Here is a 57,671-nt window from a genome sequence, read left to right as displayed (position 1 = left end):
AAAGTGCAGTACTACTAACATTACCAAACTTGTAATTAACAAGATATATCGTATTGCGTTATTCTTAAAACTCCAATCTTTAAATTTTAACGCAAACAATTTTATATTAGAATTTAGGAGATAGCAACTTATAAGTGTCAAACCAATTAAAAACCACTTGTTAATAATGATAGAATTCATCAAATCATTATTCTGATATTCTAAAATAAGCGGTAACGATAAGATCAGTAATGTATTAGCTGGTACTGGTAATCCCTTAAAATACGTTTGTTGGTCTTCGTCTAAATTAAACTTGGCTAATCTATATGCTGATGCTAATGGAATTAAAAGACCCATTAAAGGCGTATAGGAGATGTTAAACGATTTCCAGTACATTGTTTCAGTCCAACTTTCTTCATAAGTTAAAACATCATTAACACCTACTGACCATGCTATTAATTTCAACATTACAATTCCTGGCACTACTCCACTCGTCACCAAATCCGCTAATGAATCTAACTGTATACCTAAAGGGCTCTGCACGTTAAGCTTTCTTGCTAAAAGACCATCAAAAAAATCGAAAAAGATACCTAAAAACACAAAAAAAGCAGCTACAATAAAATTACCGTGTACTGCAAATATTAGAGCGATACATCCTGAAAATAAATTGAGAAGTGTAACTATATTGGGAATGTGTCGCTTAAAACTCATAAATATAATTTTTGTAAAAATATAAAAGTATTTGTGCTTAGCTTATTATTTTTTTCAAATTGTGAATATTGTTAAACAATAAGAAGGTCTTTTTAAAGTTAAATACATAGAAAAATTGTGCATCTTTGTAAAAAATTTTGCTGTTGAAAAATTACATCGTAATTCTCTTAACACTTGTTACCTCTATCGCTTTTGCGCAATCTACTAGGAAATATTCTAATGAATTTATGAATATTGGTGTAGATGCTGCTGCTTTAGGGATGAGTAATGCCGTGGTCTCTCAAACTTCGGATGTTAATTCTGGTTATTGGAATCCGGCTGGCTTGGTACATCTTGAAGATAACCAACTCGCCTTAATGCACTCTAGCTATTTTGCTAATATTGCCAACTACAACTATATTGGTTATGGTATGCCTATAGATGATCGCAGTGCTGTTGGTATTTCGCTTATAAGATTTGGCGTTGACGATATTTTAGATACTACACAATTAATAGATGATGAAGGCAATATCAACTACGACAGAATAAGTACCTTTTCTACAGCAGACTATGGATTAACCTTTTCGTATGCCAGGAAACTTCCTTTAGATGGATTGAATTTTGGCGTAAATGCGAAAGTAATTAGACGAATTATTGGTGATTTTGCATCATCTTGGGGATTTGGCTTGGATGCTGGTATTCAATTTGAAAATGATTCTGGTTGGAAGTTTGGACTTATGGCAAGAGATATTACAACCACCTACAATACTTGGTCTATTGATGAAGAAAAATTTGAACAAATTAGTGGTGCTGTTGAAGGCCAAAACCAAGAATTACCTGAAACCACAGAGATTACAATTCCAAAATTAGAAGTTGGGATGTCTAAAAAATGGATTTTTAACTATGATTATTCCTTATTAGCAGCCGCAAATCTTAATGTACGCTTTGAAGAAAATAATGATGTTATTTCTACATCTTTTGCAAGTATAAATCCTGCAGTAGGCTTTGAGTTTGGATATACAGATTTGGTTTTTCTAAGAGGTGGAGTTGGTAATTTTCAGAATGAAAGACAAATAGATAATTCTGAAGATTTAACCTTTCAACCCAATTTTGGTGTTGGTTTTAAATACAAGGGTATTCAACTTGATTACGCTTTTACTGATATTGGAGACCAGAGTGCTGCGCTGTATTCCAATGTTTTTTCATTGAAAATAGATTTTAGTATTTTTAGATAGTTAAGCTCAACAGATGAAAATAAAACTATCGCTTTTAGCATTTTTCTTTCTTTCAATTTCCTTTGCATTTCAAATTCAGTTATCTCCAGATGCCGAAGTTTCAGTTTTAACTTTTGGGCCAGGTAAAAGTTTAAATGATGCATTTGGACATAATGCCTTCAGAATTAAAGATAAAGCAAAAGGAATTGATATCGTTTATGGCTACGGTCAGTATGACTTTGATGCTCCAAACTTTTACCTAAAATTTGCAAGAGGTAAACTTAACTACCTCATAAGCAGACATTTTTTTGGTGACATCTTCAATTACTATTCAAGACAAAACAGAACGATAGAGGAACAGGTTTTAAATCTATCTACTGAGCAAAAACAAAAGCTCTTCAATTATTTAGAAAACAACTACAAACCTGAAAACAGAAAATATCTTTACGACTTTTTCTATGATAATTGTGCCACCAAGATTAGAGATGTCTTATCTACCGTTAGCAATAATACTATAAGTTTTGAAAAGCCAAATAACTTTGAACAAAAGACATTTAGAGCGCTTATTTATGAACATGTTGATAAGAATTCTTGGGGAAGCTTAGGAATAGACATTGCTTTAGGTTCTGTTGTAGACAGAGAAGCTTCGGCTAATGAGTATATGTTTTTACCTAAATATATTAACTCATTTTTTGAGGTTTCTAAAATAAATGGAAGTAGTGATTTGGTGAAGTCGTCCTCAACGCTTTATGAAACACGAAATGAAAACGAATCATCTAATTTTCTTTTTAGCCCTTTGGTGCTGCTTGGTTTAATTGCTTCTTTTATTCTTTACATTACTTATAAAGATTACAAAACACAAAAGAGAACGAAGTGGTTAGATATTACTCTTTTTTCATTATCTGGAATAATAGGTATTCTTTTATTGTTCTTGTGGTTTGGTACCGATCATACCGCAACTTGGCAAAATTACAATCTGCTTTGGGCTTTTCCTTTAAATATTTTAGTGATAAGGCAGTTACTAAAAAATGATGTTAAGAACTGGGTAAGGAGTTACCTTAAATTTTTAATTATTATGCTTTGTCTTATGGCTTTACACTGGACTATTGGAGTACAAGTCTTTGCGATTGCATTAGTTCCCATTCTTATAGCATTGGCAGTACGATATATTTATTTGGTAAAGTTCTTTAAGAGCTAAGTTTACTGGCCTCTGTAATACAAAATTGTACTTAGAGTTTTTATAGCAATATTAAAGTCTAGAAACACACTTCTGTGTTTTATGTAATACAAATCGTATTGTAATTTTGTTAGACTATCGTCTATTGAAGAGCCATATCTGGTCTTTACTTGGGCCCAACCCGTTAGTCCTGGTTTAATGATATGTCGTGTTTCATAAAACGGTATAATTCTCGCTAATTCATTAACAAAAAACGGACGCTCAGGTCTTGGACCAATAACGCTCATATCACCTTTTAAAACATTATAAAACTGAGGAATTTCATCTAACCGCGACCTTCTTAAAAATTTACCAAACTTGGTAATACGCTTATCATCCTTCTTTGCCCACTTAACACCATCTTTCTCTGCATTTACCACCATAGTTCTAAGTTTGATGATTTGAAAAGGTTTTCCATTTCGCCCAATACGCTCTTGTATGTAAAATAATGGCCCTTTATTACCTAAAAGGTTTCCTAAAACTATTAATGGTAAAATTAATGCACCTACGGTTAGCCCGATAATTGCTAATAGAATATCAAAAGCTCTTTGGAAAAATATATAAAGTTTGTTCTCATTACTTCTACTAAAAGGAAAGTATTTATAGAAATCTTTACCTACAAATTGAATAGGAACTCTATGTAGTAACTCTTCATATACCTGAGTATATTCTCTTATTTTAAAACCTCGCTCTAATAACATCATTAGATCGTGATAGACCTCAGCGATAATAGCTTCAGAATTAAAACTAGCCACCAGTACTTCTGATATTCTTTCTTTCTCGATAACGTTCAAAAAATCTTTGGCTTGAAACTCTTTTAGTCCCTTAAATTTTACAGACTCTGGAGTAGATGCTTCACTATTTATAAAACCAACAATTTTATAGTTAGGATCTGAAGTATTGAGCGCTCTAACCAAACCATCAATATTAGAAATTTCTCCAACTAAAAGTACGCGCTTGTAAAATCTAGGCGATTCTATAAGATTTATATAGACTAAACGCCAAAGTAAAATTGATACAATTATGGCTACATAAAAATATACAATCTGTATACGCTCTTCAGGTAAGTAAGGCGATAAGAAAGGTGTTAATAGATAAAATAACACAACGGTAGATGTTGTAATTACAATATTCCTAAACGTTGAGTCTAACTTACTGGCTTTCTGTAAATCATAGATTTCGAAAATAGTACCGAAAATTAAAATATACATCGCAAGCAAAATTAGGGAGACTATATTCTCACCATCGAAACGCAGATATTCGAACTTTGGATACAGGTTTAGAAAATAAACGGCCAAAAACACCATAACCAAGTCCATGATTCGTAATAGAATCTTTCGTTCTGATACCTCAAAGTGGATGCCTTTTTTGTGTGTCATAGTTGGTTAGCTACGCCGTAAATATAGTAACATCAATTGATTTTTATCTTCTCATTAAGACAAAAGGGTTTCCCATTTTACTTTTACTTGTTTCCAATCGAACTTTTCTACTTTTTTACGTGCGTTAATCACTAATTTATTTTTAAGGTTTTGGTCTTCTTTTAGTTTTATAATAGCATTTAACATTGCATCTACATCATTTGGAGGTACTAAAAGGCCATCTTCATTATGAGAAATTAAATAAGGTAAACCGCCCACGTCAGTTGATACAATTGGTAAGCCTAATGCCATTGCTTCAATAACACTAACTGGTGTATTATCAAAATCTGTTGTATTAATAAAAACATTGTAGTCTTTAGAGAGCTCAATCCATTCTTTTTTTGATAGCTTACCTGTAAACCTCACATTAAGGTCTAACTGTTTAACCAATTTTTTGACTTCCTTTAAGCTACCATCATTATCTGGACCAACCATACATAATTCTGTATTATATCCTTTTTTGATAAGACTATCTAATATTAAAACAGCTAACGTTGGATTATAAATTTTAGAAAAAGATCTTAACCAAAATAATTTTATAATGTCCACATCTCTGTTTAAAAACTCGAAATCACCTATTTCAATAGTATTTGGTATATATTCTACATTCTGGTATCCATAGTTTTTAAATGTCTCTTTTAAGAAATGTGAGGGTGAGACCAACCTATATGCATTGTTAAAAATCATCTTACTCATCCTTGGATTTTGTATCAACCGCTTCTCTAGATTACCACCATGCAGAATTGGGATATAATTTATCCTTAACATTCTGGAAATCTGACTGACTATAAGTGCGTAGTAAAAATTTACGGTACTGTAGGTGTCAATAAGCACATAATCTGTGTTGCTTACGTTTTTTAGTAGCAACAACACCATATCTAGTATTCGTAACAACTTATTTTGCTTACTAGATGCAATTTTCACTTTGCTGAACTGTTTTAACCTAACACTTAAAATTTCAACAGAAGTTAAATTCTTACTCCTTTGCGACAATGCGTTTCCTACGTATAGGACGTTTTTCATATTCTATATCTAATAATGCTAATGCATAAAAAAAAGCCGGCGCTGCAATTCGCATAGCTGAATGATTAATTGTGGCAAACCAAAAAGCTAAAAAAGCATAGAAAAAGATGTTTTTTCTATTTGTACTTCGATAGGATAAAGGAGTAAAAATTAATATTAGCAAAATAAAAACACCTAAAATACCGTGTTCGGACAACAATCTTGTAAGCTCATTGTGGGTAACAACAGATCTGCCCTCTCTATGATATTTTGTATTACTAGCACCAATACCTAAAAAGGGGTTTTCAATAAAACCTTCCAATTCATTGAATACTAATTCTGCTCTTCCTGTTGTTAAATCCTGTTTTTCTCTACCTAAAGAATCTCTGTTTGTATATCGCTTATCAATTAAACCCATAGTAGTAGAAGAGCTTATAAACCAAGAAACAATCATTGTAATTATCAATACTATTACCGAACTAATTATTTTAGTTTTAACTTTTGGTAATGCTTTTGCATAAAAAATAACGAGAAACGCTATAATTGTAATTATGGCGGCAACTACACCACCTCTACTAAAGGTAATTATAGCCCTGTAGGCTATTAAAACTAAAAAAAATGAATTGAATAATTTAAGAAAAATTGTAGGCGACTTTATTAGCAACCTTACAGTAAAAGTAAATACTCCTAGCCCAAGTATTGTTGAAACTTGATTTGGCCCAAAACCTCCCGAAGACACATAGTTTGAAGCTGTATTTTTAATCGTATCTTTAATTGAAGGATTAAAAACCATAAGATAAATTGCCATGGTAATTATGGGCATAGACAAATAAGCCAGCATCTCGATTATATCTTTGTGCTTAACCTTTCTATCCAAAAAGAATAATGACCCAAGACCTAAACATACAGGACCACTCAGCACAAAAGCCAAATTGGTTCTAAAGTTGGCATCAACATCTAAATCTAATGATGCAATAATAATTGAAGGTACCAATAAAATTAAATAGATAAAATAAGGGTAGCCTCTACCTGAAATTCCCTTAAAAAACATACCTAGCAAAACAAAAAGTATAACAAGATATTTAGATGCTTCATACGCTATACTTCCTTTAGTCATTCTAAATAATACCTCAGCACCAACAAAGTAGGCACAAGCAGTCATAACCGCTATGGTTTTTTTTGACTTTGGTGCTACAATAATATTCCCAGCAAAAAAAATTACTGCTATAAAAAAATAAAATTTTGATAATGGCTTAAAAGCATAAATAAGAAAGCCTATTAAAACATGAACTAGAATTAGAGAAATATATTTACTATCGTCGTTCAAAATTTATTCATAATTGTTTAAGCTAAGAAAAGCTTGATTTAAACATTCTTCTATAATCTCTTAGAGGAAATTTATATTGATAACTTTTACCTATCAAGTATATATAAAAATGAACAAAGAAGATTGGATATTTAGAATTATTTTTTCTTAAATATTTATCGTAAACGGAATTTTTGTACTTACTAATTAAAAAAGGAGTTGCTCTTTTGTTGTAATAATAATTTTTTATTTGAGTATCGCTTTCAATTTTTTTATGAAATGAATAATACTTGTGAGAAAGATTTGATGTAAAGACTTCAAACAGTGAAAGCGGTTCATGTTTATTATTATAATAGAATAGAATACATTTAGAAACATCTATCAAAATCCATTTTCCAATTTCTTTAGAAAAAATCTCGTTGGTAGCATGTCCGCCATACTTTTTATCGAAAGGCATTATTGTAATTCCCCATTCTCTTACCCTAATATCATTAATTACACAAAAATTATTGAAAATCTGAGACATATCACTACAAACCCCACCATTTCCGTTTATCATAGCTCTTAAAGCTACGTCGGATGCGAGGCTAAGCCCCTTACCGCCTTTAATATGTTTTCTAAGCCACAAAGCAATATAAATTGCCTTATCTAAATCAGAGTCTGGTTTTTCGTGTTCAAAAATCTTCTCATTAATCTCGTAAAAAAAACTGGGTATTACACCTTTTGTATTCTCACTATTATAACATTCTTTTTCAAGCCTATTTATTGTTGAGTTTTTGGAAAGTAGCCAAAATCTGGTATAATATAGCAGTGGATGTCTGCGGAGTGCCCAAGAAATTTTTTTTAATGCCAAAATAAAGAAATTGAATTTATTAATATTAACTACACAATATCATAAATTATCAAGGTAGGGCTCTCTAATTTTAAACAAATATAATATTGTCAGTCAATGAATTAACTCTTCACTAAGGCAAATGAACTATTATTCGCTTAATAACAATTTTATTCGCTCAACATAATACATGTATGAGAATTTTCTTACTATTTCTTCGTTTTCAATAACAAATAATCTGAAATTACCAGACGGCATTAGAAGAGCTTTAGAAATGACTTTAATAACATTACCTTCATTAACAGGTGAAATTAAAAATCCATTTTTACCATCTTTGACATACTGTCCTATAGAAGATATATTTGAGACTATTGGGAGACAGCCAAAATTCATAGCCTCTGCTATAACTTTAGGAAAACCTTCTGATGCTGTAGTTGGCATTATAAAAAAATGTGAGCTTTCATAAATTTGAAATAATTTGTCCGTCGGTAAAAAGCCATGAAAAACAAAATTAATTTTGCTATCATCACTAAGGTTTTTAAAATATTCTACCTCAGAACCATTACCAACCAAGTGTACAGTACCCACTCTATCAGACATTTCTTCATCTAAATTATTAAAAGCTCTGATAATACGTTCTACCCCTTTTTGTCGCTCTAACCTACCAGCATAACAAAAATTGACTAGTCCTTCTTTCCTTTTATTTGATCTTACTCTTATACCATTTTCTAAATCGTTCTCTGTAAGACATGGGTTTTCAAAACTTAAGCAATGCTCATTTTGATTGGGCCAACTACCGTTTATAGTGACTTTACGATTTTGATGTTTTAACATAAACCGTTGTAAAGCATAACCCAATGGCGGAGATTTTTGATTCCAGTTACCTGCATATTTATACCATCCCTTTTTTTTTGAAAAAATTGTGAGATAAGGAATTAAAAAAACACCTATTCCCGTAGGAGCTCGTAATTGAAAACAGTCTGTCTTTTTTAAAATTGAATTGACTGTCCTTATAACTTTTGGCGCAGATAAGGCTACTTTAATTTTATCTAATAACGAATGACCGCCTGAGGGATCAATAGGTATAAATTTTATTTTATTACTTGTATATGGTAACGAGCTCTCTGGTGCCTCGGCATTATGAAACATAGCAATATGATATATTTCATCAAAAATCTGAGCTAAAAAATTGATTTCAGTTATAGTTGGTCCCCAACCAACTATAGTCCCATCTGATAATTTATAATGCTCGGTATGTGATATAATTGCAAGTTTCAATTAACTGTGTTTTTTGGTTGGGTTTAACAATTCCTGATAAATAGAAATACAGGATTTGAGGTAAGATTCTTCAGAGAAATTTTGATTGTAAAACAATTCTATTTTAATTTCCATTTCCTTTTTAGTTTTGACAAGATTATCCATTTGTTTTAACCAATTGGTTACCTCGAAATCGTTTTGAATAAATTCTTGAAAATCAAATTTTATCTTATCAGCAACTTCACCTGTATTATACGCTATAAAAGGCAAATTTTCACTTAAATATTCTATCGCAACCAAAGGACCTGTCTCAGATTTTGCGGTGTGTATACCTATATCGTACTTATGCAATTGGGTTTTAATGTCTTTACAATCGGTAATAATAGTTACTTTATCAACGATATTGAATTTTTCAATCTGTGCTTTAATCTTCTCAAAATAGGCATTATCAACAGATTGTCCATAGATTGTAAAATTATAATTACTTGGACTATCTTTTATAACATCTAACAAATACTCATAATTTTTTTGAGGTCTAAAATTACCAACCGCTACAACTTCTATATTGTCATTATGACTTCTTAGGCTATTTACTCTAGTTTCCTTCTTTCTTATAACATTAGCTAATTTATAAATGTTAGCATTTAACCTTGTTTCTTTTGCCCAAGACACAAGCTCTCTACTAACACCTATGTAGGCAGTGCATTTCTTAATAGCTAGCTTTAGACTATAACTAATAGATTTGTTTTGAGCAATTTTCCCAAAGTGATCGTGAAAAATGATAACCTTATTATTATTCAATCTAGTAAAATAAAAGAGTAGCGACACATACCTTAAGACTTGCCTTAAATGAATATGAATAATATCGTACTTTACTAGTTCTTTGTAAAGCTTAAAGAGGTAAATAGGATTAAATTTATGCTTCCTTCTTATGTAAGTTATTGGTATTTCAGAAGCTAACTGAGCGTCCAGCTGTCCTTCTTGTAAAAGACAAATTACACTAACATTATATTCACTTTCGTGTAATAAGTTTGTAAGGTCTACTAGGACACGCTCTGCCCCACCAACCTCTAACCGATCTATTACCTGAACAATTCTCATTACTATAACTGCTCTATTTTTGAACCTTGATTAAGTTTAACAGAAGCCAGTCTCCAAGATTTTAAAACCTGAAACAAAATCAGTGGTAAAATTAAAATTGAAAAGAATACACCAACAACCTTAAGTGCTTTATTTCCCTTAAATTTATAGGGCATTACAGAAGAAGGCACAGTCCTCATCAACTCTAATTTTGCTCTATTGTTACCATAGTATTTGCGATACAAGTACAAAACACTTGGAATTGGTCTTGGTGCGAAAACGTTTCTTGGCCTAAAGGCATCCCAACTTCCCATTTCTCTCAATCCACCAGAGCCTACTTTTAAGTGTACTCGTTTAGCGTAAGGATTAGAAACATTTAGAAACCCATTTTTATGAGCTCTTAAGCCAAATTCACCGTCTCCCATTCGCTGTTTTTCAAATTGTCTATCAAAAAGTCCTATGTCTTTAAAAACTTCCTTTTTTACGAGAACATTTCCCGTATCTAATTGATCTGACCGTCTAAAAAATGAATAGTTCTCTGGGATTTTATCCCCAACAACGGACAACGAAACACCAGATGATATGTCTGCATTAAAAAAATCGATACATTTTAAATGGTTAGAAATCCAATTAGGTTCTACTCTGCTATCATCGTCAAACAATAAAATAAAATCACCCTTACTTAATTGAATCGCTCTATTTCGTGCTAATCAAAGTGCCTTTTCTTGTTGGTATTCTACAGTAATATCTAAATCATAAGTATCGTAGAAAGAGGCTTTAAATACGTCTGATTGATCTATTACAATTACTTCAAAGTTAGAGTAAATCTGTTGCTCTAAATCCTTTAAAACATCATGTAAATACTTGTATCTATTTAGTGTTGGGATTATGACGCTAACCTTGGGGTTATTCTCAATTAAAGAAGACTCAAAAGTATCCCAATCATCATAAGAAATAGGTTTCTTAAGGTATTGAGTACGCTTAATGTTTTTACTTTTATAAAATCCTTTAAACTCCTTTATTGGATTTTTAAAACTCAATACTCTAATCATTAAAACATAAACACTCCAGAATGCACTAAAATACTTTCTTAAAAAATAATAATTATCATTTACAGAAATATTCTCAAAGCTACTGTAGGTTTCAGCTTTACCTATATAACCCAACTGTAGCGCTTGCCAAGATAAATCGTATAACTTTGCATTTTCTGAAGTATAGTTTTCATCAGATTGTAACTGATTTTTTACTTCAACAGGCAATTTTGTATATTTAGGAAAAACATATGCTGTTTTTGAAGGCAATGCAAAGTAATGTGTAGGCTGTATGTACTTAAGAAACTCAAACATTTTCTAAAGGTTTTGCAGGTATGCCAACAAGTACAATTCTAGAATCGATATAGGAATTTACAACACATGCATTTGCACCAACTCTAATTTCATCACCCAGTTTTAAAGGTCCTATTACAGTTGCATTGGCTCCAATATTACAATTATCACCAATTATAAAATCTCCTTTGTTACAAGACTTATTTACACCTAGTACATTGCCACCTGTCATCGTTAAGTTAGCGCCAATAACACACACACCATTAATTACAATACCTAAAGCAGGATGATGAATTAACAGACCACCTTTTATATCAGCTTTATAATGTATATCTACATTGGATATTATTTGAAATAAAAATGAAAAAGGAAGATAGACTATTCTGATAACAGGATATAAACGACCAAACAAACCATAGCAACTACGTTCTAAACGATAGTTAAAAAGTCCCCAAAATGATCTGGTAAAAAGAACAGTAAAAATCCGAAGTTTTTTTCTTCCGATTGCTCTTTTAATATCTGCTATGAAATATATTAACTGTTTCAATATTCAGCTTACTTTGTTTTCAAAAGTACAAACATTATAAATTTTGAAATAAATTTTGAAAGTAAGTCCTTAACTTTAATTTGTCTTCCCATAGTTTTCTATTAGCTTCAAATAAATCATTTAATTTTTCATTATCCAATTTACTATGAAATTCTACCACTTTTTCCGCTACCCGATATCGGTCTTTATACTCTACCCAGACTACATGATCTTTCCAATTTAAAAAATTATCAAGAGGAAGAATACAATCTGTGTTCACAAAAATAGGTATTCTACCCATAGCCAAAGTTTCATATAATCGCACTGAAAAATTGCCTACCCCTCTTACGCATAAGACGTAGTCTGAATTTTTTATGTTATCAAAAAATTCATATGTAGTTTTATGAATGTCTCTGTTTTTTAAGGCCTCTACACCTGCTCTGTGTTGCTTACGTATTATAAAATTACTTTTTACCCAAGTGCCATTTTGTAATAATTCTAAAAGTTGTGACCTTAAATATTTAGTTGCTATTAGCTGATGAGGGTTTTGGTATCTTATACCAAAATTATAAAGGATATTTCTAGCAGCTATTTTAGCCAACTCTTTTAATGCTTCAATTTTACTACTGTCTGTTTGCCCACAAAAACCGACTGTCGGCTGAGTATAATATTGTCTTTTGAATATGGTTGCTTGGTTATAATATTTCCTTAGAGGATCTTCGATAAATACTGGCACACAGTAATGATTAATATTTAACTTAGATTTATAACCCTGTTCTCTTATTACAATAACATTCAAATCTTTTGGAATGTCAATCCCAAAATCACTAGGTAAAGATACAATCACGCTCTTACCTAATTTATTAGCTTCTTGAATAAATGCTATGGCCTTTTGAATTTGCTTGGTTATTTTATAATACATCCAAGACATGGTTAAGATTACAAAATCAGCGTTTTGTATTTCACTTGTAAAATGAACATCTTCTTCTGAAATACCATAGCCTAAAATTCTGTCTTTATCAGTAAATCCCTCTTGTTTTATAAATGGTTTAAGTAAAGCGAATAAATGTCTTCTATAATTACTGTCGTAGTGTTTTTTAGGGAAAAACAATTTCATAAACAAATAGTAATGTGCTTTGATGTAAAATTAATCATTAGTGAATGATTTCTAACTATTTAATTTTATTCTTTGCAATTGTAAAATTGAAGAAATTTAAAGTTTTGATAACTAAGCGTAAAGTTTTTTTGAACTCTACTAACTGCATTATTTGAAACAGCTATTTTTTTTGCCTCTGGAAGTTGTACAACTTCTATTATTTTATTGGCAAAAACGTTTGGCTGTTGAGACCTAACCAACCATCCTGTTTTTCCATCAATAATGTTTTCTTTAAGTCCTCCTACATCAGAGGCTACACATAACCTTCCTAAAGCTTGAGCCTCTAAAACAGCATTACAAAACCCTTCATTTAAACTAGTTTGTAGATAAATATCGGATTTACCAACAAGTTCTAAAGTATCGTTATGACTTAACTTTCTATGAAAAACAACATTATCTTCTAAACCAAGTTGGTTTACCAAAAACAGATAGCGCTCTCTTTCTTTAATATCGCCATCTCCTATAATGTGGTATTGTAAATTAGGATAGGTCTTTTTTAAAAGCTGTATGGTTTCTAGAGCTGTTGTTAGGTCTTTAATCCAGTTTAATCTTGCTACAGAGCATATTGTTAGTTGGTTTTGACCTACTGAGTTTTGTTTAGATGTAATGGTTTTAAAAATTTGATCATCTACTGCTGGTGTAATAATAGAGAAGGGTATTACTTTTTTTAATCCTAAACCGTAAGCTTGCTCTACCAGATACTGAGATATAGAATGTACCTTATCCACGTTTTTCCAGACATCGAGATAACAGTTTTCATATTTTAGCGGATAAACATTAATGTCAAACCCTCTAAAACTCACAGCCATTTTTGCGCCAATGGCCTTGGCAACATACTCGCTTCCTATGGCTTGGGTGGCAAACCCAAAATGCAACCAATCTACGGAATGACTTAATATATGACTGTTTAGGTACATCCTTTTGAAGATTGTTGTTAATGCAAACCCAGACGACTTTAAGAGCTTATAATATTTTATAACATTGTTTAGATGAAACAACAATTTAAAACCGACTTTAATCATATTTAACGCAACCAAAAATCTGCTGCCACTCACTCTTGGACTTTTTACTGTTTTGCATAGATTAAAATCTGAAGCAATCGTTTGGGTAAAAATGATAACCTCAAATCCATTCTCTAGAAGGCCTTTAATCTTACTATTAAAAAAGGTTTCGGAATACTTTGGAGTAGTTGGTATTACAAGGCCTATACGCATAAACACTTATTTTAGATAATTATATTCGGCTACCTCAAACCTGTTAAGAATATTTTGAATTTGCTCTAAGGCTTGATTATCTCCATTAGTTTTGAATTGTTTACCATTTTTAATAGGGCTTTTAGGATGCGTTTTAGAAGATGGTCTACGATATACGTCTTCTATATTAGAAAGTGGTTTTAAATTATAGGATCTACAGATGTCATAAAACAAGTTAATATCTGCTATTAAGGTTTCGTACCTTACAATTTTAATTTTTGATGTATTTAGAGGGTTTAAATCAAAAACGACTTTGTTTTCTATACACCACCTTAACGTTAACTTTTCTATGGCTGTGTAATTATTAGCTTCTTCCCAATTAAAATTATAGTTAGTTTTTAAAACTTTGGTAATAGGTTTTTGATGTTTAAAATGATTAAGGTTATACAACCAACTAAATTGCACCCTATTTTGAGACAGCACAACATCATAAGGATTTCTCATTATAAACAATACTGGTATTTTAAAATAGGTATTAATAAAATGAACACTTAAGTTACAACGTACAAATTTTATGACATACTTTTTAGGAATAATCGGCCATAAGTGCATCTTCAATTTTCTGTTACTTATCTGTGCAATCCAATCACTATCTACTTTGTTACTAAATACTCTTCTAAAATATTCCTCCTGATCTTTTTGTAAAATATCTTGGGAAATAAACTTATCGCAAATCAAATAACCTTCTTGGGTCTGAAACTCGTGCTCTGGTTCGAACAAAAGTCTATAGCGGTGCTGTAAGCCAATAATTTCGGCAAGCCAACTAGTGCCACTTCTTGCTGATCCTGCAACTATAATATGTTTGTTAAACGTTTTCAATATTCTATCTTGAAAGAAGTTTTAAATATAAATTTTTGTAAGCATTAATCTCTTTTGTTAAGGAGAAACGTAATTTTACATTTTCTATTCCTTGTTGTCTTAATTGTTGGTAAAGCATCTTGTCATTAAGTAATAATTTAATCTTCTCTACTAAATCTGTTGTAGAATTAAATATGAAACCACCTCGTCCTTCATTTAGAATATATGCTGCGCCACCACCAGAATTAGAACTTAGCACTGGTACGCCACATGCCAAAGCTTCAAGAATACTTACTGGCAAACCCTCTTGTTTTGATGCTAAAACAAAAAGATGTTGTTGAGAGAGTACTTTTGGAATATTGTCATTCTCTACAAAGCCATTGAATGACACTCGGTTTTGAAGGTGATTTTTCTCAATAAATTGTATGAGATTGGTTTTATAAACTCCATCTTCTTTTCCGTATAGATTTAAATGAACAAAATCGGGCAACTCAATTAAGGCTTCTATGACTTGTGCTTGATTTTTGTTTTCTACTATATTACCTATACAACAAAGGTTAAAAGTTTTTTTAGGCTTGTTTTCTTCACAGCTAAACTTAACCAAGTTAACTCCGTGAGGGATAAAACTAATTTTAGTTTTTAGATAAGATGAACTAAAAAATCGAGATTTCATCTCTGGATTATCATAAGCAATGTGACTGGCCAATATACTTTTTAAAAACCATCGCTTAGACCAGGCATTATTCTTTTTTGTATATAAATATTTAACTCCTCTTAATCGACATCCTATCACCTCAACAAAATTGGATTTATAATCCCAAGAATGACACACATCTATTTGATACGTTTTTAATAGTCTTGAAAACTGTTTAACATCATTTAAAAGCTTACCAATGTATTGAATATGTATTTGGTTAGAAACCGAAATATCATTTGGGATAAGTTCTGGAAATTTTTCTACAGCTATAAAGACCTCAAATTTTTCCGAATCTAAACCTCTTACTATAGAAAGTAAAACATTTTGACTTCCTGCTGTTTTAAAATTTGGAATGGTATATAGTATTTTAATTCGCTTCAAACTCAACTATTATTCTTTTGCCATAAAGACAAGGTTAATAACATACTTAAAGGATGTGAAAATTGTACATTATCCTCTTCTTTAAAACTTTGATAAATACCATCAACTATTTGTTTCTCGACTAGTGTATAAAAGCTATCATTATAAATATGAGTTTTTAAATTATCATTATTGGCTTTACCTAAAAATTGCAATTCCCAATTACGCTGAACATAAGGTTTGCCCATAATATTATTAAGTATTCTATACAATTTATTGCTAATTCTATATGGTAAATTATAAGGCGACTTATTGAGATTAAAATTATTTAGGTTAAAAGGTTTTTGTTCTTGCCAAACAATTTCTGAAAGTTTTTTATTTCTCTTTTGTATGTAGGCTATCTGAAGTCGTCTATCGGCTAAATACTCTTCGGGAAGTGAACATATAAATTCACACATTTTATTATCATAATATGGCAATGAGATAGGATGTACACTTTCAAAAACAGATAAATTAGCGGTTGTCCACCTTGGTGCCCAATACATAGATTTGAACGCTCTGATCTTTGCGCTTGAATTCTTAATATGTATTTGGGATAGCAAACTCTTAACTCTATCTCTCAAATACCATTCAAAATTATCTTCTAAATCCCAAGATTTCCAAAGTGCATTTGCTAATTGTAACCCACCAGGCTTCGCTATTTTTTTAATGATTAAATTAACTTCTTCTTCTATTGAAAGTTGCTGCTTTGTTGTAGCATCAAAAAGTACGTCGCCCCAATGACCGAGTAAAAACATATCGCCTTTCGGCTTTAACGTATCCACTACTGCCATTTGCCTAGCATGTGTAAACTCTGCGTAACATTGATTTATTTTAGATAATTCTTCAATGCAATTCCAAAGATATCCTCTTGGAATTTTAAAAGATTCATATGGAAAATTACAAGCATCAGCAATTTGCTTTGATATTCTGGCCTCATTGTATCCATTTTCAAATGAATAACTGTAAGACTCAACATCCTTGTTGAGATAGTTTAAAGCTGCTGCTTGCGTTCTAGAGTCTAAACCACCTGATAAGGGCAAAATCACTTTTTTGTCCACCACTTGCTTATCTATAATTGATTCAAAAAGTACAGTAAACTCAGTGAGAGCATCATTAAAACTTATATCTCTAGGAGAATGATGCCACTGAAACCAAGGTTCACTTTTTATTAAATAACCAGATTCATCAATGGTATTAATTGTTCCTGCCCTTAGACAAACTTCATCTTTATAATATGTATCTTGATCTAGAAAAAAACCAATTGCTGTAAAGACACAGATGGCTTCGTAGTTTAAGACATGATCGCCTTTAGCTTTTGCGAAGGACTGACGCGCTGGAATTATATTTGTTTTGATAATTTTCATTAAAAAATCTAACTAATCATTTTGCAGACATTTATAATATAGATCTTCAAAATCAGTTGTCATTTTTTCTATATTGTGATTTTTCTCAACTTTTTCTCTAGCACTAACTCTAAGCGCATTAATTTTATCTAAAGGTAATGTGTGAAAATCTTGAATCTTTTTGCTTAAAGAATTTGCGTCTCTTATAGGAACTAAAAGTCCTGTTTCGTTATCTGTAACTAATTCTATAACACCTCCACAACGCGTACTTAAAACAGGTAGCCCTATTGCCATTGCTTCAATTACTACATTTGCTATTCCTTCTGCCAAACTTGGTAACACAAGAAGACTTGAATTAATCATTAATTGATAAACTTCTTTTTGCGGCAGTGAATGTGTAATTGTAATATAGTCCTGAAGATTTAAATCATTAATCATGTATATCAACTCCTCATTACCTCTAGCACCTACAATGGTATAGTGGAAATCAATTTGATTCTTTTTTAAATCCTCACAAGCTTTTATCATATAGTCGTAGCCCTTAATCCAATGTGGTCTCCCTACAGATAGTAGTTGTAGTGTTTCTTGTTTTTCGTAAAGACAAATACTTGGAAAACGACTAAAATTAAAACCTGAATAAATAACCTTATCTATTTTTGAAAGTGATGTATATATAAGGTTACTTTTTTCTTTTATGGCATGGCTAACTGAATGAAAACCTCTGATTTTTGGATACTGGCGCTTTAGGTATATTTCGTTTTCTGCATCTACAAATGGTCTTACATTTAATTGGTATCCAAGCTGACTTAAAACTATGTTATAACTCTTACTATTTAGAATAGTTTCACAGTATGGCAATAACGATAGCCATTGAACATGCACTATATCTGGTTTAATTTGTGCTAAAGCCTTATTAAAATTGAAGTGTTTTAAACCTGAAGAATCAAAACGGAGCATTAATTTTATAAAGGTTTGAAAATCTTTGATTCCACTTTTTTTAAATAGATTATTAAAAACAAAAACTAGGCTTCTCTTCAATAAATTCAATTTATTACTTTGAGTACCTAAATCTACATAGGTAACTCCTTCTATTTTATTAATTACGCTGTTATCAAAACCTAAAACATATAGCTTATGCTTTTTACCCAAACTTTTTATCACATTATTAATAAAAGGTCTGGTTTTAAAGCTACCATCAAATATTACTATTTTAAGCTTTGGTTTCAATTTCTATTTAGCTATTAATTTAGAAAATACTTTATTTACACTGGTAATTTTTATTATTGCTTTCTCTTTTCGTTTAAGAAAAAATCTATTTTTGTTAGCTAGCATCTTTTTAACTTCACCTTTGGAAAACATAATATTAGATTTGTAATATGCTATTAACGTTTCCTCTGTGAAATCTTCTGAATTTACTATATCTCTGCACAATAGCTTTAAAGAGTCAACTTTATTTCCTGAGAGGAAGTGATTTGGTCTATCCTTAAAGTTTTTAAACTTTTTAATAAAATCTTTAGCATCGAACATATGGTAATGTAACATACCTTTATTTGAAACTGAATTTATTCGATTACCATCAATATAGGTATAGCGATGTACATTTTTTGGTATTATTTCTTGTTTAGAATTCACTTTTAAGGCTGCTTTCCCTAGATGTTGTCCGTACCAAAAAGAAAATTTTATATAGCGCTTATCAAATGGGTTATAAAAGGATTTATAAATTTGATCTATTCTTCTGCTAAATTTATGAGTAGTCTTAAAATATAAAGCCTCGGCAAATACATTATTGTAGCTATGTCTATCTTGTAAGATTTCATAAGGCTCAAAATTCACCAAATCTACCGAATCGTCTAACTCACCAAAAAAACGTTTTAAATCTGAAACTTCAATTTTATCTGTAATTACAAGCTCATCTGCATCTAATGATATAAGCCAATCTATACCCAATGCTTTACTTTTTTGAAGGGCATCATAGGTATTAAGGCATTGCCTGGCGGTATGATGATTCTTAGCCTTTTGACTAAACTTTTCCAAGGCTTTTATATTACGGTATTTATCAACAACAGAATGAGACATTTCTACAATATCTACATCTGAAATACTTGACTTACCATTATCGGTTGTATTATCAAAATAAACAAAGGCTTTGCAAACACCAATTGCTTTATGGTACAATATGTTACTTCGTAAAATACGAGCTTCATTTTTGGCGGTAATTACAATAGCAATCTTCATTATCTTCTGACTTAACAATTTATAAAACCAATGCCTCTATTGCTTTTGTGCCAAAATACAATGATGGAGACCATAGCCTAAACTAGATAAAACAGACTCTCTAAATTTAGCCAGTCCTATTTTTTTGAATAATGTAACAACATACTTATTATTAATTAACTTGTAGTATCCTTTATTGCCAAAATTCATTATAATACTTTCGTATTTCAAAACTTTAAAATTTTGGTGTTTTAGAAGCCTTATTAATTCTCCCTTACTTATGGGTAGTTCTATGGGTTGATCTGACCATGTTTTGCCATCAGTCATATGGTCCAACACATTTTTATTAGGTGTGGTAAGAATTAAATAGCCACTTGGTTTTAATACTTTATGGCAAACACTAACGTATTTATCCTTATCCTCAATGTGTTCTAATACTTCTTGAGAAACAATAACATCAAACGTTTTATCCCTAAAATCGAAAGTTAAAGCATCACCTTGCTGAAAATTAACATGAGGATATAACTCATTAGCCTTATCAACAGCCTGTTGAGAGAGTTCAACAGCATCTGTCATACCAAACTGACCAAGAAATGCAGTTAATCGTCCATCGCCAGAACCTAAATCTAAAATTAATGGCTTTCGTATTTTTCTTTTTACAACCGTAAAATATTCTAAGATTTTCACACATCGCCTAAGTTGCAAACTGTTTATTAACTTATTTGTACTCCAATACTTATCGTAAAATGATTTTTGTTCTTCTATATTCATTTTAGCCAGTTCTTTTGTTGGTTTTTATTCATAAAGCGCTACAACACTTTTGGTTAATTCTCTCAAAGAAAAATTATTGTGCACAAACTTTTGTGCATTAATACTCATCTTAGAATAAAGCTTGTCATCGTTGTATAATTTTGTAATTGCATCACAAAAATCTCGAATGGATTTTTCTTGAACTAAAAAACCTGTACTTGATGTAAGCGTACTTTTAACACCACCAGAATTAAAGGCTACTACAGGCAAACCCATAGACTGTGCTTCTAATGTTACTAGCCCTTGTGCTTCTGCACGGTTTTGGTTGTCTGTAATCGATGTCATTAAAAAGATGTGATGCTTATCGTACTGCTCTTTCAACTCTTGCTGGTTTTTTAAACCTAAAAATGTAACATAAGACTCTAAACTTAGATCTTTTACCAACTGTTTTAAATTTTTTTCTTCTCTACCAACACCAATAATAGTGTAATGAACCAACAACCCATTATCTACAAGGTATTTTACAGATTTAATACCATATTTATGGCCTTTTAACTCTATTAGCCTACCCACTGAGAGAAGTTTTACAGGTTTATCGATAATCGACTTTTTATTAGTACTCGTAAAAAAATCCGTATCTACTCCCATTGGTATGATACGCAGCTTTACTTCATCGCATTGTAAATTTATTATTTTATTGAGTAGATATTGCGAGTTAACTGTGATATACTTTACCTGTTGAAACAAATTTTGATAGGTCGTAACTAACCTTTCTTTTTCTAATTCGTTTTTGTAATGTACCGAGAATCCATGAAGCGTTAGTATAAGCTCTGCTTTAACTACACCTAACTTCTTCATAGCAGCAATATCTAAACCTGCATTTGCAAAATGTATATGAAATATATCTGCATCTGAATACTTTATAAAAAAATTGACCAAATAGGGCTGAAAAAACCAATGCTCTTTTTTGGAAGCATATGCAGATAATCGGTTATATTTAAAATATTTAAAATAGAGAATAAGCCCTTTTATATAACGAAAAAATCTATTCTTAGGTATTTTGTAATCTATAATCTCGGTGACATCTTTTATGCCGTTGTTAGACAGATTTGATGGTTGTGAAGATTTGTCAAAGTTTTTTAACTTATAAGTTAATACACCTACATCATAACCTTTGTTTATAGTACTGACTATTTGATTTACAACAAAAGTCTGAGAGTGTACCGGAAAACTTCTCGTTATGTAGGTTACTTTTCTCATCAATTTACAATTAGGCTTTATATATTTTTAGCATTAACTGTTTATCTGATAATTCATCACCACTTATATGACCAAGTTCTCTCAACTCACCAAGTACATCAAATTTTAAGCCGAGCTTATCGCATGTGGATTTATAAAAATCTAGTGTTTTAAACATTACAGGAAACTCTAACCAGCTTCCTTGGTCATTATCACCTATATTTACATTTGCATATAAAACACCTCCATCGGTCAAATTATTCTTTACAAACTTCAAACATTCATAAAGAATATCATCACTTAAATGAATTAATACAGAAAAGGCTAACATCTTATTAAATCGTGTATTAATTTGTAAGTTTTCAAATTTATCAAACAGAATAAGATCGCCAATCTTTTGTGTTAGCTTTTCTTCTCTTAGCTCATTCTTTGCCTCTTCAATAGCATTTTCCCTTATATCAACGCCATAATAATTACCTACATTTAAAAATTTCATTATTGGTATACCTCCCCTTAATGTACCGCAACCAATATCCAGAAAGACATCGTCCTCTTTAAGCCCTTGATCTTTCAAAAATTTTATTTGAAAATCCTGTTTTATTTTCCATCTTTTAGAAGAACCAACCAATGCGTGTCTTTTTTCTTTTCGTTTAGGGTCTTTAATTAATCGAAGTTTTACCAGAAGCTTGATTATTTTATTCTTCATAATTTCAAATATTAAACCGTAATGTTTTCAATGCCCTTATAAGCTCTTGAGTTTTGATCATTTATATGTTTAGTCCATTCATCCTTTACTCCCTTATTTGGTAATAATCCTAATGGTTTTTTTATAACATCTATCTTATTGGTTTTAAGGATAAGCTGTTCACTAAAAAACTTATTATGAATTTTCTGGTAAATACTGTATGGATCGTCAACTAAATCCTCGTATTTAATCATTAATAAATTTTCATCACTTTCAGCTAGTTTTTTCCAACTACTTACATGTTTTGCCCAATGTTGAAAAATGGTATACTCTGACTCAGATTTTCTAGCTGGTGTACCGCTCCAATCTATTTTTTTATTTAAAAAATCGTTGAATGTTATTCCAGCCTCTTCTTTAGAAATAAAGTTTGGTGTTTTCCAAATAGAATATGCTACAGCTCTACCATCTCTGTAAATGTATATTTTTGGTGTACTATTTTGATTTTCGAACCCCAAATAATGGTTACCAAATAGCTTTCCGTATGGGTTACCATCTGCTTTAATTCTTCTATCAGACCAATGTCCCCAAGTCACCTTATCAATGGATAAATCTTTAGTTTTATAAAAATTCTTAGCTAAAAACGCCTCTAAAAAATGTGTGCCAGACCTTGGGTGAGAATAGACTTTTACTAACGGTTTTTCTTTATAGAAAAGGCGCTTTACTTTTTTAGATATAGAACTCATAATCGTATTAGTATCCCATTAGTTTAATTTCGCGTGCCCAAATAGTAGCTATTAAATCTTTTTCTTCCTGTGAAAGAACCTCATCATAAGGTCGTTTATCTTTTCTAAATTGCGATTTAAGTTTTGTTTTAGGTAATTCTATTTTTTGTTGAAGATTTATTTTTTTTGCTATTACATCTAATGCTGTCGGAATATTTTCATATTTAAAAACGTCATCAACAGCTACAACATTGTTTACCGTATATTGGTCATAACCCTTTATGACCTTTAATCCTCCTTGTTCAATAAAATTTTTAAGCGATGTCCATTTTTCATATCCACCTTCGTGAAAAAATAAGGATAACGCTTTTTCATAAGGATTTCTTTCAAAACAAAATTTATAATAATCCTTAAAAACTTTATCTCCTATTACAGTCATAAGTTCTTCACATGATATATGATTATAAAGCTCCCTTCGTTTACCTTTAAAAATAAAATCTATAACATCATCCTTAGAATATTTTTTTAAAGGCACTTTATAATTTCTCGGTCCTAAATATCCTAAAGCTTGTCTTACCTTTTCATCGTTTTTTGATATTGGCGTAATAATATCTTCCTCAGTACATAAAGATGAAAGTGCAATTTCTATTGAAGTGCTTGCAGTCTTCTGTGTCTTAAAAAAAATAAATTTGTATTTATGGCAAACTAACATTAAATATTATTTAAGGACTTTAAATTTATGTTCTACAAGTACGCCTTCTTTAGAAAACTGTTCTCTACCAGAATTAAAAAAATCGCCACCAATTAAGTTAAAATCTACTGTGTTCTCAAGATCGTCTTCTAATCCATTTTCTGAAAAACATGTAAGTTGTATGGTATAATTTCCATTTGGTAGCGGTAGTTTTTCTATCGTATATTCAACAATACCTTTATCTGTTTTTTCTAAATTTAAAGTAACTGTATCAATAAAATAATTATTCAGCAAAAAACGAATTTGTCCTTTACTATCTATGAACCGTGCCCTTATTTTAGCGTCAATAATAGTTTTTTTAGTGGAAAATTCAATTCTAAAACGATACAACTCACCAGAAAGTAAATTAAGGTGCTTTTCATTTGCTTCATTAAGTATAGAGATCCCTTTAAATAGAAAATCACCTATACCCTTTCTGTCTTTTCGTTCTAAAAGATTATCTATGATTTCTCTGTTACCATCAGATAAATAAAAACTTACAGCATCTTGAGTACTACCATTGTATGCTACTTTTCCATGCTCTAGTACAATAGCTCTTGTACATAAACTCTTAACTGCTGCCATATTATGACTCACAAAAAGAACTGTTCGACCATCACCTCTAGATATATCTTGCATTTTACCGACGGCTTTTTTTTGAAACTCAGCATCACCGACAGCTAAAACCTCATCTACTACTAAAATATCTGGCTCCAAAAACGCTGCTACTGCAAATGCCAAACGTACACGCATACCAGAACTGTATCTTTTCACTGGTGTATCTATGTAACGTTGGCATCCAGAAAATTCTACAATCTCCTGTTCTTTAGCTTTTATTTCGGTTTTGGTCATTCCTAAAATAGCACCATTGAGATAAATATTCTCTTTTCCTGTAAGCTCTGGATGGAAGCCTGTACCTACTTCTAACAAAGAAGCAATACGCCCTTTGGTTTTTATTTGACCGGTCGTTGGACTAGTAACTCTAGAGAGTATTTTGAGCAATGTAGATTTACCTGCGCCGTTTTTTCCTATGATACCAAGAACCTCTCCTCGCTTAACTTCAAAATTAATATCCTTAATTGCCCAAACATAATCACTCTCAGCAGTTTTACTCCTATCATTAGTATCCCCAACTTTTAAATAAGGGTCATCTTTTCCTCGTATCTTATATAACCATCGCTTTAGATCATGGCTTAGTGTACCAGTACCTACAAGACCTAGTCGATATTGTTTACTTATATGCTCTACTTTAAGAATTACATCAGACATCTTCTACACAGTATCTATAAAGGTTTTTTCTGTACGATTAAAAATAACCAATCCTAATAAAAATATAAACAAGCTTATACAAAATGTATATAAAAACCTGGCAAGATTAAATTCGCCAATATCAAGCAGCATATATCTAAATCCTTCCATAATTTGAGTTAAAGGATTATACTCTACGATTCTAGCTACCAACGGTGGAAATTTAGCTTTTGCCTCGGACATAGGATAGGGCACTGCAGATACATACATAAGCAATTGTACTGCAAAAGTCAGTAACACCGTTAAGTCTCGATATTTTGTAGTGAGCGACGAAAAAATCATACCCAAACCTAGCCCTAGCATTGCCATAATGACAATATAAATAGGAAACAAAATTATATTAGAATTAATGCTTAACTCAAAACCTATTACTGAGTAATACACAAAAAAACCAATAAAAATCAGAAACTGAATACCAAATTTTAAAAGGTTAGAAATAGTAATAGACATTGGTAATATTACTCTTGGAAAATAAACCTTACCAAATATATTCTGGTTTTTTGTAAAGGTACTCGACGTGTTATTAAGACAATCTCTAAAATAGTTCCATGCTGTAATTCCTGCTAGATTGAATAAAAACGGTGGCACACTTCCTGTTTGTATTTGACCTAAATTATTAAATATTAAAGTGAAAATTATGGAAGTAAATAAAGGCTGGATGAGGTACCAAAGAGGCCCTAAAATGGTTTGCTTGTAAAGCGTGACAATATCACGTTTTACAAACAAAAACAGTAAGTCTCTATAACGCCAAATTTCTTTAAAATTAAAGTCGATGAGTTTTCTCTTTGCAGAGATGGTATATAGCCATTCATCTTCCTTATTGCTCAACAATTTAGCGTGTTTTTATTAGTCTTACTAATATACTATTTATTTAGAATTTCTATAATAAAGATAGAAGTATTTCCCATGCTAATTAAAGTAATCCCAAGTAATTTTTAAGCCTTCTCTAACCGTATATTGAGGCTTGTAGTCCAACAGTTTTTCTGCCTTAGAAATATCTGCCAAAGAATCTCTTACATCTCCTTGTCTAGGTGGTCCATAGACTGCTTCTAAGTCAGAACCTGCTGCAACTTTTAGTGAATCCCAAAGGTAATTTACTGTAATACGCTCGCCACAAGCAACATTAAAAACTTCGTTTGCTGCTTCTTTAGGAGCAAAGAATCCTTTGATATTGGCTTGAACAGCGTTATCTACAAATGTAAAATCTCTAGTTTGCTCTCCATCACCATTAATTTTAGATGGCTTATTATCCTTAAGTGCTTGCATAAATAATGGGATAACTGCGGCATAGGCTCCATTTGGGCTTTGTTTAGGACCAAAAACATTAAAATATCTTAAACCAATAACGTCAGTACCATATGTTTTTCCAAAAACGTCAGCATAAAGCTCATTAACATATTTTGTTACTGCATAAGGAGATAAAGGTTTTCCTATAGTATCTTCAACTTTTGGTAAGGCTTTACTATCACCGTAGGTAGAACTTGATGCAGCATACATCATTCGCTTTACGGTCTTACTTTCTTTTAAAGCTATGAGCATATTTAAAAATCCTGAAATATTTACCTCATTTGAGGTTGCAGGATCATTAATAGAACGTGGTACAGATCCTAAGGCTGCCTGATGCGTAACATAATCAATACCTTTCATGGCTTTCTTACAAGTATCCAAATCTCTGATATCGCCTTCTAGTAATTCAAAAGAAGGGTTATCCATAAATTCGGTTAAGTTTTCGCGATAACCGTTAGAAAAGTTATCCAGTACTCGAACTTTTTTTGCATCATATTTTAATAAATATTGTACAATATTAGAGCCTATAAAGCCAGCACCACCTGTAACTAAAAAACTTAATGATGATAAATCTTGATTGTGATATTGATTTGAGTACATTATAAGATTAGTATTTAATATTACAGACGAGCATCTACTGTATCGACTGGCAATAGAGACTTGACATCAAAAACGACACATTTATCTGACTTAAGATTATCAATAGACAATTCTAAAAATTCATTGTGAGATACTGCCAAAATAATAGCATCGTAATTAGATTGTAAATTGTCGATAGAGGATTTCAAGTCTAAATCGTATTCATGCTTTACTTCTTCTGCTGAAGCCCAAGGATCATAAACGTCTACGTTAACATGATAGGATTGTAATTCTTCAATAATATCAATAACCCTAGAGTTTCTAATATCTGGACAGTTTTCTTTAAAGGTTATACCCAAAACTAATGCATTAGAGCCTTTTATAGTTGCGCCTTTATTAATCATCATCTTAACAGTTTCTGTAGCCACATAGCTCCCCATACTATCGTTCATTTTACGACCTGCTAAAATAATTTCTGGATTATAACCAGATTCTATTGCTTTTTGAGCTAAATAATAAGGATCTACTCCAATACAGTGCCCACCTACTAAACCTGGGGAAAACTTTAAGAAATTCCACTTAGTACCTGCTGCTTCTAAAACAGCTTTGGTATCGATATCCAATAATCTAAAGATTTTAGATAGCTCGTTTACAAAAGCAATATTAATATCGCGTTGGGAATTCTCTATCACTTTTGCTGCTTCTGCTACTTTTATTGAAGGAGCTAAATGTGTGCCTGCAGTAATCACCTTCTTGTAAAGTTGATCTATTTTTTCTGCAATTTCTGGTGTTGAGCCAGACGTAACTTTTAAAATCTTAGTAACTGTATGGTTTTTGTCTCCTGGGTTGATACGCTCAGGCGAATAACCAGCATAAAAATCTTTATTGAATATAAGGCCTGACATTTTTTCTAGAACCGGAATACAGATATCTTCTGTAGCACCAGGGTAAACGGTGGATTCATAAATTACAATATCTTCCTTTTTAAGAACCTTACCCACAGTCTCACTGGCTTTAATAAGCGGTGTGAAAACCGGTCTTTTAAGTTCGTCTGTAGGTGTAGGTACAGTTACTATATATATATTTGCTACTGAAAGTGCTTCAATATTATCAGTTATATATAATCCATTATTGGCATTTAAATCGGTTGTTAAAACTGATTTAAGGTTATCGTTGTCAACTTCTAGTGTTTTGTCTACACCAGAATTTAACTCATTGATTCGCTGATTATTAATATCAAAACCAATAACAAAAAATTGCTTTGCAAACTCTACAGCAAGTGGTAAACCAACATAACCTAATCCAATAATTGCAATTTTATCTTCAGAATGTATCATCTGTTAAAAATGGATTTTAAAATGAGTTTCAAATCTAAATAAAAACTGTAATTTTTAACGTAGTTTTTATTGATTTTCACTTTATCTACCCAAATAATCGTTCTATTGTAGTGTTCGGGATCTTTTTGACGTTCTAATACCTTTTCTTCATCTTTATATTTTAGAGTTGCCTCACCAGTTACGCCTGGTTTAACTAGCAAAATAATTCGGTCATCGCCTACTAATTCATCAGCAAAACCCTGAATATCAGGGCGAGGACCAACAAAACTCATATCACCCCTAAGCACATTAAATAATTGAGGAAGTTCGTCTAATTTGGTTTTTCTTAGGAATTTACCAAATGATGTTGCGCTTTTGTCTAAATGACCCAGTCGATGTGTACCTTCTTTAAGGGTTCTTATCTTATAGATTTTAAAAGGTTTACCATGCTGCCCTACTCGTTTCTGAACAAAAACACCGTATTTTTTTGTATCTATTGTGGCAATAACTATTAAAACAATAATTGGAACCATTAAAAATGGCAACAAAAACAAAACTAAGAGAACGTCAAATAATCGTTTTGTTCTAAGTTGTTTTTTAGTAATCAAAATCTAAATCCTAAAAAATTTATAATCGTCTGAAGAAATTTTTAGCCTTCTTTAAAAAAGATTGATTATCACTTTCATGATATGCATTGCCATAAACCCCATAACCATAGCCGTAACCATAGCCATAACCATAACCATAATTATGGTTACTCTTGTGCTTATAGAAATTTAGAACAAAACTTATATTTTTCAACTCTCCTGTTCTGTATTTTGCATTTACCAACTGTAACATGCCTTTTTTGGTATAATCTAACCTAACCATAAATATTGTGGCATCGGCATATTGGGTTAACTCCAAAGCATCTGTTACTAAACCCAATGGTGGTGTGTCTAAAACAATAATATCATATTGATCCTTTAAAGATGAAATCAACTGCTTTAGTCTATCACTCATTAATAATTCTGAAGGGTTAGGAGGAATTGGCCCAGAAGTAATGAGATCTAAATTATCAATATGAGTATTTGTTATAATTTCAGCTAAATCACTATCGTCAATTAAATAATTTACTATTCCTTTTTCATTTGTAATATTAAAATCATCGAAGATTTTAGGTTTACGCAAGTCTAACCCTAGTAAGATTGTTTTTTTCCCTGAAAGTGCATAAACAGTCGCTATATTTATAGAAGTGAATGTTTTTCCTTCACCACTTACAGAAGAAGTAACCATTAAAGTGCTAGCTTTTGTTTTTGAAGGATTGTTTTTAAAAATAAATTGCAAACTAGACCTAATAGCTCTAAAAGACTCTGCCACAGCGGATTTTGGTTTTTCAAAAGCAACAAGGTTGTTTTTGTAGCGATATTTACCCACAACACCTAAGATTGGTATTTTGGACATCTTTTCGATTTCATCAGAACCATGTATAGTACTATCCAAAAGATAAATTATGAATATTAAAAACATAGGTGTAAAGAAACCTATCATTAATGCAAGCATGTAATTCAGGGATTTCTTAGGACCAATTGGCGGATTACCTATGTCTTTTGCCTCGTCAATAACTGTTATATCAGAAACATTTGCTGCCTTAACAATTGCCGCTTCACTTCTTTTTGCCTGGTAGATATCATATGCTTCTCTACTCAAGTCCAGCTTTCGCTGAATCTTTAAGTACTCTTGTTGATCTTCTGGTAAATCAATAAGTTTTCCCTCTAAACCTGCAATTTTTCTCGCCAATGTATTAAGTTGTACGCTAATGGTATTTCTTGTAGAATTAATGGCTTCAAGTAAAACATTTTTCTCTGTATCTATTTTCCGATCCAAATCGTCAAATAAAATCGATCCTTCTTTGGTACTATATTCTAGGTTCTTTCTTTCTACAGATAAGCCAATTATACGACTAACACTAGATAGAATATTAGATTCTGTTATACCGGCAGATGATGGAGCAGCTATCTGTGTATAATCCTTTTTATTTCTCAAATAGTTTTCTAATGAATTTAAATAATTGAGTTTTGATTCTTCTTGAAGTTCTTGCTGTTCATATGTCCTCAATTGATCAGATGTTTGAAGAATATCCCCTTCAACATTGAAGACCTTGTTTTTCTTTCTGAAATCATTCATTTCGTCAGTAACAAGCTTTAAATCTGCATTAACATCGCCTAAACTACTATCAATAAATTTTATGGTATTAGTGGCATAAAGGTTCTTTCGAGCTAGCTCTGTCTTGCTAAGTATAGCAGATGTTGCGTTTAAAAAATCAACAATTTTAGATTTGTTTTTTCCTTTAAGAGAAAGTCTCAAAACTGAAGATGCATCGCCCGATGCAGCAGCTATGTTAATAGTGTTTTTATAGCTATCAACTACCGAGTCAAAATTTAAATATCTTACGAAATAGTCTATCTCTCCATTTAGTTTTTTATCTGATTTTAACTTCACAATACCATTAAAAAACGGAAGTGAAATTGTATCATTATACTTAAATGTATTTTTAAAAAAATTAGATTTTAAACGTATTGACTCTTTTTCCTTTGAATCAAAATTCTGGGTTATCCCTTTTCCATTTTCAACCTCACATGATAATTCAAAAGACCTGCCATCAATATTTTTTATTTTAATAGGAACATTAATAATCTGTGGTTGAGATTTATTAGTAATAACCTCAAACGGAGATTCTTTATAAATATCTATCAAATGATACTTGCCCTGCTTCAAATATTCCTTGTAGTACTCTAAAGAATCTACCACAAGTTCGTTATGAGTTCTCGTTTTTACTTCTGTAATTACACTACTTACTTTACCAGAAACCCCTCCCCAATTAAATGATATACTAGTATTTGCTGTGAAAAAAGGATTTTGGTCATTCTCAACTGTTATTAAGGAATCTAGCCTATAAATGTTCTGTTTTCTAACATTAATAAAGTAAGCAATTATCAATGCTATGCCTATACAAAACAAAACTAACTTCCATAAATTGAGAGCCTTAAACAAAAACCCTTTAAAATCAAAGCCTACACGTTGAGATTCCAACGATTCAATATCTTCAAAATCTTTATAGTCCATCTATTAAAGTCTTGTAAAAATTAACACACCAGAAGTAATCAATGATACTACGGTGGCTATTGTGGCTAAACTTGATACAGCTGTTTCTCCCGTACCAGTCGATTTTTGTTTCAATGGTTTTACGTAAATCATATCATTGGGCTGTATATAATAGTATGGTGATTTCATAACATTGATATCTGTTAAATCTAAATGATGTATTTTTTGCCCTTGCGGATATTGCCTAATAATCATCACTTCTTTTCTATTACCAGTTATAGGAATTTCACCAGCATTAGCAATAGCTTCAAAAATATTAACACGCTCTTTAAAAAGAGTAACTGTCCCTGGGCTATTTATTTCACCTGTTGCAGTATATCGCAACCCAGCCAATTTAACTGTAACAAAAACATTAGCAGTTTCTTTAAATTGTTCATCTAGCAACTTTTGCTCAATCATTTTTTCAATTTCATCTGCAGTGTAACCAAGTACATTTAAAGTACCTAGATTAGGAATTCTAATATTACCATGTATATCTACAGTAAAGCCATCAAAATAGGCGCGCTCAGCACTATCTGCATTTAAATTAGCCTCACCAATAGGGTTAAAAATCTGAGTATTGTTTTGGTCTAAAACTTTAATCCTAATATTTAAAATATCATCAATCTGAATTCGATAAGGCTTCTGTACTTCGGATAAATCATAAGGTATTGTATCATTAATAGCTCCCTCTTTATTTTGTAAATAAACGATGTCTTTATGTGGAATACATGACGAGATAAAAATGCTGCTAAGAACAATAATCAAGAGCTTGATGCTTCTCATAAGTATTATAGATGTTTACTGACAAATATAATGTATCACCACCAATAACAAAACTATTAGGTTTCTTTTTGGTTTATTTCCGTTCTTTGCATAAAATATAACAAAGTTTGAATTACCTCAACGTAGAAAATATATCAAAATCTTACGGAGAATTAGTCCTCTTTCAAGATTTATCATTTAGCATACATAAAGACCAAAAGATTGCTTTTGTTGCTAAAAACGGAAGTGGAAAAACCTCAATTCTCAATATCCTCTCTGGAAAAGACACACCAGATGAAGGGCAAGTTGTTGTTAGAAAAGAACTGCGTTTGGCATTCTTGGATCAAGAACCAGATTTAGATCCTAAACTCACTATTGAAGAAACCATTTTTGCATCCGACATTCCTGTTTTAAAAGTCATTGAAGCCTACGAAAAAGCACTTAAACATCCAGAAGACACAGAAGCCTATCAGCTCGCTTTTGAGGCTATGGATAGAAATAATGCTTGGGAATTTGAAACACAATACCAACAAATCCTATCGCAATTAAAGCTAGACGATTTGTCAATAAAAGTAAATACACTTTCAGGTGGTCAAAAAAAGCGTTTGGCATTGGCACAGGCACTATTAAGCAAACCAGACATCTTAATTTTAGATGAGCCTACGAATCATCTCGATTTAGAAATGATAGAATGGCTTGAAGATTACTTTGCCAAAACCCAACAAACGCTTTTTATGGTTACGCACGACCGTTACTTTTTAGAGCGTGTATGTAATGAAATAATTGAATTAGACCAAGGACAACTTTACACTTATAAGGGTAACTACTCGTATTATCTTGAAAAGAAGGAAGCTCGAATTGAAAATGAAGCTATTGAAACCGGTAAAGCCAAACAACTATACAAAAAGGAACTCGACTGGATGCGTCGCCAACCCAAAGCACGTACGACAAAATCTAAAAGTAGAATTGATGACTTTTTTGAAATAAAAAAGAAAGCGCATCAACGTAGAAAGGACCATCAAGTGCAGCTAGAAATTAATATGGAACGTCTTGGTAGCAAAATCATTGAGTTTCATAATGTATCTAAAGCGTTTAAAGACAAGAAAATTTTAGATGGATTTGATTACACGTTTAAAAAAGGCGAACGTATCGGTATTATTGGTAAAAACGGAACAGGAAAATCAACCTTTTTAAATTTATTAACCGGAAGTCTTAACGCCGATGGTGGAAAAATCGTTATTGGCGAAACTGTAAAAATCGGTTATTACACCCAAGGTGGTATCACAGTAAAGCCTGAACAAAAAGTAATTGATGTCATTAGACAATTTGGGGATTACATTCCACTAGCAAAAGGGAGGCAAATAAGTGCGCAACAACTTTTAGAACGCTTTCTTTTCGACAGAAAAAAACAATATGATTTTGTTGAAAAACTAAGTGGTGGCGAGCAAAAACGTCTGTACTTATGTACGGTTTTAATTCAGAATCCAAATGTTTTAATTTTAGATGAGCCAACCAATGATTTAGATATTGTAACACTAAATGTCCTCGAAGATTTCCTTATGGATTTCCCAGGTGTGCTTTTAGTTGTATCACACGACCGCTACTTTATGGATAAAATTGTAGACCATCTTTTTGTATTTAGAGGCGAAGGCGTTATTGAAGATTTTCCAGGAAATTATTCAGATTTTAGAGCTTACGACAGTAGCCAACCAAAACAAATAGAAAACACTGAAAAAACAGACAATACTGAAGCTGTTAAACAAAACGAAGCTGCAAAACTATCATACAACGAACAAAAGGAATACAAGAATTTAGAATCCAAAATTCGCTCATTGGAATTAGACAAAAAAGCTTTAGAGGCCAAGTTTAATAATCCTAATTTATCACAAGAAGATATCAACAAACTGTCCGAAGAACTACAAGTTATAATTGATAGTATTGAAGAAAAAGAACTACGTTGGTTTGAATTGGCAGAAAAACTAGAAGGTTAAAGTCTTTGCGAAGCAGACACATTTGTCTGCTATGGCAATCTCATATAATGTATCAAATAATAGCATATATAAAATTCCTGTTTAAAGCCACCAACCAACACGGTGTGCATTCGCCTTTTGTATATCAGTTTGTTACCAAATGTTTATACGACAATAAGACATACGATGCATATAAAAAGCTTCAGCATTATAGAAAAGCTCTCAAAACTTCAAACGTTATACTTCAAATAACGGATTTAGGTGAAGGCTCAAAAACCTTAGACAGTAGTTTCCGCAAGGTCAGCAAAATGGTCAATACGTCTAGTAGTTCAAAAAAAGAAGCAAAACTACTATTTAGAGTTGCTCAGTATTTCAAATTAAATTCTGTTTTAGAATTGGGTACAAGTCTAGGAATGGGTGCTTTTGCTTTTGCTTTTGCTAACAAAGATTCAAAAATCTTAACAATTGAAGGTTGCAAAAACACATCCGATTTTACCAAATCCCAATTTCAAAATCGATCTATAAACAATATTAGTTTTAAAGTTGGTGCGTTTACTTCTGAAATTAAAAAAATCGAAGAAACTGAATTCGATTGCATCTATTTTGACGGCCATCATAACAAAGAAGCAACTATTCAATATTTTGAAGCGCTTTTACCTAAAGCACATAACGATTCGGTATTTATTTTTGACGACATCTATTGGTCTAAAGGAATGACAGAAGCTTGGGAATATATTAAGTCTCACAATGCTGTTATTGTCACTGTAGATTGTTTCTATTTAGGCTTCGTATTTTTTAGAAAAGAACAAGCGAAAGAACATTTTAGAATAAGATTGTAACAAGCCGACAACTTTAACGTCTTATTGACAAACTGATTTTTAAATTCTTTATCTTGCAGAGGATTTAAGCAACCAACAGAGTTTTTATATGAGCGACAACGTCATTGAGATAAGAGGCATAATAAGAGATTTTAAATTAGGACAAGAAACTGTTCATGTTCTAAAAGGCATAGATCTAGATATAAAACGAGGCGAATATGTTGCCATTATGGGACCTTCTGGTTCTGGTAAATCTACACTAATGAATCTACTCGGTTGCTTGGACACACCCACTGCTGGCTCTTACAATCTTAATGGCAAAGACGTTAGCCAAATGACAGATGATGAACTCGCAGATATTAGAAATACTGAAATAGGTTTTGTTTTTCAAACCTTTAATCTATTGCCAAGAACCACAGCTTTAGAAAACGTTGCTTTACCAATGGTTTATGCAGGTGCTTCTAAAAAAGAACGTGTGGATAGAGCCTCTGAAGTATTGACTGATGTTGGTTTGGCTGATCGTATGGATCATAAACCAAATCAGCTTTCGGGAGGACAAAGACAACGCGTTGCTGTAGGTCGTGCCCTTGTAAACAAACCTTCCATCATCTTAGCCGATGAGCCTACAGGTAATTTAGACTCAAAAACTTCTTTAGAAATCATGGAATTATTTGATCAAATCCATGCTTCTGGCAATACTGTAATTATGGTGACTCACGAAGAAGATATCGCAGCCCACGCCAAACGTGTTATTCGTTTACGTGATGGCATGATTGAAAGTGACACTTATAATTAGTGAGTAGTGAGTAGTGAGTAGTGAAACTAAAAAATCGAATAAATCCATAAACATCTCAACACCTAACCAATAAACAACTAGTTAAATAAACGGTTAATCAATTCCGCTAACTTTTTACTTTACAACTTTTAACTCGTAAATTTGTCTTTATGAAAGTATACACAAAAACAGGTGACAAAGGAACAACTGCTCTATTTGGAGGTACACGTGTTCCTAAACATCATATTCGCATAGAAAGTTACGGCACTATTGATGAGCTTAACTCACACATAGGCCTTATAAGAGATCAAGACATTGACCAGTTGTACAAAAACACTTTAATGCATATTCAAGATCGGTTATTTACTATTGGTGCTATTTTAGCAACCGATCCCGAAAAAGCCACTTTAAAAAATGGTGAGCAACGCTTAAAAATTCCAAAAATATCCAACGAAGATATAGAGCGTTTAGAAAAGGAAATGGATACTATGGAAGCGAGTCTGCCACCAATGACGCATTTTGTGTTACCTGGTGGCCATCAAACCGTGTCATTCTGTCATATAGCACGTACAGTGTGCCGCAGAGCAGAACGCTTAGCTTCGCATCTTAATGACTTAGAGCCTTTTCAACCAGAAACTTTAATGTACATCAACCGTCTTTCTGACTACCTTTTTGTGTTGGCACGGAAGTTGTCACATGATTTAAAAGCTGAAGAAATTAAGTGGATTCCTCAAAAAGAATCGTAATCTTATAACATTCAGTTATTCAACCTTAATAATACTATATTTAGGTTTAATGAAGTTAAAGATTACACGTTCTTTTTATTAATGAATAAATAATTTATTTTTTTCTTGAATAATTCAGCTAAAAAATTATTTTTGCAAAAAATTAAAACACACAACGCAAATGTATTGGACATTAGAATTAGCATCGTATTTAAGTGATGCACCTTGGCCAGCAACAAAAGATGAGCTTATAGACTATGCGATTAGAACCGGAGCACCTCTAGAAGTTGTAGAAAATTTACAATCAATTGAAGACGAAGGAGATTCCTACGATTCTATTGAAGAAATTTGGCCAGACTATCCAACAGATGAAGATTACCTCTGGAACGAGGATGAATATTAACATATAATATTATTATAAAAAAAGTCTCTTGCGTTAACTTAACTGAGAGACTTTTTTTATTTTCGAAAGTTCGAAAATTTACATCAAAATTATCGTTTCTATAATTTAGGGACTTTGTTGGTGTATATTCAAAATTAAGCAATTAAAACAGCTTGTTAAAAAGCTGAAAAAACACATAAAATGGGCATATTAGATAAAGTACTAAAGGTATTTGTAGGAGATAAATCTAAACAAGACGTTAGTGCCATTAAACCAATCGTAGACAAAATAAAAACCTTTGAGCAAGCACTTGAAGCCTTATCACACGATGAATTAAGAGCTAAAACTACGGAGTTCAAACAAAAAATAGCAGATGCACGTAAACCTCTTCTAGAAAGACAAAACGAGCTTTTAGCAAAAGCTGAAGACACAGAAGATATCGACGAGCGCGAAGATATCTACCAAGAAGCTGATAAAATAGAAGACGAAATTTATGAAGTAACAGAAGGTGTACTCAACGATATTTTACCAGAAGCCTTTGCTGTAGTTAAAGAAACTGCTAAGCGTTTTGTACATAATACTGAGATTTCAGTAACTGCTAATGCGTTCGACAGAGAAGTGTCTGGCGCAAAAGACTACGTTACTCTAGATGGTGACCAAGCCATTTGGGCCAACTCTTGGGATGCAGCTGGCAAACCCATTACTTGGGATATGATTCACTATGACGTACAGCTCATTGGTGGTATTGCAATGCACCAAGGAAAAATTGCTGAAATGCAAACAGGTGAAGGTAAAACCTTAGTAGCCACATTACCTGTTTATCTTAATGCACTTGCTGGAAAAGGTGTACACCTTGTAACGGTAAACGATTACTTGGCAAAACGTGATAGCGCTTGGATGGCACCAATTTTTGAGTTTCATGGTATGAGTGTAGATTGTATAGATTATCACACACCAAACTCAGACGCACGTCGCAAAGCCTATAACGCAGACATCACTTACGGTACTAACAACGAATTTGGTTTCGATTACCTGCGTGATAATATGGCGCATTCGCCTGAAGATTTAGTACAACGTCCACACCACTACGCTATCGTCGATGAGGTAGACTCTGTATTGATTGATGATGCGCGTACACCATTGATTATATCTGGTCCAATCCCAAAAGGAGACGAACACGAATTTGATGTACTTAAACCAAAAGTAAGTCAAATCGTTGATGTACAACGTAAGTATTTAGTAGGTGTATTGGCCGAAGCTAAAAAACTAATTGCATCAGGAGATACCAAAGAAGGTGGTTTCCAGTTATTACGTGTTTACAGAGGTATTCCTAAGAATAAAGCCTTAATCAAGTTTCTGAGTGAAGAAGGTGTGAAACAATTACTTCAAAAAACCGAAAACTTCTACATGCAAGATAACAATAGAGAGATGCCAAAAGTTGATGCAGAACTCTACTATGTTATAGATGAAAAGAACAATCAGGTTGAATTAACCGATAAAGGTGTTGACTATCTTTCTGGCAAGGACGATCCTAATTTCTTCGTAATGCCAGAAATGGGAACTGAAATTGCAAAGATTGAAAACAAAGGGCTTTCATCAGAAGAAGAAGCAGTTCTTAAGGAAGAATTATTTAGAGACTTCGGTATTAAATCGGAACGTATCCATACCCTTAGCCAATTACTAAAAGCCTATGCGCTTTTCGAAAAAGATGTACAGTATGTGGTAATGGATAATAAGGTAATGATAGTAGATGAACAGACTGGACGTATTATGGATGGTCGTCGTTACTCAGACGGACTTCACCAGGCTATTGAAGCCAAAGAAAACGTAAAGATTGAAGCCGCCACACAAACGTTTGCAACGGTTACACTTCAAAATTACTTTAGAATGTACCGCAAACTCTCTGGTATGACAGGTACTGCGGTTACTGAAGCTGGTGAGTTCTGGGAAATCTACAAGTTAGATGTGGTTGAAATCCCTACCAACAGACCAATTGCTAGAGACGATAGAGAGGATTTAGTTTATAAAACAAAGCGTGAAAAATATAATGCTGTAATCGATGAAGTTGTAGAATTATCCAACGCAGGAAGACCAGTACTAATTGGTACAACCAACGTTGAGATTTCTGAGCTTTTAGGAAAAATGCTGAGCATTCGTAAGATTCCACATAATGTACTTAACGCGAAGCAGCATAAACGTGAGGCAGAGATTGTTGCCGAAGCTGGTAATGCTGGTCAGGTAACGATTGCTACTAACATGGCTGGCCGTGGTACAGATATTAAGTTGAGTGACGAAGTTAAAGACGCTGGTGGTCTAGCCATTGTTGGCACAGAGCGTCACGATTCGCGTCGTGTAGACAGACAGTTGCGTGGTAGAGCTGGTCGTCAAGGAGATCCAGGAAGTTCGCAATTCTATGTATCTCTAGAAGATAACTTAATGCGTTTATTCGGTTCTGAGCGTATCGCTAAGATGATGGATAGAATGGGACTTAAAGAAGGTGAAGTTATTCAGCATTCTATGATTTCTAAGTCTATTGAGCGTGCTCAGAAAAAAGTTGAAGAAAACAACTTTGGTGTTCGTAAGCGTTTATTAGAGTATGATGATGTTATGAACGCGCAACGTGAAGTGGTTTACAAACGTCGTCGTCATGCTTTACATGGAGAACGTCTTCGTGTAGATTTAGCAAACATGATTTTTGATACTTCAGAAGGTATTGCAATAAGTAACAAAGCTGCTAACGATTTCAAAAACTTTGAGTTCGAATTAATCCGTTACTTCTCAATGGCATCACCAATTTCTGAAGCAGATTTTGCTAAAATGGGTGAGCAAGAAATAGCTGGAGTTATCTATAAAGAAGCCTTTAAGCACTATCGCGAAAAAATGCAACGTGCGGCTGACTTAGCCTATCCTGTAATTGAAAATGTGTATAACACGCAACGCGACAGATTTAAGCGTATCGTTGTGCCATTTACAGATGGTGTTAAGAATTTACAGGTTGTAACAGACTTAGAAAAAGCTTACGAAACAAAAGGTAAGCAATTGATTAATGATTTTGAAAAGAACATTACACTTGCCATTGTAGATGACGCTTGGAAAACACATTTACGTAAAATGGATGAGTTAAAGCAGTCTGTACAGTTAGCGGTACACGAGCAAAAAGATCCGTTATTGATTTATAAGTTTGAAGCTTTTGAGTTATTTAAAGCGATGATAGATCAGGTGAATAAAGATGTAATTTCGTTCTTATTTAAAGGTGAAATTCCTCAAGAAACTGCAAACACCATCCAAGAAGCTAAAAAGCGTAAGCAAGAAAAGCTTGAAACGCAGAAAGAGGAAATCCCTAATATGGACGAGCGTGCTGCACAAAGCAGAGCTGCAGGACAAGGAGCATCTCGCCAACAGCAACAAGTGGTAGAAACTATTGTTAGAGAGCAACCAAAAATTGGTCGTAATGACAAAGTAACCATCAAGCATGTAATGAGTGGCGAAAGTAAAGTCGTAAAATACAAGCAAGCCATTCCATTAATAGATAAAGGAGAATGGGTTTTGGTGAATGACTAAACCTAACGTCACTTCGAGTGAAATTCTAAAAGAATTTTGTATCGAGAAGCTTAGTAACTAAAATAGTTCTCGATACATTTCTCGTAAACTCGAAACACTCGAACTGACAAAAAATAAAATATTGTCATCCTGAATTTATTTCAGGATCTAAAATCCTGATGGTTTACATCAGGATTTTTTTGTCTAAGGTCTTTTGCCGTAAATAATAGTTTAATTTGTAACTTAATCAATATGTAAGTCCATAATGATAAACTTTTTTCTAAAATTGAAACACTGGCAGTTATTCCTATTAATGCTTGGGCTACCTCTCATATTTCAGTTTTCAATCTTTTAAGAATTGTTTTCATTAAAAAAATCTCAAGACACATCACATTTATTTTACTTTTTTAATTTATACTATTTCTTTCCCATCATCATGATTGTTTTTGCTATTCTTTTCTTTTCTTGGTTTTGGTCTATGGGTATAGGTTTACAAAAATTCATACCACACAATTTAAAAATGAAGGTTCAACAGTTTAAAGTTTCATTTCTCATCTCTTTTGCTTATTCTATATTGTTCTTGGCATCATTTGCTAAAGACCATTTTTTTTCAGATGGTATTTGGGTTAAAGATTTTGAAAAATTTCAGCCATTCTTTATTCCTTTACATTTATTTTCAATGTGCTGCATAATCTACTGCATGTATTTCATTGCCAAAACAATAAAAACTGTCGAACTAGACAAAGAAGTGTCGTTCAGCGATTTCTCAAACGAGTTTTTTTTATTGCTATTTTATTTTGTAGGTATTTGGTATATACAACCAAAAATTAATCAATTTCTAAAAGAAAAAACACTTAAAAATCAACTAGCTAAATGAAGAATACCATAGCTTTATTTATTTGTTTAGCTTTATTTTTCAATTGTAAGGATTCTAAAAAAGGTACTGCTGATATTGCTTATAAAAACAACAACATTTTTTGCACAGACAACAACTGCCAAGGCACCTACCTAGGCAAAGAATTTATAAATGGCAGTGATGTAGCACATCAATTCTCTAATACCATGTCTGCCAAAGTTGGAGACCAACTAAAAGCATTATACAAAGATGGTAAGTATAGTAAAGTGGACTTTTCAAAAATAGAAATGACCACGGAAGGTATGGGTTCTGGTACAGTAACCTATTATTTAAAAATTCCGTTTGTGAATGTTGCCAAAAAATGTGATGCTTACACCTCTTTTGACCATGTTGGCGGTTGGAACCACGCTCCTGCCCTTTCGCAAAGAAAGGAACAACTCAAAGGTGCATTGATGAAAGGTCATCAACTCAATATTAGCGACCTAAAAACCACAAAAGAAGGCTTACAAGAGTATTGGATACAATGGAAAAATAAAATTACTCAGGCTGAATGTGAGTGATGTATTTAATAGTTCTCGATAGTTCTGCTGAGCTTGTCGAAGTGCTAATTTTATTCATGTCAGTCATAAAATTCACTCGACTGACGTGTGAGTTTTAGTATAGTCCGTGGTGGCACTTCGAGTGATCACGCAGGAGCGTGATTGTATCTAGAAGCCATTAATTGAAACTTCGAGAATACCTTTTCAACTTTTTATCCTATATTTACACTATAACCTACTTATAATTAATTTATTATGAACCCAAATCTATTACGCATACTAGCGTTAATGCTAAGTATAGCTTTAGTATCATGTTCTTCGGACGATACGAGTTCAGTTCCAGATGAAACAAATAATGAGTTTATTTTTAATGGAACGACATACAATTTAGTTTCGGCAATCATTGTTGATGAAAATACTGCAAATAATGATCCAAGCGAAATCAGTATTAGCCTTTTTAATAAAACCAGTGCTGAGATTACAGGCAATAATGATTTGAGTGATATTAGTTATGTGTACTTTGATTTTGAAGATACTACTATTCAGAATACCACATACAGTCAGATAGAAGACTATGACATCTCAATTGACGGAACCATTACAAATAGTGAATTTACACCTGGTACTGTTCTACTTGATAATAACGATCCGCAATCAGATGTGTATGCTCAATCCGCATTAGTTACTGTTACCAATTTTACGGAATTCAATATTGCTTTTACATTCACTTTTACCAGAAACGATGGACAAGTAATCTCTGGCAGCTACGATGGTAATTACTTTATGCCTAATTAACAATCCAAACAATTAAATGATAAATCCTGATGTCTGACATCAGGATTTATTGTTTTAAGGCAAATAAAATAGTTCAAAACAAAAAATAGATTTATTATCATTAGATTTGAGAGTAACATTCTAATTGTTGAATTAGAAGCTATTAAACTTATATATGCGCAAAATTACTTTCATTATCTTGTTAATCACATCGTTTGGTTTTACTCAAAATATTCAATTTAATGATCCTGATTTACTCTTTTACCTAACTTCCAGAAATTGTGTAGATACAGATGGTGACGGCTCTGTAGATTCTACAGCTGATTTTAATAATGATGGTGAAATTCAGTTAACGGAAGCTGAACAAGTGCTGTATTTTAGTTTTACTACTCTAGCCCATAGTATAGACGATATTGGAGGTTTTGAAAATTTTAGTAACCTCCTCCATCTCGAAGTTACAACTATAGACATTACGTATTTAGACTTAAGTGTTTGGCCAACTTTAGAATCGGTAAGATTATCTTCTACAGATATTGAAACTTATGTGTTTAACAACCCAAATCTAACCGAATTTCGTTTACAAAATACTGGTTTTAATGATCCACTTTTTGATTTAACAAATTTACCCAACTTAGAATATGTAAGAGTTCAGAGTTACCATTTAACAGACAATCTAGTTTTTGGAACGCACAATAATCTTGAGGAATTAAGAATCCTTGCGGGCGAGTACAGTTCACTTAACTTATCTGGTATGCCAAATTTAAAATATCTCACAATAGCAGATTTTACAGGTTCTACTTTAAATATTTCTAACAACACAATTCTAGAAGAATTTATTTTTAGATATACAGATAATTTAACATCGCTAACTGGCAGTGATGCTTCTGGTGCTTTGGGAACATTAGATTTTCAGCAAGATAATGCTTCTAGCGATCCTTCAAACCTTGATTTAGCATTTAATAATCAAGCATTGGTTGATGTGACTATACGTGGAGCTAATTCGGTATCAATTGCAAATAACACGGTTAATATTGGCGAAATTGGGGCATATTTTATTGATGAATCCTTTAGCCTTACAAACAGTAATTTTGCTTATATCGATAGTTCGTTAGATGCCTCTTTTCAATTAAACAGTATTACCTCCGATGATATCATCTTTGATAATATTGAAGGACTACGGTTTTTTCAACTTAGCAATTTAACAACAAATGTACCTTTAGATTTATCTACAACAATATCTGAGCGTGTTACGTTGAATAACTCTAGCCTTACTGAACTCAACCTAAAAAATGGTAATGACCTTCAGTATTTTAGTAATGGCTATGACAGTAACATTCAGTTTATATGTGTTGATAGCGGTGAACTTAGTGTAGTTGAGAATGGTTATAACAACACAGACTTTCCTGCTGTTATACATCCTTACTGTACGTTTGTTTTGGGTGGTGATTATTATGAAGTAACTGGTGATATTTCAGTAGATTTAGGTAATGGTTGCGCAGTGCCAAATGGACCACTATTTGATGTTCAGTTTACAGTTACAGATAATACAAATTCCGATATCTTTTATGGCAATACCTCTAACACTTATTCTTATACATTACCAGAAGGTAACCATACACTGAGTAGCCTATTGGTTAATTCAGATTTTTTGACTGTTAGTCCTTCAGTAATAAATTTAAATTTTCCTGATGATGGTTCGCCAGTAGTACAGGATTTTTGCATTTCGGCAAATGGTGTTCATAACGATTTAGACGTTATTATTGTACCCATAGAACCAGCTAGACCAGGTTTTGATGTGCCTTACAAACTTATTTACAGCAACAAAGGAAATACAACACTTTCTGGTAGTGTTGATTTTAGCTTTGATAATGATTACATGGACTTTGTTTCTGCAGTACCTAATATCGATTTACAAAACCAAGGAAATTTATCTTGGAATTTCACTGACCTTTTACCTTTTGAAAATCGTGAGATTGACTTTGTTTTAAACATAAACGAGCCAATAGATCCTAATTACCCAGTAAATAGTGGAGATATACTAGAATTTAACGCCTCTATTCTTCCTTTAGACACTGACGAAACACCAGAAGATAATATTTTTACACTCAACCAAGAGGCTGTTAATTCATTTGATCCTAATGATATTACTTGCTTAGAAGGCAATAGTATTTTGCCTGAAAACGTTGGTGATGATGTATATTATTTAATACGGTTTGAAAACACAGGAACTGCAGATGCCATTAATATTGTTGTAAAAGACAATATTGATTTGTCTAAATATGATATAAGTTCATTAGTGCCAATGAATGCTAGCCACAACTTCTCAACCAGAATAACAAATGGTAATACTGTTGAATTTATATTCGAGAATATAAACTTGCCTTTTGACGATGCTAATAATGATGGCTATGTATTATTCAAAATAAAAACATTGAATTCTTTAGTACTTGGTGATAGTTTTAGTAATGAAGCTGAGATTTATTTCGATTATAATTTCCCTATTGTAACTAATAACGAAACCACAATAGTTGAAAATAATCTAAGCCTCAAAGACTTTGATGAATCCAATTCCATAAAACTATATCCTAATCCTACTAACAGCTATTTTAATATTAAAACATTTAATAACATTAGTATCGATTACATTGAGATCATTGATATTTCCGGAAAAACAATTACTAAGTACACAACACAAGACGTCTATGATATTTCACATTTATATTCTGGACTCTATTTTGTGAAAATTGGCTCTAACAATAGAGAAACAACCAAAAAACTTATTAAACTATAGTTTTTAGACGATTAAATAAAATTCCTTGTTTATGACTTATAAATAAGAATACGATTTGTCTTTTATGCTCAGAATCTAAAGTATAGACACGATTAGGTTTAGTGCATTAAAAGCATTTTTGTTTTTTTTGACTAACTTAAACCCACTAACTAAACTAAAACTATCATGAGAAATGTATTAGCAACAATTGCTGGGTTTGTAGCTGCATCAGCTACTGTTTTTATTATCGAAACACTTTTAGGTCACACACTTTTTCCGCTTCCAGAAGGAGCAAATGCTATGGATATGGAATGGCTAAAAGCCAATATGGACAAAATACCTACAGGATCTAAAATTATGGTTGTTATAGCGCATTTTGCTGGGCCAATTGTTGGCATGTACATTGCAGCCTTAATCTCTAAAACGAGTATGATTCCATCTTATATTATTGGTGGATTGATGCTATTAGCTACCTTTTCTAACATTATTATGCTTCCAAAAGAACTTTGGTTTTCAGCTTCTGATGGTATCCTTGTAATAGTAGCTTTCTTAATTGGCAAGCATTTAGCCGAGAAACAAATTAATATGGCATCATGAAAACACTCATTACTATATTTTTTGTTTGTTTGACTGTTGTTTTTGGTTTCTCTCAAACCAAAACAAATTTAGAAGACATCAATACTACTTGGGAAAAATTTTATACAGCTTTTGAAACCCTTGATTATACGCTAATGGCAGAAATCCATTCTGAAGATTTGGTTAGAGTTTCTGGCGGAAAGCGTATTTTAGATTACGACACTTACATAAACAATTATAAAGCCGGTTTTGAACGTGATAAAGCAGCAGGACAAACAAGCACTATTTCTCTCCGCTTTTTTGAACGCATAAACAATGATACTAATGCTAGCGAGAGAGGTATTTATAAACTAGTTAGAAATAAAGGTACGGACAATGAAAAAGCCTACTACGGACAATTTCATGTACTCTTAAAAAAGAGTAAAGGCACTTGGAAAATAACAATGGATTATGATTCTTCTGAAGGCGGAACAATAGATGAAGACCAATACCAAGAGGCTTTTGCTATTGATGATTTTGAAAAATTCACGTCTAACTAGTTCTCGATACATCTCGACATGTCGTCGAGACACTCGAACTGACACATTTATATCATCAATCTAACTTAAGAAGTAGATTTGGGTCTGGACAATTCGTTTTATAAAATTCTAAATCCAATCGATTACTTACTCCTGGATAATCTCCCTTATAATTTTGAATATCCCTTATAATCTGAAAATGTAAATGTGGCGCATAGTCTCCATTAACCTCAGCAGTGCCTAAAGTTGCTATTCGTTGTCCTTGCTTCACTTCTACTCCAACTTTTAAACTTTGAATAGACGTTAAACTTAAATGACCGTATAGTGTAAAAAACGTTTCGTTTTCAATATGATGCTCCAAAATTAGTGTTGGTCCATAATCACCATAATTAGTATTGTTGTTAAAACTATGAACCTTTCCTTCTAAAGGTGCATAAACAGCTGTACCTGCTTCTATCCATAGATCTAATCCTAAATGAATATTGCGTTCTTCTTCTGGTTTATTTGTATTAAAATAATCACTACGATTATAAATACCTCTTTGTTCTAAATAACCACCAAAGGCCACTTTAGCATTATTGCTTTTTAAATGATTCCAGATATATGCTTCTAAAGCTTTAGAAGATGATACGTCAACACTATCTAATTCTTTATTATGAATAGATAAATCCAGTGGCACATAAGCATTCTTAGAAATCTTAGGGTGAATCAAAGGATGTGCTTGAAGCGATTTTAGAAATTCTTCAAAAGAAGATAAGGTCATAAAAAAACAAAATTTCCACAAAAATAAGAATCTATTTTAATGGAAAACAGGAAGAAATGTTACTAAGCCAAGAATGTAACTAATAAAGATTCTGAAATAAATTCAGAATGGCAGATTTAACTTTTTAATGGTTAATTCATAATAACATTACTAAACTTAGCATTAACGACGATGCTTCTGTCAGAACTTTGGCCATCAGGATAATTTCTAATCGTTTTTTGTGTCGTAGCTTTATTATTGAATTTTGAGCGATTACCCTTGAAATACATACTATAATCTATATTTTGCGGTAAGTTGATAAAAGCATCACTATTCTCTAAAACTAAATTGAGATTTTTAAACGTCTCTTCTAGATTAGAAATGGTAAGATCACCAAAACTACCATCAATGATACCAGTTTCGGTTAAGGTTTCAATATTAATATTAGAAGATTTAGCATTTAACACCAAGTTCTTTGCATTTTTAATCTGAGCTTTATCGACATAATTAAGATTTAAAGTACCTAAATTCCAAGAATTAATAACTACTGGCGAATAAGATACATTGATGGAGGTATCTCCTCCATCAATGTTGTCTGCTACCAAAAAGGCGTGAGAAATATCTCCTTGTAGGTTATAAATAACCGAAGATATTTTTAACTTACCATGTCTTATATTGGTTTTTAATTTCGCTTTTTTAGGGATTTTTATTTTAATTACTTTTCTTAGACTGTTACTTTGGCTAGGCGTTAGATATCTAACCAAACTTGGTTTTTTTTGTTTTTGCACACCCTTTTTTCGTTCTTCAATGCGTCTTTCCAAAGCTTTCTTACGAATTTCCCTTTTAGCATCTAAAAATGCTTCACGCTCAATTTTTTTCGCTGTTCGTTCGGAAATTCGATTATTTAACTCAGCTTGTCGCTCCATTAATTCTGCTTGTCGTTCCATTTGTTGGCCAAAGCGTTCTCCCCAAGCTTCCATTTTCTCTTCCCATTCCTTGCCAAACTTCTCACCAAATTCTTCTCCCCATTTTTCCATCTCTTTGGCATACTTTTCACCAAATTCTTCTCCCCATTTTTCCATTTTTTCCTGGTATCCAGACTCAGCAAACTTTTTTGCCCATTCTTCCATACGTTTCTGAAGCTCCTTACCACCTTCTTTTTCGTAACGCTTGCTCCATTCCTCAAGGTATTTTTGCCCGTCCTTCTGGTATCTATCGTAATCAAACTTAATAGTTTTTATACCTTCTGGCAATTCAGGTAACTCAGGAAATTCTGGCATCTCTGGTAATTCTGGCATCTTCGGCATAGCAGCTAATTCTGGAATTTCAGGTAGTACAATGACTTCAGGAATTTCTGGAAAATCTGCCAACTCAAACTCTAAGTCCTTCAATAATGCAGAATAGTCTCCTTCTCCCATAAAGGCTAATGCTCGTCCACCATGAGAAGAAATCACAACCTTATTATTAGAACCATCAACTTTGAGATTCCATCCTTCAAGAGCTTTTTCTAACTCTGCGTCAGATAGTTTATCGCTTTCTAAATACGCTTCAATTTCTACGACATCTCTGTTCCATGTATCGATTTCAATTTCGGCATAACTGGTGTTTAAGTCTACCACAACATCTTTATCTACCTTAATAGACTGTGATATTTTACTTAACTTTTTTTGTGCATAACCAAATGTGGTTAACAAGCACAACACTAAAACTCTAATTGTGTTCATGATTTTTTTGATTTAACTGTTCGTTTTTTGATTTATGAATTTTTGATTTGATTACGTAATTTCTTGTTCAAAGGCATCGTCATTAAACTCTTCTAGCTTATCTTTTAGACGCATTACAAGGTTTAATCTCAGCTTTAAATTTTCTATAAGCGCATCTAAGGTTACAGAGTTTGGACCGTTTTCGTTAAGTTCTTCTAATAATTTATCGTATTCTTTATTTAACTCTTGAAGTCTCAACACATAGCCATCAAACAATTCTTTGTTTTGTGGTGTTAACTCTACTTTAGACAATTCTAAATTGATACTAGCCAAATAGTAATCCTCCACTTTTTTTAGGTCTGGTGATACATCGCCAAGCGTCTTTAAATCTGTATCTACAATTTCTTGCTTTGGCTCTACAACATTAGGTGTTTGAAAATACTTGTAAGCGCCAAAACTCAATCCTAGTAGCACAACTACACTTGCCGCGATATTTAAAAAACTAAATCCACTCGATTTCTTCTCTATTGGCAATTCTTTATCTAGCTTCTCAAAAAAGCGTGCTTCATGATCTTGAGACATTTTTGCGCGCTGTGCCAACCTATCTTTCTCAAATAAATTTCTAAGATCTTGTGCCATTTTTTTCTGTTTTTAATACGGTTTGTAACTTTTGTTTTCCTCTGGATAATTGTGTCCGCGAAGCCACTTCAGAAATATTTAATATCTCTGAGATTTCACTGTGATCATAACCTTCAATTAAATAGAGCATGACGACATATCTATATTTTTCGGGCAATTCTTCAATTGCTGTTTTTACATCTTCAATAGTAATATCATCATCAACCAACCACTCTTTTTCATCTTTTGCATCAACCACATTAAGATGATGTTCTTCCAATTCTATCAATCGTTGTTTTTTAGATTTTAAAACATCAATACATCTATTCACAACGATGCGTTTTAGCCAAGCACCAAAACTTACTTCGGCTCTATATTGATCTAATCTAGAAAATGCTTTTATAAAAGCTTCCTGCACAATATCTTCGGCCTCCATGGTATCTTTCACAAATCGAAGTGCCACGATAAGCATGCCATCACAATATTGCTTGTACAATTGCATTTGCGCTTGCCTGTCATTCTGTTTGCATTTTTCAACAATATGAATCTGAAACGTATTGATGATTAATTGTTTTTGGTTGATCTCACTTTAAAGACGACACAAATTTTTGAGTGTTGCAAAAAATTTCAAAAAAAGTTTGATTTTATAAGATTTGCTTAAAATTCTGCGTTCTGTTCTATAAATTTAGGGAATTGAATTATCTTTATTTTTTAAAACAAGTTGAAGCACATTCAGCACAAATAAATTAGCTAAAAACTGCTTAAGAAAATTCACTATGCTAAAACGCATTCTTATTGTTCTGTCAATAATAGCTTTGGGTCTACTATTGTATTCTGTTTTTGTTGAAAATATTTTTTCTCCAAGGCTCAGCCCAAAGGATACCGCAAAAATAACCCTAAACGACTTAAAACTTCAAGTAGAGTACAACAGGCCATCAAAACGCGAACGTGATATTTTTGGTGCCCTTGTCCCTTTTAACAAGGTTTGGAGAACTGGTGCCAACGAGGCCACTACATTTGAAACCAATGAGGATTTAATGATTGATGGTATGTTACTAAAAAAAGGTAAATATACGCTTTGGACTGTACCAATGGAAAATTCTTGGAAGGTAATGTTCAACACCAAACAGTATCAATGGGGAGTTAATGAAAAAATGGAACCAATGTGGGACCCTAATTATGATGCCATTGAAATTGAAGTCCCTAAGCAAAGTATTGATGAAACTGTAGAAAAATTCACTATTGCTTTTGATAATAAAACTGGTAACTTAAAGCTTACCATGGCTTGGGATCAGACATTGATTGAAATTCCGATGCAGATCTATCCACACAAACACTAACAATGCTAGACTGTGGCTAAAAAGGATGAAACATATAAATCTGCTTTACACGAGCAAGATGGTATAGAACCACCTGAAATTCTAAGTACCAATTCTGCAAACTTTATAAAAGCCAAACGCAAAAAGCAACCGTCGGTTGAGGATTTAGTAAAAGGAATTACCTCAGGAAATATTACAGATTTAAGTAGAGCCATTACTTTGGTAGAAAGTACTAACCAGATGCATACCCAAAAGGCTCACAACATTATTACTGCTTGTTTACCTTATGCTAACCAATCTGTAAGAATTGGTATTACTGGAGTTCCTGGTGTTGGTAAGAGTACATTTATTGAAGCTTTTGGCAGTTATCTAACAAGCATTGGCAGAAAGGTAGCTGTACTCGCTGTTGACCCAAGTAGTAGTCTAAGTAAAGGTAGTATCCTTGGTGATAAAACCAGAATGGAAGATTTGGTAAAAGACAAAAACGCTTTCATTAGGCCTTCTCCTTCTGGAGATTCACTTGGTGGTGTGGCCAGAAAAACCAGAGAGACCATTATCCTCTGTGAAGCCGCTGGATTTGATACTATTATTATAGAAACTGTTGGTGTTGGACAAAGCGAAACTGCTGTGCACAGTATGGTCGATTTCTTTTTGTTATTAAAGCTTGCTGGTGCTGGTGATGAACTACAAGGTATAAAACGAGGCATAATAGAAATGGCTGATGCTATTGTTATTAATAAAGCGGATGGAGATAACTTAAAGGCAGCTAAATCTGCTAAAGTAGAATTTAATAGAGCCTTGCGTTTGTATCCTGAAAAAGCGTCTGGTTGGTCACCAAAAGTATCACTTTGCAGCGCTCTAAAACAAGAAGGCATTTCTGAAGTTTGGGAATTAATACAAGAGTACTTGAAAACCACGTCTACCAATCATTATTTTGAACACAACAGAAATAATCAAAACAAATTCTGGTTACTTCAAACCATCGAGGAACGTCTTAAATCTGACTTCTACAAATCTGAAATTATCAAAAAGGAACTTCCTGTTCAGATTAAACTCGTAGAGGAAGGAAAAACAACACCTTTTGCTGCTGCTGAGTATTTGCTCAATCTGTCAATTTAGTTGAATTTACCTTAAACCATCAAGGTTTTCTCCGTAATACTAAAAAAGCATACTTTTGTGCCAGAAATTGTATCAATACATGAATTACAAATTAACCATCATAGTACCTGTTTATAATGAAGAGGATAATCTAGAGCGTGTTGAAACAGAGCTTTCAAACTATTTAAAGATTGCTTCTGTACCAACTTGTATTTTATTTGTAAATGATGGTTCTAAAGATAAAAGCCAAGCTATGATTGAAGCTATTTGCAATCGTAACGACGCCTTTGACTATGTACTTTTTAAAGAAAATCGCGGTTTAAGTGCTGCTATAAAAGCTGGCTTTGATTATGCTGATACTGAACTTGTTGGCTACATTGACTCAGACTTACAAACCTCTCCTGAGGATTTTAATTTATTATTAGATCATATTAATGACAACGAATTAGTAACTGGTGTACGTGCCGATCGCAAGGATTCTTTTGTTAAGAATATGTCTTCCAAGATTGCCAATGGCATTAGACGTGCGTTTACCAAAGATGGTATGGATGATACAGGTTGTCCTCTTAAAATCATTAAGACAGACTATGCCAAGCGTATTCCAATGTTTAGAGGTTTGCATCGTTTTTTACCTGCAATGATTATGCTGCAAAATGGCAGAGCAACCCAAATACCTGTACGTCATTTTCCAAGAATAGCTGGTACCGCAAAATTTGGGCTTTGGAATCGTCTTCTTGGACCATTAATGGATTGCTTTGCCTATTTATGGATGAAGAAAAAGTACATTAATTATGATGTTGCTAAAACCAGCAAATGAAACATCAACAATTAATTATTAATCACTAATAGAAATGATAATAAGATGTTCCATGTGTCCATTAAAAGGCAATAGATATTAATACATGAAAGACTGGATCATTTATAGCATAGGATTTTTTGCGCAGATACTGTTCTCGTCTAGATTGCTCATTCAATGGGTAACTTCAGAAAAACAACGCAAGGTTATTACTCCTACGACGTTCTGGACATTAAGCCTAGTGGCGTCATTCTTGTTATTTATTTATGGATACTTACGCTTAGATTTTGCTATAATGCTTGGTCAGAGTTTAACATACTTTATTTATATCAGAAATTTACAGCTGCAAGGTCAATGGCAAAAGTTTCCTAAGCTGGTTCAGATATTATTATTTATTGTTCCGGTTCTTATTGTAATTTTCTATTACAATAACAATAAGATTGATATTGAGCTTCTATTTAAAAACGAAGCCATACCAACATGGTTGCTTATTTTAGGTATTGTAGCTCAAGTGATTTTTACGCTGCGTTTTGTATACCAATGGATTCATGCAGAACGACATAAAGAATCATCTTTACCCATGGGATTTTGGGTACTGAGTTTAATCGGCGCTTCTTTAATTTTAACTTATGCTATTATAAGACAAGATCCTGTCTTATTTGTTGGTCATCTCTTTGGTATGATCATTTATGCAAGAAACGCTTATCTTATTAGACAAAACAATGATTAAGCTCATAGAAAAATATCCTATTGTTAGCCTTTTACTCTTTGTGGTAGTTATGCTTGGCTTTACCATAGATGCAATTCCTGTGACGATAATGGAAGCTCGAAACTTTATTTCGGCAAGAGAAATGCTTACGGATAACAATTGGATTTTAACCACCATGAATGGCGAAGCACGCTACCAAAAACCACCTTTACCAACTTGGATAACGGCTTTTTTTGGTATGCTCTTCGGTATAAAATCTGTCCTCGCTTTACGTTGGCCAGCCCTTTTATTCATGGCTAGCATTGGTATTTCTACCTATCTGATTTCAAAACAATTAGAACTTACCAAATCACATAGTCTTATCAATGGTTTTATTGTGTTGAGCTCATTCTATGTTATTGGTATTACCGTTGAAGCACCTTGGGATATTTACGCTCATGGTTTTATGCTTATGGCTTTATTCCAACTCTTTATTATGCTGAAGCATCAAAAAACAAACATTATAAATAGCCTTCTGTTTGTGTTGTTTATAGCTGGTTCTGTACTCTCTAAAGGTCCAGTTTCGTTATATGTGTTGTTTTTATCTTTTGTGGTTGCTTATGGTATAGCATTTAAATTAAAAGGAAATATTTTACACTTTTTAAAGCTTATTAGCCTTTTAATTTTTGGAATTGTCATTGGTGGCTGGTGGTACATGCATGTTCGTATTGCAGATCCTGAAACATTTGCTGCCATTGCCTCAAAAGAAACCTCTAATTGGAGCAGTTATAATGTAAGACCCTTTTATTATTACTGGAGCTTTTTTGTACAAAGTGGACTGTGGACTGTTCCTGCATTTATAAGTTTACTATATCCTTATTTAAAGTCGCGCGTATCTCATCTCAAAGCCTATCGTTTTAGTTTTTTATGGACGATTATTGCTGTGATTTTATTGTCCGTAATTCCTGAAAAAAAATCACGCTACCTTATGCCAGTTTTAATTCCTCTGGCTATTAATATTGGATTTTATATTGCGTATTTAATCAGAGAGTTTAAAAACCTAAAGGATAAACGCGAAACCTATCCTGTGTACTTTCACTTTGGACTGATAGGATTAATTGGTATTTTGTTTTGGATGTCTGGCTTTTTAATTGGACCATTTTTAACAGGAACTATTTTACTAAGATTCATAGTACTATCATGCTTTTTGCTGATTATTGGAATCATAATATTCAAAAAATTAATAGTTAAAGATATTAAAACTGCTTTTTATTGTCTCCTTGCGTTTATGCTTAGCTTAGGGTTTATAGGATTACCATTAACTGAAATTCAAGCTCAATCCGACAACAAACCTATTTCAGAATTACAAGACAAGGCCATTGAATTATATCATTTAGACTATGTTGCTCCTGAAATGATTTATAATTATGGTGATAAAATTCCGAGTATTAAAGCAGAAGAAGGCTATCACATACCAATTGAAAAAACATTTTATTTATTAACAAGAACCCATCAACCAGATACGATTGAAGTCCTTTCAAAATTATATAAAATGGAATTTATAGATACGTATGACCTTAATCGTGCTTCCAAGGACTCGAGAGCCTATAATAAGCGATTGGTTAATCAGTTATACAAACTTACTCTGAAATAATAATTCTCTATTCTCGATACAGTTTTTTTTTAACTTTGACAAGCGCAGTCATAAAAAACCACTTGAACTGATAAATTATTATTCAATCGTCAGTTCGAGTTTTTCTTTAGAAAAAATATCAAGAACAAGGTTTAATAATTTAATTCAATCGCTTAAGGATATAGGTATTCAGCTTATAAAAACCAAAGCCAGCTAAAGCACCAAAAGTCATTCCTGCTAAAATATCTATCGGAAAGTGCACTCCAACATAAATACGACTGTAAGCCACTAAAAAAGCCCAAAACAACAGAATAAATATGAGGTTTTTAAAGTAAGGTCGCAAAACTAAGCCACCAAAAACAGCTGCTGCCATGGAGTTAGATGCATGACCAGAGAAAAAACTACGATTGCTACTGCATCGTTCTGCTATAAACCGTATGCTATCCTTTATTTCGTCGCAAGCACAAGGTCTAAATCGCAATACTGTACGTTTTACCAAATTAGTAGTCTGATCTGTAAATAATATCATTAAGGCAATAGTTACTATGATAAACAACAAGGCCTTCCACCCTAATTTTCTATAGATTAAAAACAGTAGTAAGGCATATAGAGGCGCAAAAGTAAATTCGTGCGTTATGGCCAACCACATGCCATCCCAAGTAGGTGAACCTAGGCCATTGAGATATACAAAAAGTTCGGTATCTAAGTCTAAAAGTTTGTCTAGCATTAGTTGTCGTCGTAACGTGCTACTTCCCTATCGTAGAACTCAGTAGCCTGCATTATATAATTTTCCATTTCGGTTTCGAGTTCTTTTTGATCGTGCTGATCGAATTCTTCAAACCACTCTACCTCATCATTTTCAAGATTGATGATAAATCTTGGAAATTCAGTATGAATAACGAATATAGCATCTTGATAATCTGTGTTATCGCCTAAGATGAATTTTGGTAATTCCATTTGTATAGTTTGAATTTTGAAGGACAAAAATACAAATTTAGTGATGAGTTCTTATACTATTTTTTGCTTTGTCATTTCTAGTAACTTATTACGCTTATGACTTCTGGATACAATCCTTCATACTTCAGGACCACTCGAAGTGACGCAATGCATAAAAATAAAACCTCAGCCGTCAGTTCGTGTGAATTTTATGACGATAGGAATAAAAATTAGTACTTCGACAAGCTCAGCAGAACTATCGAGAACTATTTTGGTAACTCAACTTCTCGATACAATCCTTCATACTTCAGGATCACTCGAAGTGACGTAAACAACAAAATTGAACCTCAATCGTCAGTTCGAGTGATTTGTGAGTATGCGAGCAAATAGTATCGAGAACTAATCAAGAGTTAAAATTCTTTTTTGCTAGATTAGGCAATTTCTCAAAGTCACCATTAATAAGCGCTTCCTTTTTAGCTCTCGACCAATTCTTAATTTGTTTCTCAGTTTTAATAGCTAAATTAATGTCTGTAAACTCAGCATAAAATACCATTTTAAAAGGTCTACGACTGTAAGTATAACTATCTTTATGTAATCCTATCGTATGTTCATTAATGCGTTTTGGAAGATTAGAAGTGATTCCTGTATAGTATGTATCATCAGCACATTTGAGTATGTAAACATAAGATTGCTTCATTTTATAAATATAGACCTTCTGGATAGTTTATTATGCTTCTTGGTTAGAAAGGTTCTCGATACATTTTTAATCTCATTACAATCGATTAAAAACACTCGAACTGACGTAACATTTAAAAATGAAACCTTAACCGTCAGTTCGAGTGATTTGCGAGTGTGCGAGCAAATAGTATCGAGAACTATTTAGACAACAAAACTTCTCGATACAATCCTTCATACTTCAGGATCACTCGAAGTGACGTAAACAACAAAATTGAACCTCTATCGTCAGTTCGAGTGAATTTTAGTTGCGTTAGCGAATAAAATTAGTACTTCGACAAGCTCAGCAGAACTATCGAGAACCTTTTAGATAACAAGACTATACAATCACTCGAAGTGACGTATCCGAGTTATTCAGCTTGTTGTGAAATCAACTTCTTCGTCAAAAAATGAAAACGTATAAACAGCAACAAAGCCGCAGCACTTAATCCAGCCAATAAGCCTAGCCAAATTCCCAAACTGCCATAGGCGTCTTCTTTGCCTAAATAGTAACTAATCGGAAACCCAATCATCCAATACGAAATAAAAGTGATGATAGTCGGAATCTTAACATCTTGCAAACCACGAAGTGCTCCAAGTGCAATAACTTGCAGACTATCACTAATCTGAAACACTGCCGAAGCCAATAATAAAGTCGCTGCAATTTTAATCACTTCAGCGGTGTCCATGGCATTGGCTGGATCGTCTAAATCGACATACAACTCTGGTAACGCTTTATGAAAAATCACAAACAACAAGGCAAAAATGACAGCGAATATAAACCCAACAAAAAAGATGGATTCTGCAATACGTTTTAGGTTTTTATAATCCTTTAATCCTTTTTGATTACCAACACGCACCATAGCCGCAACACTCAGTCCCATAGCCACCATAAAGGTCATGGATGATAAGTTAAGCGCAATCTGATTGGCAGCCTGTGCATTTTTTCCCAACAATCCACTTAGCCAA

General features: G+C 32.7%; 53 protein-coding genes and 1 pseudogene (2 of these 54 running past the window's edge). 18 read left to right on the top strand and 36 right to left on the bottom strand.

What is annotated here, in order from left to right; all coding sequences use genetic code 11:
* Positions 1 to 690, bottom strand: the 5' portion of a protein-coding gene (locus FC091_RS12940; protein WP_138434684.1) for a CDP-alcohol phosphatidyltransferase family protein. Its footprint begins 69 nt before the window's first position; only the first 690 of its 759 coding nucleotides appear in the window; its start codon is at positions 688 to 690; the stop codon falls past the left edge of the window.
* Positions 691 to 833: 143 nt separating this feature from the next.
* Between FC091_RS12940 and FC091_RS12935 the strand changes: the two genes are divergently transcribed.
* Both FC091_RS12935 and FC091_RS12930 read left to right on the top strand, forming a co-directional pair.
* On the top strand, positions 834 to 1,904 hold the full coding sequence (locus tag FC091_RS12935; RefSeq protein WP_246035919.1) for a putative type IX sorting system protein PorV2: 1,071 nt from the start codon (positions 834 to 836) through the stop codon (positions 1,902 to 1,904).
* Between the two features lie 13 nt (positions 1,905 to 1,917).
* Positions 1,918 to 3,081 carry a lipoprotein N-acyltransferase Lnb domain-containing protein gene (locus FC091_RS12930; protein WP_138434683.1) on the top strand — a complete coding sequence of 388 codons (1,164 nt, stop codon included), beginning with the start codon at positions 1,918 to 1,920 and terminating at the stop codon, positions 3,079 to 3,081.
* Positions 3,082 to 3,083: 2 nt separating this feature from the next.
* Here FC091_RS12930 and FC091_RS12925 read toward each other — a convergent pair whose 3' ends face one another.
* The 27 genes and pseudogenes from FC091_RS12925 to FC091_RS12795 form a co-directional block, all read right to left on the bottom strand.
* A complete protein-coding gene (locus FC091_RS12925) occupies positions 3,084 to 4,478 on the bottom strand; it encodes a sugar transferase (RefSeq protein ID WP_138434682.1) in 1,395 nt (464 codons plus the stop codon).
* Positions 4,479 to 4,532: 54 nt separating this feature from the next.
* Positions 4,533 to 5,411, bottom strand: a complete 879-nt coding sequence (locus tag FC091_RS12920; RefSeq protein ID WP_246035914.1) for a glycosyltransferase family 4 protein — start codon at positions 5,409 to 5,411, stop codon at positions 4,533 to 4,535.
* 82 nt (positions 5,412 to 5,493) lie between these two features.
* Positions 5,494 to 6,681, bottom strand: coding sequence for an O-antigen ligase family protein (locus FC091_RS12915; protein WP_246035913.1), 1,188 nt, complete (start codon positions 6,679 to 6,681; stop codon positions 5,494 to 5,496).
* 187 nt (positions 6,682 to 6,868) lie between these two features.
* Complete coding sequence (locus FC091_RS12910; RefSeq protein ID WP_138434679.1) at positions 6,869 to 7,678, bottom strand: transglutaminase domain-containing protein; 810 nt, start codon at positions 7,676 to 7,678, stop codon at positions 6,869 to 6,871.
* A gap of 129 nt (positions 7,679 to 7,807) precedes the next feature.
* On the bottom strand, positions 7,808 to 8,935 hold the full coding sequence (locus FC091_RS12905) for a glycosyltransferase (RefSeq protein WP_138434678.1): 1,128 nt from the start codon (positions 8,933 to 8,935) through the stop codon (positions 7,808 to 7,810).
* Complete coding sequence (locus tag FC091_RS12900) at positions 8,936 to 10,015, bottom strand: glycosyltransferase (RefSeq protein WP_138434677.1); 1,080 nt, start codon at positions 10,013 to 10,015, stop codon at positions 8,936 to 8,938. It lies immediately after the preceding gene.
* A 2-nt stretch (positions 10,016 to 10,017) separates the two neighbouring features.
* Positions 10,018 to 11,340: pseudogene (locus tag FC091_RS12895) on the bottom strand (glycosyltransferase family 2 protein).
* Complete coding sequence (locus tag FC091_RS12890) at positions 11,333 to 11,866, bottom strand: serine O-acetyltransferase (protein WP_138434676.1); 534 nt, start codon at positions 11,864 to 11,866, stop codon at positions 11,333 to 11,335. Before FC091_RS12890 ends, FC091_RS12895 begins: the two are co-directional and overlap by 8 nt.
* A gap of 34 nt (positions 11,867 to 11,900) precedes the next feature.
* On the bottom strand, positions 11,901 to 12,962 hold the full coding sequence (locus FC091_RS12885) for an exostosin domain-containing protein (RefSeq protein WP_138434675.1): 1,062 nt from the start codon (positions 12,960 to 12,962) through the stop codon (positions 11,901 to 11,903).
* A gap of 65 nt (positions 12,963 to 13,027) precedes the next feature.
* A complete protein-coding gene (locus FC091_RS12880) occupies positions 13,028 to 14,215 on the bottom strand; it encodes a glycosyltransferase family 4 protein (RefSeq protein WP_138434674.1) in 1,188 nt (395 codons plus the stop codon).
* 6 nt (positions 14,216 to 14,221) lie between these two features.
* Positions 14,222 to 15,073 (bottom strand): sulfotransferase domain-containing protein, encoded by an 852-nt coding sequence (locus tag FC091_RS12875; protein WP_171032524.1) that lies wholly within the window; start codon positions 15,071 to 15,073, stop codon positions 14,222 to 14,224.
* A 4-nt stretch (positions 15,074 to 15,077) separates the two neighbouring features.
* Entirely contained in the window at positions 15,078 to 16,130 is a 1,053-nt protein-coding gene (locus FC091_RS12870) for a glycosyltransferase family 4 protein (RefSeq protein ID WP_171032523.1), read from the bottom strand.
* A 2-nt stretch (positions 16,131 to 16,132) separates the two neighbouring features.
* Positions 16,133 to 17,515, bottom strand: a complete 1,383-nt coding sequence (locus tag FC091_RS12865; protein WP_138434671.1) for an asparagine synthase-related protein — start codon at positions 17,513 to 17,515, stop codon at positions 16,133 to 16,135.
* A gap of 12 nt (positions 17,516 to 17,527) precedes the next feature.
* Complete coding sequence (locus tag FC091_RS12860) at positions 17,528 to 18,721, bottom strand: glycosyltransferase family 4 protein (RefSeq protein WP_138434670.1); 1,194 nt, start codon at positions 18,719 to 18,721, stop codon at positions 17,528 to 17,530.
* A gap of 3 nt (positions 18,722 to 18,724) precedes the next feature.
* Positions 18,725 to 19,729 (bottom strand): glycosyltransferase family 2 protein, encoded by a 1,005-nt coding sequence (locus FC091_RS12855; protein ID WP_138434669.1) that lies wholly within the window; start codon positions 19,727 to 19,729, stop codon positions 18,725 to 18,727.
* A 36-nt stretch (positions 19,730 to 19,765) separates the two neighbouring features.
* Entirely contained in the window at positions 19,766 to 20,479 is a 714-nt protein-coding gene (locus FC091_RS12850) for a class I SAM-dependent methyltransferase (protein ID WP_138434668.1), read from the bottom strand.
* 24 nt (positions 20,480 to 20,503) lie between these two features.
* Entirely contained in the window at positions 20,504 to 21,718 is a 1,215-nt protein-coding gene (locus FC091_RS12845; RefSeq protein ID WP_138434667.1) for a glycosyltransferase, read from the bottom strand.
* A gap of 10 nt (positions 21,719 to 21,728) precedes the next feature.
* A complete protein-coding gene (locus FC091_RS12840) occupies positions 21,729 to 22,403 on the bottom strand; it encodes a methyltransferase (protein ID WP_138434666.1) in 675 nt (224 codons plus the stop codon).
* 11 nt (positions 22,404 to 22,414) lie between these two features.
* Positions 22,415 to 23,125, bottom strand: a complete 711-nt coding sequence (locus tag FC091_RS12835; RefSeq protein ID WP_138434665.1) for a sulfotransferase domain-containing protein — start codon at positions 23,123 to 23,125, stop codon at positions 22,415 to 22,417.
* 7 nt (positions 23,126 to 23,132) lie between these two features.
* Entirely contained in the window at positions 23,133 to 23,816 is a 684-nt protein-coding gene (locus FC091_RS12830) for a sulfotransferase family 2 domain-containing protein (RefSeq protein ID WP_138434664.1), read from the bottom strand.
* A gap of 6 nt (positions 23,817 to 23,822) precedes the next feature.
* Positions 23,823 to 25,103, bottom strand: coding sequence for an ABC transporter ATP-binding protein (locus FC091_RS12825; protein WP_138434663.1), 1,281 nt, complete (start codon positions 25,101 to 25,103; stop codon positions 23,823 to 23,825).
* Positions 25,104 to 25,106: 3 nt separating this feature from the next.
* The gene (locus FC091_RS12820) at positions 25,107 to 25,970 is read right to left on the bottom strand and encodes an ABC transporter permease (protein WP_246035912.1); all 864 of its coding nucleotides are present in this window, start codon (positions 25,968 to 25,970) and stop codon (positions 25,107 to 25,109) included.
* 81 nt (positions 25,971 to 26,051) lie between these two features.
* The gene (locus FC091_RS12815; RefSeq protein WP_138434661.1) at positions 26,052 to 27,029 is read right to left on the bottom strand and encodes an SDR family oxidoreductase; all 978 of its coding nucleotides are present in this window, start codon (positions 27,027 to 27,029) and stop codon (positions 26,052 to 26,054) included.
* Positions 27,030 to 27,049: 20 nt separating this feature from the next.
* Entirely contained in the window at positions 27,050 to 28,345 is a 1,296-nt protein-coding gene (locus FC091_RS12810; RefSeq protein ID WP_138434660.1) for a nucleotide sugar dehydrogenase, read from the bottom strand.
* Positions 28,342 to 28,932 carry a sugar transferase gene (locus FC091_RS12805; protein WP_262708977.1) on the bottom strand — a complete coding sequence of 197 codons (591 nt, stop codon included), beginning with the start codon at positions 28,930 to 28,932 and terminating at the stop codon, positions 28,342 to 28,344. Before FC091_RS12805 ends, FC091_RS12810 begins: the two co-directional genes overlap by 4 nt.
* A 19-nt stretch (positions 28,933 to 28,951) precedes the next feature.
* Positions 28,952 to 31,429 (bottom strand): polysaccharide biosynthesis tyrosine autokinase, encoded by a 2,478-nt coding sequence (locus tag FC091_RS12800; RefSeq protein WP_138434659.1) that lies wholly within the window; start codon positions 31,427 to 31,429, stop codon positions 28,952 to 28,954.
* Between the two features lie 3 nt (positions 31,430 to 31,432).
* A complete protein-coding gene (locus FC091_RS12795) occupies positions 31,433 to 32,233 on the bottom strand; it encodes a polysaccharide biosynthesis/export family protein (protein WP_138434658.1) in 801 nt (266 codons plus the stop codon).
* A 107-nt stretch (positions 32,234 to 32,340) separates the two neighbouring features.
* Here FC091_RS12795 and FC091_RS12790 point away from each other — a divergent pair, with 107 nt between their 5' ends.
* From FC091_RS12790 to FC091_RS12740, 11 genes are all read left to right on the top strand, one after another.
* Positions 32,341 to 34,203, top strand: a complete 1,863-nt coding sequence (locus FC091_RS12790) for an ABC-F family ATP-binding cassette domain-containing protein (RefSeq protein WP_138434657.1) — start codon at positions 32,341 to 32,343, stop codon at positions 34,201 to 34,203.
* A gap of 47 nt (positions 34,204 to 34,250) precedes the next feature.
* Entirely contained in the window at positions 34,251 to 35,021 is a 771-nt protein-coding gene (locus tag FC091_RS12785) for an O-methyltransferase (RefSeq protein WP_138434656.1), read from the top strand.
* Positions 35,022 to 35,109: 88 nt separating this feature from the next.
* Entirely contained in the window at positions 35,110 to 35,796 is a 687-nt protein-coding gene (locus tag FC091_RS12780; protein WP_138434655.1) for an ABC transporter ATP-binding protein, read from the top strand.
* 149 nt (positions 35,797 to 35,945) lie between these two features.
* Positions 35,946 to 36,521 carry a cob(I)yrinic acid a,c-diamide adenosyltransferase gene (locus FC091_RS12775; protein ID WP_138434654.1) on the top strand — a complete coding sequence of 192 codons (576 nt, stop codon included), beginning with the start codon at positions 35,946 to 35,948 and terminating at the stop codon, positions 36,519 to 36,521.
* Between the two features lie 160 nt (positions 36,522 to 36,681).
* Positions 36,682 to 36,903: a DUF2795 domain-containing protein gene (locus FC091_RS12770; RefSeq protein WP_006989959.1), complete on the top strand. Its 222-nt coding sequence runs from the start codon at positions 36,682 to 36,684 to the stop codon at positions 36,901 to 36,903.
* Positions 36,904 to 37,083: 180 nt separating this feature from the next.
* Positions 37,084 to 40,443: a preprotein translocase subunit SecA gene (gene secA / locus FC091_RS12765; RefSeq protein ID WP_138434653.1), complete on the top strand. Its 3,360-nt coding sequence runs from the start codon at positions 37,084 to 37,086 to the stop codon at positions 40,441 to 40,443.
* 852 nt (positions 40,444 to 41,295) lie between these two features.
* Positions 41,296 to 41,838 (top strand): hypothetical protein, encoded by a 543-nt coding sequence (locus FC091_RS12760; RefSeq protein WP_138434652.1) that lies wholly within the window; start codon positions 41,296 to 41,298, stop codon positions 41,836 to 41,838.
* Positions 41,839 to 42,072: 234 nt separating this feature from the next.
* The gene (locus FC091_RS12755; protein WP_138434651.1) at positions 42,073 to 42,612 is read left to right on the top strand and encodes a hypothetical protein; all 540 of its coding nucleotides are present in this window, start codon (positions 42,073 to 42,075) and stop codon (positions 42,610 to 42,612) included.
* A 154-nt stretch (positions 42,613 to 42,766) separates the two neighbouring features.
* Positions 42,767 to 45,382 carry a T9SS type A sorting domain-containing protein gene (locus FC091_RS12750; RefSeq protein ID WP_138434650.1) on the top strand — a complete coding sequence of 872 codons (2,616 nt, stop codon included), beginning with the start codon at positions 42,767 to 42,769 and terminating at the stop codon, positions 45,380 to 45,382.
* A 165-nt stretch (positions 45,383 to 45,547) separates the two neighbouring features.
* Entirely contained in the window at positions 45,548 to 45,958 is a 411-nt protein-coding gene (locus FC091_RS12745) for a hypothetical protein (protein WP_138434649.1), read from the top strand.
* On the top strand, positions 45,955 to 46,476 hold the full coding sequence (locus tag FC091_RS12740) for a nuclear transport factor 2 family protein (protein ID WP_138434648.1): 522 nt from the start codon (positions 45,955 to 45,957) through the stop codon (positions 46,474 to 46,476). The genes FC091_RS12745 and FC091_RS12740 overlap by 4 nt, the downstream gene beginning before the upstream one ends.
* Before the next feature lie 55 nt (positions 46,477 to 46,531).
* Here FC091_RS12740 and FC091_RS12735 read toward each other — a convergent pair whose 3' ends face one another.
* From FC091_RS12735 to FC091_RS12720, 4 genes are all read right to left on the bottom strand, one after another.
* Positions 46,532 to 47,218, bottom strand: a complete 687-nt coding sequence (locus tag FC091_RS12735) for a peptidoglycan DD-metalloendopeptidase family protein (RefSeq protein WP_138434647.1) — start codon at positions 47,216 to 47,218, stop codon at positions 46,532 to 46,534.
* Positions 47,219 to 47,349: 131 nt separating this feature from the next.
* Positions 47,350 to 48,921 (bottom strand): hypothetical protein, encoded by a 1,572-nt coding sequence (locus tag FC091_RS12730; protein WP_138434646.1) that lies wholly within the window; start codon positions 48,919 to 48,921, stop codon positions 47,350 to 47,352.
* Positions 48,922 to 48,972: 51 nt separating this feature from the next.
* Positions 48,973 to 49,539, bottom strand: coding sequence for a hypothetical protein (locus FC091_RS12725; RefSeq protein WP_138434645.1), 567 nt, complete (start codon positions 49,537 to 49,539; stop codon positions 48,973 to 48,975).
* Positions 49,523 to 50,020: an RNA polymerase sigma factor gene (locus FC091_RS12720; protein ID WP_246035911.1), complete on the bottom strand. Its 498-nt coding sequence runs from the start codon at positions 50,018 to 50,020 to the stop codon at positions 49,523 to 49,525. Before FC091_RS12720 ends, FC091_RS12725 begins: the two co-directional genes overlap by 17 nt.
* Positions 50,021 to 50,294: 274 nt before the next feature.
* Between FC091_RS12720 and FC091_RS12715 the strand changes: the two genes are divergently transcribed.
* The 5 genes from FC091_RS12715 to FC091_RS12695 all read left to right on the top strand — a co-directional run bounded on the left by FC091_RS12715 (position 50,295) and on the right by FC091_RS12695 (position 55,073).
* The gene (locus FC091_RS12715; protein ID WP_171032522.1) at positions 50,295 to 50,858 is read left to right on the top strand and encodes a DUF2911 domain-containing protein; all 564 of its coding nucleotides are present in this window, start codon (positions 50,295 to 50,297) and stop codon (positions 50,856 to 50,858) included.
* A gap of 12 nt (positions 50,859 to 50,870) precedes the next feature.
* Positions 50,871 to 51,956 (top strand): methylmalonyl Co-A mutase-associated GTPase MeaB, encoded by a 1,086-nt coding sequence (meaB, locus tag FC091_RS12710; protein ID WP_138434643.1) that lies wholly within the window; start codon positions 50,871 to 50,873, stop codon positions 51,954 to 51,956.
* A 79-nt stretch (positions 51,957 to 52,035) separates the two neighbouring features.
* Entirely contained in the window at positions 52,036 to 52,752 is a 717-nt protein-coding gene (locus FC091_RS12705; protein ID WP_138434642.1) for a glycosyltransferase family 2 protein, read from the top strand.
* Positions 52,753 to 52,837: 85 nt separating this feature from the next.
* On the top strand, positions 52,838 to 53,461 hold the full coding sequence (locus tag FC091_RS12700; RefSeq protein WP_138434641.1) for a lipid-A-disaccharide synthase N-terminal domain-containing protein: 624 nt from the start codon (positions 52,838 to 52,840) through the stop codon (positions 53,459 to 53,461).
* Positions 53,454 to 55,073, top strand: a complete 1,620-nt coding sequence (locus FC091_RS12695) for an ArnT family glycosyltransferase (RefSeq protein WP_138434640.1) — start codon at positions 53,454 to 53,456, stop codon at positions 55,071 to 55,073. The genes FC091_RS12700 and FC091_RS12695 overlap by 8 nt, the downstream gene beginning before the upstream one ends.
* 139 nt (positions 55,074 to 55,212) lie before the next feature.
* Here FC091_RS12695 and FC091_RS12690 read toward each other — a convergent pair whose 3' ends face one another.
* The 4 genes from FC091_RS12690 to FC091_RS12675 all read right to left on the bottom strand — a co-directional run.
* Positions 55,213 to 55,779 (bottom strand): phosphatase PAP2 family protein, encoded by a 567-nt coding sequence (locus FC091_RS12690; RefSeq protein ID WP_138434639.1) that lies wholly within the window; start codon positions 55,777 to 55,779, stop codon positions 55,213 to 55,215.
* Entirely contained in the window at positions 55,779 to 56,009 is a 231-nt protein-coding gene (locus tag FC091_RS12685) for a hypothetical protein (protein ID WP_138434638.1), read from the bottom strand. The genes FC091_RS12690 and FC091_RS12685 overlap by 1 nt, the downstream gene beginning before the upstream one ends.
* A 382-nt stretch (positions 56,010 to 56,391) precedes the next feature.
* Complete coding sequence (locus FC091_RS12680; RefSeq protein ID WP_138434637.1) at positions 56,392 to 56,685, bottom strand: GIY-YIG nuclease family protein; 294 nt, start codon at positions 56,683 to 56,685, stop codon at positions 56,392 to 56,394.
* A 388-nt stretch (positions 56,686 to 57,073) separates the two neighbouring features.
* A protein-coding gene (locus FC091_RS12675) for an MATE family efflux transporter (protein ID WP_138434636.1) crosses the window boundary here: on the bottom strand, positions 57,074 to 57,671 show its final stretch. It continues 782 nt past the right edge of the window; only the last 598 of its 1,380 coding nucleotides appear in the window; its start codon lies beyond the right edge, outside the window; it ends in the stop codon at positions 57,074 to 57,076.

The sequence above is a fragment of the Winogradskyella algicola genome (assembly GCF_005869935.1).
In the GTDB taxonomy this organism is placed as follows: Bacteria; Bacteroidota; Bacteroidia; order Flavobacteriales; family Flavobacteriaceae; genus Winogradskyella; species Winogradskyella algicola.
Note: the sequence above shows the minus strand (reverse complement) of the source record. Positions and strands in the feature narration are given on the sequence as shown.

Bases quoted from the DNA above. Each gene is read 5' to 3' on its own strand.
- secA (WP_138434653.1), top strand. From the start codon at position 37,084: ATGGGCATATTAGATAAAGTACTAAAGGTATTTGTAGGAGATAAATCT.
- FC091_RS12900 (WP_138434677.1), bottom strand. From the start codon at position 10,015: ATGAGAATTGTTCAGGTAATAGATCGGTTAGAGGTTGGTGGGGCAGAG.
- FC091_RS12680 (WP_138434637.1), bottom strand. From the start codon at position 56,685: ATGAAGCAATCTTATGTTTACATACTCAAATGTGCTGATGATACATAC.
- FC091_RS12770 (WP_006989959.1), top strand. From the start codon at position 36,682: ATGTATTGGACATTAGAATTAGCATCGTATTTAAGTGATGCACCTTGG.
- FC091_RS12810 (WP_138434660.1), bottom strand. From the start codon at position 28,345: ATGATACATTCTGAAGATAAAATTGCAATTATTGGATTAGGTTATGTT.
- FC091_RS12745 (WP_138434649.1), top strand. From the start codon at position 45,548: ATGAGAAATGTATTAGCAACAATTGCTGGGTTTGTAGCTGCATCAGCT.
- FC091_RS12780 (WP_138434655.1), top strand. From the start codon at position 35,110: ATGAGCGACAACGTCATTGAGATAAGAGGCATAATAAGAGATTTTAAA.
- FC091_RS12835 (WP_138434665.1), bottom strand. From the start codon at position 23,125: ATGAGTTCTATATCTAAAAAAGTAAAGCGCCTTTTCTATAAAGAAAAA.
- FC091_RS12925 (WP_138434682.1), bottom strand. From the start codon at position 4,478: ATGACACACAAAAAAGGCATCCACTTTGAGGTATCAGAACGAAAGATT.
- FC091_RS12700 (WP_138434641.1), top strand. From the start codon at position 52,838: ATGAAAGACTGGATCATTTATAGCATAGGATTTTTTGCGCAGATACTG.
- FC091_RS12755 (WP_138434651.1), top strand. From the start codon at position 42,073: ATGAACCCAAATCTATTACGCATACTAGCGTTAATGCTAAGTATAGCT.
- FC091_RS12740 (WP_138434648.1), top strand. From the start codon at position 45,955: ATGAAAACACTCATTACTATATTTTTTGTTTGTTTGACTGTTGTTTTT.
- FC091_RS12695 (WP_138434640.1), top strand. From the start codon at position 53,454: ATGATTAAGCTCATAGAAAAATATCCTATTGTTAGCCTTTTACTCTTT.
- FC091_RS12865 (WP_138434671.1), bottom strand. From the start codon at position 17,515: ATGAAAATTATCAAAACAAATATAATTCCAGCGCGTCAGTCCTTCGCA.
- FC091_RS12825 (WP_138434663.1), bottom strand. From the start codon at position 25,103: ATGTCTGATGTAATTCTTAAAGTAGAGCATATAAGTAAACAATATCGA.
- FC091_RS12715 (WP_171032522.1), top strand. From the start codon at position 50,295: ATGCTAAAACGCATTCTTATTGTTCTGTCAATAATAGCTTTGGGTCTA.
- FC091_RS12685 (WP_138434638.1), bottom strand. From the start codon at position 56,009: ATGGAATTACCAAAATTCATCTTAGGCGATAACACAGATTATCAAGAT.
- FC091_RS12725 (WP_138434645.1), bottom strand. From the start codon at position 49,539: ATGGCACAAGATCTTAGAAATTTATTTGAGAAAGATAGGTTGGCACAG.
- FC091_RS12735 (WP_138434647.1), bottom strand. From the start codon at position 47,218: ATGACCTTATCTTCTTTTGAAGAATTTCTAAAATCGCTTCAAGCACAT.
- FC091_RS12880 (WP_138434674.1), bottom strand. From the start codon at position 14,215: ATGCGTATAGGCCTTGTAATACCAACTACTCCAAAGTATTCCGAAACC.
- FC091_RS12730 (WP_138434646.1), bottom strand. From the start codon at position 48,921: ATGAACACAATTAGAGTTTTAGTGTTGTGCTTGTTAACCACATTTGGT.
- FC091_RS12720 (WP_246035911.1), bottom strand. From the start codon at position 50,020: ATGCAATTGTACAAGCAATATTGTGATGGCATGCTTATCGTGGCACTT.
- FC091_RS12930 (WP_138434683.1), top strand. From the start codon at position 1,918: ATGAAAATAAAACTATCGCTTTTAGCATTTTTCTTTCTTTCAATTTCC.
- FC091_RS12885 (WP_138434675.1), bottom strand. From the start codon at position 12,962: ATGAAATTGTTTTTCCCTAAAAAACACTACGACAGTAATTATAGAAGA.
- FC091_RS12785 (WP_138434656.1), top strand. From the start codon at position 34,251: ATGTATCAAATAATAGCATATATAAAATTCCTGTTTAAAGCCACCAAC.
- FC091_RS12775 (WP_138434654.1), top strand. From the start codon at position 35,946: ATGAAAGTATACACAAAAACAGGTGACAAAGGAACAACTGCTCTATTT.
- FC091_RS12800 (WP_138434659.1), bottom strand. From the start codon at position 31,429: ATGGACTATAAAGATTTTGAAGATATTGAATCGTTGGAATCTCAACGT.
- FC091_RS12830 (WP_138434664.1), bottom strand. From the start codon at position 23,816: ATGTTAGTTTGCCATAAATACAAATTTATTTTTTTTAAGACACAGAAG.
- FC091_RS12915 (WP_246035913.1), bottom strand. From the start codon at position 6,681: ATGACTGCTTGTGCCTACTTTGTTGGTGCTGAGGTATTATTTAGAATG.
- FC091_RS12750 (WP_138434650.1), top strand. From the start codon at position 42,767: ATGCGCAAAATTACTTTCATTATCTTGTTAATCACATCGTTTGGTTTT.
- FC091_RS12840 (WP_138434666.1), bottom strand. From the start codon at position 22,403: ATGAAGAATAAAATAATCAAGCTTCTGGTAAAACTTCGATTAATTAAA.
- FC091_RS12850 (WP_138434668.1), bottom strand. From the start codon at position 20,479: ATGAATATAGAAGAACAAAAATCATTTTACGATAAGTATTGGAGTACA.
- FC091_RS12795 (WP_138434658.1), bottom strand. From the start codon at position 32,233: ATGAGAAGCATCAAGCTCTTGATTATTGTTCTTAGCAGCATTTTTATC.
- FC091_RS12815 (WP_138434661.1), bottom strand. From the start codon at position 27,029: ATGTACTCAAATCAATATCACAATCAAGATTTATCATCATTAAGTTTT.
- FC091_RS12705 (WP_138434642.1), top strand. From the start codon at position 52,036: ATGAATTACAAATTAACCATCATAGTACCTGTTTATAATGAAGAGGAT.
- FC091_RS12845 (WP_138434667.1), bottom strand. From the start codon at position 21,718: ATGAGAAAAGTAACCTACATAACGAGAAGTTTTCCGGTACACTCTCAG.
- FC091_RS12690 (WP_138434639.1), bottom strand. From the start codon at position 55,779: ATGCTAGACAAACTTTTAGACTTAGATACCGAACTTTTTGTATATCTC.
- FC091_RS12760 (WP_138434652.1), top strand. From the start codon at position 41,296: ATGAAGAATACCATAGCTTTATTTATTTGTTTAGCTTTATTTTTCAAT.
- FC091_RS12855 (WP_138434669.1), bottom strand. From the start codon at position 19,729: ATGAAGATTGCTATTGTAATTACCGCCAAAAATGAAGCTCGTATTTTA.